This window comes from Heliorestis acidaminivorans, from assembly GCF_008933955.1.
GTDB classification, from domain to species: domain Bacteria; phylum Bacillota; class Desulfitobacteriia; order Heliobacteriales; family Heliobacteriaceae; genus Heliorestis; species Heliorestis acidaminivorans.
Genome location: NZ_WBXO01000008.1, coordinates 1 through 57,671, shown reverse-complemented (window position 1 = coordinate 57,671; position 57,671 = coordinate 1). Strand labels below are relative to the sequence as shown.

47 protein-coding genes, 2 pseudogenes and 1 riboswitch (1 of these 50 running past the window's edge) are annotated in these 57,671 nt (G+C 39.2%); of the genes and pseudogenes, 32 read left to right on the top strand and 17 right to left on the bottom strand.

Annotation, left to right across the window (positions count from 1 at the left end; genetic code table 11):
• Positions 1-43 carry the beginning of an ABC transporter ATP-binding protein gene (locus F9B85_RS10425; protein WP_151620659.1) on the bottom strand. The gene continues 1,688 nt to the left of window position 1, outside the view, so the window shows 43 of its 1,731 coding nt (coding positions 1-43); the start codon lies at positions 41-43; the stop codon falls past the left edge of the window.
• Between the two features lie 340 nt (positions 44-383).
• Between F9B85_RS10425 and F9B85_RS10420 the strand changes: the two genes are divergently transcribed.
• Both F9B85_RS10420 and F9B85_RS10415 read left to right on the top strand, forming a co-directional pair.
• On the top strand, positions 384-1,859 hold the full coding sequence (locus tag F9B85_RS10420; protein ID WP_151620657.1) for a protein adenylyltransferase SelO: 1,476 nt from the start codon (positions 384-386) through the stop codon (positions 1,857-1,859).
• An 87-nt stretch (positions 1,860-1,946) separates the two neighbouring features.
• Complete coding sequence (locus F9B85_RS10415) at positions 1,947-3,110, top strand: aldo/keto reductase (protein ID WP_151620654.1); 1,164 nt, start codon at positions 1,947-1,949, stop codon at positions 3,108-3,110.
• Positions 3,111-3,166: 56 nt separating this feature from the next.
• Here F9B85_RS10415 and F9B85_RS10410 read toward each other — a convergent pair whose 3' ends face one another.
• A complete protein-coding gene (locus F9B85_RS10410; protein WP_151620652.1) occupies positions 3,167-4,807 on the bottom strand; it encodes an adenylate/guanylate cyclase domain-containing protein in 1,641 nt (546 codons plus the stop codon).
• A gap of 399 nt (positions 4,808-5,206) precedes the next feature.
• On the opposite strand from F9B85_RS10410, the gene F9B85_RS10405 reads away from it, so the two are divergent.
• The 17 genes from F9B85_RS10405 (at position 5,207) to F9B85_RS10325 (ending at position 29,289) form a co-directional block, all read left to right on the top strand.
• Positions 5,207-8,734 carry a hypothetical protein gene (locus F9B85_RS10405; RefSeq protein WP_151620650.1) on the top strand — a complete coding sequence of 1,176 codons (3,528 nt, stop codon included), beginning with the start codon at positions 5,207-5,209 and terminating at the stop codon, positions 8,732-8,734.
• Between the two features lie 17 nt (positions 8,735-8,751).
• Entirely contained in the window at positions 8,752-9,696 is a 945-nt protein-coding gene (locus F9B85_RS10400) for a YbjN domain-containing protein (protein WP_151620648.1), read from the top strand.
• 394 nt (positions 9,697-10,090) lie between these two features.
• A complete protein-coding gene (locus tag F9B85_RS10395; protein ID WP_151620646.1) occupies positions 10,091-11,128 on the top strand; it encodes a hypothetical protein in 1,038 nt (345 codons plus the stop codon).
• A complete protein-coding gene (locus F9B85_RS10390) occupies positions 11,129-12,850 on the top strand; it encodes a phage tail sheath family protein (RefSeq protein ID WP_151620644.1) in 1,722 nt (573 codons plus the stop codon).
• A gap of 35 nt (positions 12,851-12,885) precedes the next feature.
• Positions 12,886-13,323: a phage tail protein gene (locus F9B85_RS10385; RefSeq protein ID WP_151620642.1), complete on the top strand. Its 438-nt coding sequence runs from the start codon at positions 12,886-12,888 to the stop codon at positions 13,321-13,323.
• 186 nt (positions 13,324-13,509) lie between these two features.
• On the top strand, positions 13,510-13,875 hold the full coding sequence (locus tag F9B85_RS10380) for a phage tail assembly protein (RefSeq protein ID WP_151620640.1): 366 nt from the start codon (positions 13,510-13,512) through the stop codon (positions 13,873-13,875).
• The gene (locus F9B85_RS15045; RefSeq protein WP_151620782.1) at positions 13,872-14,057 is read left to right on the top strand and encodes a DUF6760 family protein; all 186 of its coding nucleotides are present in this window, start codon (positions 13,872-13,874) and stop codon (positions 14,055-14,057) included. Before F9B85_RS10380 ends, F9B85_RS15045 begins: the two co-directional genes overlap by 4 nt.
• A gap of 12 nt (positions 14,058-14,069) precedes the next feature.
• Positions 14,070-14,522 carry a phage tail protein gene (locus tag F9B85_RS10370; protein ID WP_151620638.1) on the top strand — a complete coding sequence of 151 codons (453 nt, stop codon included), beginning with the start codon at positions 14,070-14,072 and terminating at the stop codon, positions 14,520-14,522.
• A gap of 6 nt (positions 14,523-14,528) precedes the next feature.
• Positions 14,529-18,404: a hypothetical protein gene (locus tag F9B85_RS10365; RefSeq protein ID WP_151620636.1), complete on the top strand. Its 3,876-nt coding sequence runs from the start codon at positions 14,529-14,531 to the stop codon at positions 18,402-18,404.
• A gap of 12 nt (positions 18,405-18,416) precedes the next feature.
• On the top strand, positions 18,417-18,932 hold the full coding sequence (locus F9B85_RS10360; protein WP_151620634.1) for a CIS tube protein: 516 nt from the start codon (positions 18,417-18,419) through the stop codon (positions 18,930-18,932).
• Positions 18,933-18,947: 15 nt separating this feature from the next.
• Positions 18,948-20,066 (top strand): phage late control D family protein, encoded by a 1,119-nt coding sequence (locus F9B85_RS10355; RefSeq protein WP_151620631.1) that lies wholly within the window; start codon positions 18,948-18,950, stop codon positions 20,064-20,066.
• 5 nt (positions 20,067-20,071) lie between these two features.
• A complete protein-coding gene (locus tag F9B85_RS10350; RefSeq protein ID WP_243138156.1) occupies positions 20,072-20,821 on the top strand; it encodes a phage baseplate assembly protein V in 750 nt (249 codons plus the stop codon).
• Positions 20,822-20,848: 27 nt separating this feature from the next.
• A complete protein-coding gene (locus F9B85_RS10345; RefSeq protein ID WP_151620627.1) occupies positions 20,849-21,247 on the top strand; it encodes a GPW/gp25 family protein in 399 nt (132 codons plus the stop codon).
• A 7-nt stretch (positions 21,248-21,254) separates the two neighbouring features.
• A complete protein-coding gene (locus F9B85_RS10340) occupies positions 21,255-24,251 on the top strand; it encodes a baseplate J/gp47 family protein (protein WP_151620625.1) in 2,997 nt (998 codons plus the stop codon).
• Positions 24,226-26,448 carry a baseplate J/gp47 family protein gene (locus tag F9B85_RS10335; protein WP_151620623.1) on the top strand — a complete coding sequence of 741 codons (2,223 nt, stop codon included), beginning with the start codon at positions 24,226-24,228 and terminating at the stop codon, positions 26,446-26,448. The genes F9B85_RS10340 and F9B85_RS10335 overlap by 26 nt, the downstream gene beginning before the upstream one ends.
• A 16-nt stretch (positions 26,449-26,464) precedes the next feature.
• Positions 26,465-27,496, top strand: a complete 1,032-nt coding sequence (locus tag F9B85_RS10330) for a phage tail protein (protein ID WP_151620621.1) — start codon at positions 26,465-26,467, stop codon at positions 27,494-27,496.
• Complete coding sequence (locus tag F9B85_RS10325) at positions 27,493-29,289, top strand: hypothetical protein (RefSeq protein WP_151620619.1); 1,797 nt, start codon at positions 27,493-27,495, stop codon at positions 29,287-29,289. Before F9B85_RS10330 ends, F9B85_RS10325 begins: the two co-directional genes overlap by 4 nt.
• Here the strand turns inward: F9B85_RS10325 and F9B85_RS10320 are convergent.
• Positions 29,286-30,155 (bottom strand): hypothetical protein, encoded by an 870-nt coding sequence (locus tag F9B85_RS10320; RefSeq protein ID WP_151620617.1) that lies wholly within the window; start codon positions 30,153-30,155, stop codon positions 29,286-29,288. The two genes, F9B85_RS10325 and F9B85_RS10320, sit on opposite strands and share 4 nt — an antisense overlap.
• Before the next feature lie 91 nt (positions 30,156-30,246).
• Here F9B85_RS10320 and F9B85_RS10315 point away from each other — a divergent pair, with 91 nt between their 5' ends.
• The 8 genes from F9B85_RS10315 (at position 30,247) to F9B85_RS14805 (ending at position 43,132) form a co-directional block, all read left to right on the top strand.
• Positions 30,247-33,021 carry an adenylate/guanylate cyclase domain-containing protein gene (locus F9B85_RS10315; RefSeq protein ID WP_151620615.1) on the top strand — a complete coding sequence of 925 codons (2,775 nt, stop codon included), beginning with the start codon at positions 30,247-30,249 and terminating at the stop codon, positions 33,019-33,021.
• 13 nt (positions 33,022-33,034) lie between these two features.
• Positions 33,035-34,462 (top strand): MORN repeat-containing protein, encoded by a 1,428-nt coding sequence (locus F9B85_RS10310; RefSeq protein WP_151620613.1) that lies wholly within the window; start codon positions 33,035-33,037, stop codon positions 34,460-34,462.
• On the top strand, positions 34,463-36,565 hold the full coding sequence (locus F9B85_RS10305) for a TolC family protein (protein ID WP_151620611.1): 2,103 nt from the start codon (positions 34,463-34,465) through the stop codon (positions 36,563-36,565). It begins immediately after the preceding gene.
• A gap of 44 nt (positions 36,566-36,609) precedes the next feature.
• Entirely contained in the window at positions 36,610-38,985 is a 2,376-nt protein-coding gene (locus tag F9B85_RS10300) for a copper amine oxidase N-terminal domain-containing protein (RefSeq protein WP_170270415.1), read from the top strand.
• Positions 38,986-39,011: 26 nt separating this feature from the next.
• Complete coding sequence (locus F9B85_RS10295; RefSeq protein ID WP_151620607.1) at positions 39,012-39,584, top strand: Pvc16 family protein; 573 nt, start codon at positions 39,012-39,014, stop codon at positions 39,582-39,584.
• Positions 39,585-39,629: 45 nt separating this feature from the next.
• The gene (locus F9B85_RS10290) at positions 39,630-40,427 is read left to right on the top strand and encodes a hypothetical protein (RefSeq protein ID WP_151620605.1); all 798 of its coding nucleotides are present in this window, start codon (positions 39,630-39,632) and stop codon (positions 40,425-40,427) included.
• A gap of 68 nt (positions 40,428-40,495) precedes the next feature.
• Positions 40,496-40,882 (top strand): DUF4280 domain-containing protein, encoded by a 387-nt coding sequence (locus F9B85_RS10285; protein ID WP_151620603.1) that lies wholly within the window; start codon positions 40,496-40,498, stop codon positions 40,880-40,882.
• A gap of 12 nt (positions 40,883-40,894) precedes the next feature.
• Complete coding sequence (locus tag F9B85_RS14805) at positions 40,895-43,132, top strand: AAA family ATPase (RefSeq protein WP_151620601.1); 2,238 nt, start codon at positions 40,895-40,897, stop codon at positions 43,130-43,132.
• 347 nt (positions 43,133-43,479) lie between these two features.
• On the opposite strand, the gene F9B85_RS14415 is transcribed toward F9B85_RS14805, so the two are convergent.
• The gene (locus F9B85_RS14415; RefSeq protein WP_170270413.1) at positions 43,480-43,641 is read right to left on the bottom strand and encodes an alpha-helical endospore appendage domain-containing protein; all 162 of its coding nucleotides are present in this window, start codon (positions 43,639-43,641) and stop codon (positions 43,480-43,482) included.
• 270 nt (positions 43,642-43,911) lie between these two features.
• On the opposite strand from F9B85_RS14415, the gene F9B85_RS10275 reads away from it, so the two are divergent.
• The 4 genes from F9B85_RS10275 to F9B85_RS10260 all read left to right on the top strand — a co-directional run bounded on the left by F9B85_RS10275 (position 43,912) and on the right by F9B85_RS10260 (position 48,561).
• Positions 43,912-44,343 (top strand): small multi-drug export protein, encoded by a 432-nt coding sequence (locus tag F9B85_RS10275; protein ID WP_151620599.1) that lies wholly within the window; start codon positions 43,912-43,914, stop codon positions 44,341-44,343.
• A 115-nt stretch (positions 44,344-44,458) separates the two neighbouring features.
• Positions 44,459-44,543: riboswitch (ZMP/ZTP riboswitch) on the top strand.
• Between the two features lie 107 nt (positions 44,544-44,650).
• Positions 44,651-46,882, top strand: a complete 2,232-nt coding sequence (pflB, locus tag F9B85_RS10270) for a formate C-acetyltransferase (protein WP_151620597.1) — start codon at positions 44,651-44,653, stop codon at positions 46,880-46,882.
• Positions 46,869-47,609 carry a pyruvate formate-lyase-activating protein gene (gene pflA, locus F9B85_RS10265; protein ID WP_151620595.1) on the top strand — a complete coding sequence of 247 codons (741 nt, stop codon included), beginning with the start codon at positions 46,869-46,871 and terminating at the stop codon, positions 47,607-47,609. Before pflB ends, pflA begins: the two co-directional genes overlap by 14 nt.
• 85 nt (positions 47,610-47,694) lie before the next feature.
• Positions 47,695-48,561: a universal stress protein gene (locus F9B85_RS10260; protein ID WP_151620593.1), complete on the top strand. Its 867-nt coding sequence runs from the start codon at positions 47,695-47,697 to the stop codon at positions 48,559-48,561.
• A gap of 102 nt (positions 48,562-48,663) precedes the next feature.
• Here F9B85_RS10260 and F9B85_RS10255 read toward each other — a convergent pair whose 3' ends face one another.
• Positions 48,664-49,233, bottom strand: a complete 570-nt coding sequence (locus F9B85_RS10255; protein ID WP_151620591.1) for a hypothetical protein — start codon at positions 49,231-49,233, stop codon at positions 48,664-48,666.
• A 271-nt stretch (positions 49,234-49,504) separates the two neighbouring features.
• Here F9B85_RS10255 and F9B85_RS10250 point away from each other — a divergent pair, with 271 nt between their 5' ends.
• A complete protein-coding gene (locus F9B85_RS10250) occupies positions 49,505-50,218 on the top strand; it encodes a YetF domain-containing protein (protein WP_151620589.1) in 714 nt (237 codons plus the stop codon).
• Between the two features lie 226 nt (positions 50,219-50,444).
• Here F9B85_RS10250 and F9B85_RS10245 read toward each other — a convergent pair whose 3' ends face one another.
• The 12 genes and pseudogenes from F9B85_RS10245 to F9B85_RS10195 form a co-directional block, all read right to left on the bottom strand.
• Positions 50,445-51,635, bottom strand: a complete 1,191-nt coding sequence (locus F9B85_RS10245) for a pyridoxal phosphate-dependent aminotransferase (protein WP_151620587.1) — start codon at positions 51,633-51,635, stop codon at positions 50,445-50,447.
• Between the two features lie 234 nt (positions 51,636-51,869).
• A complete protein-coding gene (locus tag F9B85_RS10240) occupies positions 51,870-53,954 on the bottom strand; it encodes a thioredoxin domain-containing protein (RefSeq protein WP_151620584.1) in 2,085 nt (694 codons plus the stop codon).
• Positions 53,955-54,513: 559 nt separating this feature from the next.
• Positions 54,514-54,762 carry a hypothetical protein gene (locus tag F9B85_RS10235; protein ID WP_151620582.1) on the bottom strand — a complete coding sequence of 83 codons (249 nt, stop codon included), beginning with the start codon at positions 54,760-54,762 and terminating at the stop codon, positions 54,514-54,516.
• Positions 54,759-54,980 carry a type II toxin-antitoxin system HicB family antitoxin gene (locus F9B85_RS10230; RefSeq protein WP_151620580.1) on the bottom strand — a complete coding sequence of 74 codons (222 nt, stop codon included), beginning with the start codon at positions 54,978-54,980 and terminating at the stop codon, positions 54,759-54,761. The genes F9B85_RS10235 and F9B85_RS10230 overlap by 4 nt, the downstream gene beginning before the upstream one ends.
• Positions 54,981-55,162: 182 nt before the next feature.
• Positions 55,163-55,333 (bottom strand): annotated as a pseudogene (locus F9B85_RS10225) (DUF255 domain-containing protein); the annotation flags it as partial.
• A gap of 88 nt (positions 55,334-55,421) precedes the next feature.
• Positions 55,422-55,928 (bottom strand): GNAT family N-acetyltransferase, encoded by a 507-nt coding sequence (locus F9B85_RS10220; RefSeq protein ID WP_151620578.1) that lies wholly within the window; start codon positions 55,926-55,928, stop codon positions 55,422-55,424.
• The gene (locus F9B85_RS14410; protein ID WP_170270411.1) at positions 55,912-56,076 is read right to left on the bottom strand and encodes a hypothetical protein; all 165 of its coding nucleotides are present in this window, start codon (positions 56,074-56,076) and stop codon (positions 55,912-55,914) included. The genes F9B85_RS10220 and F9B85_RS14410 overlap by 17 nt, the downstream gene beginning before the upstream one ends.
• A gap of 16 nt (positions 56,077-56,092) precedes the next feature.
• Positions 56,093-56,401: a nucleotidyltransferase domain-containing protein gene (locus F9B85_RS10215; protein WP_151620576.1), complete on the bottom strand. Its 309-nt coding sequence runs from the start codon at positions 56,399-56,401 to the stop codon at positions 56,093-56,095.
• Positions 56,380-56,505, bottom strand: coding sequence for a HEPN domain-containing protein (locus tag F9B85_RS15040; protein ID WP_423245056.1), 126 nt, complete (start codon positions 56,503-56,505; stop codon positions 56,380-56,382). The genes F9B85_RS10215 and F9B85_RS15040 overlap by 22 nt, the downstream gene beginning before the upstream one ends.
• A gap of 247 nt (positions 56,506-56,752) precedes the next feature.
• On the bottom strand, positions 56,753-57,106 hold the full coding sequence (locus F9B85_RS10205; protein WP_151620572.1) for a HepT-like ribonuclease domain-containing protein: 354 nt from the start codon (positions 57,104-57,106) through the stop codon (positions 56,753-56,755).
• The gene (locus F9B85_RS10200; RefSeq protein ID WP_151620569.1) at positions 57,087-57,389 is read right to left on the bottom strand and encodes a nucleotidyltransferase family protein; all 303 of its coding nucleotides are present in this window, start codon (positions 57,387-57,389) and stop codon (positions 57,087-57,089) included. The genes F9B85_RS10205 and F9B85_RS10200 overlap by 20 nt, the downstream gene beginning before the upstream one ends.
• A 159-nt stretch (positions 57,390-57,548) precedes the next feature.
• A pseudogene (locus F9B85_RS10195) lies at positions 57,549-57,671 on the bottom strand (DUF255 domain-containing protein); the annotation flags it as partial.

Below are 57,671 nucleotides of genomic sequence, written 5' to 3'. Positions count from 1 at the left end.
CTGAACGACTATAGGGTTTTATATACTTCAACATTGCCAGCATAGATAATCCTCTTTTCGTTAGCTGTAGCTTTCGTAATCTATTAATAGCTTTGCTTATAAAGCAAATTAGTTCTCGCCAATCTTTCCACTCCATGGTATAATTATTCACAGACCTTACGGAAAAGCTACTCAATCCTTTGTAGTTCTTTCATAAGAATGTGTCGCCTTTTTTATAACAGGGCTACAAGAATGATTGTAGGGCTGTTTTTTTATATGCCCAAAACGATAAAGGCAAAACAAAGGAATGAAGAGAAAGCGTTCTTTCAGGAATAAGAAGGACCAGAAAAGAGAATAAGTAAGGGTATGTAAGAGGCAATAACAAGGTTAAAAAAGGAAAAACAATGACAACGATAAAAGTAAAAACAAAACAAGGTTGGAACTTAGACAACAGTTATGCCCGTTTGCCTGATAAATTATATAGCCTGCTTAAACCAACTCCCGTAGAGGCGCCAAAACTGATCTGTTTTAATCAGCCCTTAGCAACAGCCTTAGGCTTAGAGGCAGAGAAACTGCAAAGCAATGATGGCTTGGCAATTTTTGCTGGTAACGACATTCCCGAAGGCTCAATGCCCCTTGCGCAGGCTTACGCAGGCCATCAATTTGGCCATTTTACGATGCTAGGCGACGGACGGGCTCATTTGCTGGGCGAACAGCTCACAGCAGAGGGAAAGCGTTTCGATATTCAACTCAAAGGTTCAGGGAGAACACCCTACTCCCGCGGCGGCGACGGTCGAGCCGCTCTAGGTCCTATGCTACGAGAATATATTATCAGCGAAGCTATGCATGCCTTAGGCATTGCGACGACCCGTAGCCTAGCTGTCGTTACAACAGGCGAATCAGTAGTCCGCGAAACGATACAAGCAGGTGCAATTCTAACACGGGTGGCAGAAAGTCATCTGCGCGTGGGAACCTTTCAATATGTTGCCAACTGGGGAACTATGGAAGAAATTCAAGCCCTAGCTGATTACACTTTGGATAGACACTTCCCCAACTACAAGGATGAAGAGAACGAATATCTCTACTTACTTAAGGAAGTGTCCAAGCGTCAAGCTCAGCAAATTGCCAAATGGCAGTTAGTTGGCTTCGTTCACGGTGTCATGAACACTGATAATATGACCCTTAGCGGTGAAACTATTGATTATGGTCCCTGCGCTTTTATGGATAACTATGATCCAGCGACTGTATTTAGCTCTATTGACCGTCAGGGTCGCTATGCCTACGGTAATCAACCGACTATTGGCGCCTGGAATCTGGCAAGATTTGCCGAAACTCTGCTTCCCTTAATAGATGAGCAAGAGCAAAAAGCAATCGAACTAGCCCAGCGCGCTATTGAAGAATTTACTACCTTGTACCACCACCATTGGCTCAAGGGAATGGGGGCCAAGCTAGGAATCTTTAAGATAGATCACCAAGATGAATCGCTCATAAATGAACTTTTGCGCATCATGGAAAAGTATCATGCTGACTACACCAACACTTTCCGTGCCCTAACGAATGACAGACTAGAAGATAAAGCCCTTTTTGAAGCAGTTGAATTTAAACAGTGGCATGAACAATGGCAAGCACGTTTAAGCAAGCAAAAAGAATCTAGAGAAGCCATAGAAGAGCTAATGAAAAAGAGCAACCCTGCCGTAATTCCTCGTAACCATCTTGTTGAAGAAGCTCTTCAATCAGCCGTAAAAGAAGAAGATTACAGAATTATGGAGCGCCTACTTGCAGTTCTTGCGCACCCCTACGATCACAGCTGTGAAATAGACGAGTACTTTACAGCTCCTGTACAATCAGAGCAACCTTACCGGACTTTTTGTGGGACTTGAAAAAAGATAATTGCTTGCAAGGCATCCTTAATCTTTAATAGAAGAGTAAGGGTGCTACTTAATTTGTAGACTAAGGAGGACTTTATATTGTTGTATCGCAACTTTGGCAAAACTAATGAACAAGTTTCCGTACTTGGCTTTGGATGCATGAGACTACCCCTAGTGAGTACTGATCCTTCGCAAATTGATGAAGAAAAAGCAATCAAAATGATTCGCCACGCCATAGATCAAGGCGTCAACTATATTGACACAGCCTACCCCTACCACGGCACAGGTATGGCTAGCGCAGGAGAAAGCGAACCTTTTTTAGCCAAAGCCCTAAAAGACGGTTATAGAGAGCGCGTTAAGCTAGCGACGAAACTTCCAAGCTGGTTAATTAAAACAAGAGAAGATATGGATAAGTATCTAAACGAACAGTTAGAACGACTAGGTACGAAGCAGATTGACTTTTATCTCATTCATTCTTTGAATGCTACTTCTTGGCCTAAGCTTGAGGCTTTAGGTGTCCGCCAATTTCTTGATCAAGCTATTCAAGATGGCCGCATCAAATACGCAGGCTTCTCCTTCCATGATCGAGTGAATTTGTTTAAGCAAATTGTCGATGCCTATGATTGGTCCTTTTGCTTGATCCAATACAACTACTTAGACGAAAACTATCAGGCTGGCAAGGAAGGTCTACAATATGCGGCGAGTAAAGGCTTAGGCATAGCTATTATGGAACCACTTCGCGGTGGCAAGCTTGTGAATAACTTGCCTGATGAGGCACTACAAACTTTTAATCAAGGTGACAGTCAACGAAGACCTGCAGAGTGGGCCTTACGTTGGGTATGGAACCATCCCGAAGTTTCTGTAGTCTTAAGCGGCATGACTACAATGGAACAAGTTCTGGAAAATATCAAAATAGCCCAAGCTGGTCAGGCCAACTCACTTTCTGCAAAAGAATTAAACATTATCGAGCAGGTAAAGCATGCTTACAAAGCTCGTGTAAAAGTAGACTGTACAAACTGTGGATACTGCATGCCCTGTCCCTACGGCGTCAACATTCCCGTTAACTTTGCTCGCTATAATGATTACTTCAGGTTTGGCAAAGCCGATACAAAAGAAGAGCACAGAAAGCTATACAGTGCCTGGGTAAAGCCTGAACACCGAGCTGTTAATTGTAAAGCTTGTGAAAAATGCGAAAGTCACTGCCCCCAAGGTATAAAAATAGTTAAAGAACTTAAAAATGTTCAAGAGTTTTTTCAAATATAATCGGCTAAAGCGATCTCGAAGCCTAGACAGCATATAGACGAAGGAACTTCAGCGATTTAAGCTTGATCTGATGCCGCTTCTAAAAGACCTTGGCAACGCTCGATCATAGCCTGCACAAGAGGGTCAGCTTCATTTAGAGATTGACAAATATAAAAATGCTCCAAAGCTAAAGACCATCTATGGTTAAAATAATGCTCCATCCCTTGGTTATAAGTTTCGCTAAATTCTAGAACTTCCCTTGATGCTCTATCTAATCTGTCTACAAGCTCATAAATAACCAAACCAGTATTTCTACCTTTAACAACAGCTTTATCGACGATGCGAGTCAACATGACATCTTTTACTTTGGCTTGTGTTACTTCACTGATAAGAATGAGAGTCCCGTAATGTTTATTCAACCCTTCCAAACGGCTGGCTACATTGGCTGGGTCACCAATCACAGTGTAATTTAAGCGATCTTCCGCTCCTATATTACCAACTAAGATCTCGCCTGTATGTATGCCTATACGTGTAACAAAGACATCTTCACCTCGAGAGCTCATTTCTGCATTAAAGTCTTGTAAAAATTGCTGGCACTCTAAGGCCGCTTCGCAGGCGAGTAAAGCATGGTTTTTCACCTCAAGAGGAGCACCCCAAAAAGCCATAATAGAATCGCCAATATACTTATCAATCGTACCTTCTTGTTTATGGATGATTTGCGTCAAATTAGTTAGATAAGTAACCATAGTATTACCTAATTTATCAAGAGGTGTTTTTTCTGAAATAGTTGTAAAATCAGCGATATCAGAAAAAAAGACCGTTAGTTCTTTCCGTTCCATAGCTAAGGTAGCTTCTTTTTCAAGATCTATTAATTGGCGAACTAAACTTGCCGGTACATATTTCTTAAAAGAGCGTAGTCCTTTTTTCATATTGTTTACAGAAGAATGAACGCTCCTCACTTCCTTGAAGATCGTATGCAACTGCAAATTTGTATCTAATTCCAAACGACGAATTCTATTTAGATCTTCTTCTAGAAGTTTCAGTGGCTTCGTTATTCGATTAGAAAACTGCATACCAATAAGGCTGACAATAATGCTCACTACGGCGCTTGTCAAAAAGATAAGGACTAACATGCTTCGTTCATACTCTACGACTTTTTGTGCAGACATATCAGCTCCGAGTATGGCTACCATTTGACCACTTGAATTAAATATAGGGGCATAGCCAGAAATCCAAGTTCCCCACTGATCGCTGTGGAAGGTATTTTCCACATAACTTCCCGTAGGGTTAGCGAAGATCTCTCTCAATAAATCTGTGGGGCTATCATACTCTTCTCCTATTAGACTCATTTCCCCAGGAGTATCTTCGGCATCAACAATGAATGCTAGCTTCTCTTCAGAAGTAAGGCGCATTGTATAGAGATAACGAATATCCAAAGAACTATCCCTTATTTCTTGTAGCTTTTTTTGAATAGCAAGATATTCAGGGCTATTAACTTGACTCTCATGGACCAGCAATTCAAATTCATCACCTTGAATTAATAAAGAACCAACAGACACAACATTGTGTAGCTGTTTCTGTAAATCTTCCCGCATTGTCTGCTTAACTGATGATGATATAATTATGCTCAGAGAAATGGATGTTACTAATACCAAAGTAATAAAAGCTGTAGCAATGCCAACTTCTAAGGAAATACAAAAACTTTCTCTTTTTTTCATCCTAACTCCCTCCCTAGCAAAATTCTATTCACCAAAAATCTACTCACTAAAAAAGCCCTCTCGATGTAATCAATCTGATCTACATGAGACGGCTTTTCTGCATTTTTCTCCGAGATTCCTCTTTTTCTAAAGTATTAATAAGCCTTTTGCAGAGGCTCATTAAAGAGAGAAGAAGTAGATAAAGTCAGAAATTGTTGAAAGATTAGAAAAACAACCCGTCATTTTGCAAGATTCGACAGTTCTAATAATTTTCCGATGGTATAATATCTAATAAGATAAAATTACCTTTTGAAAGCTTAGAATAGAAAATCAGATACATTAACAATACTTAGGCTAAAGAAAAAAGCCTTGTGACTTATGGAGCTTTCTCGACCACATGTCTTAGGGAGGGATAGGTGCATGGGAGATAGAGAACTCATACAAAAAGAGCTAAGCACTACAAAAGCCATAGATGCTTTTGGTAAAAGTAAAAGCAAAACTCTAGGTTTCTCTCAAGAAAGAATGAGCTCCGATCTACTTAGCTCAGAGCAAATCCTAGAATTACAACAAGCGATTGGCAACGGAGCAACGCTTCAACTTATCCAACAATTAGAAGATGAGCAAGAGCAAGATCAAGAGCATGAGAATGAGCGACTACAAGCAGAAGAGGATCTAGAAAACCTGCCTACGATCGAAGAGAGTCCAACAGAAGAAGTTAAAGAAAGTAACCAAAATATAAATGATCGAGTAATGCAACGTATAGAAAGTGGTAACAGTAATAACCCAGAAGGCGACATGTTACAACAATGGAAAGAGCTAGCCGTGAATGGTGTAGAACAAAGTAGTCCATCTAGTAAAAAAGTAGATAAGCAAAGCGGTACTAGTCTGAAAACTATCGAAGATATGTACAAGCAATATCGGGAGCTTAGAAACCAGGAAAATCAAAAGGACAACCTTGAATTAATTAATTATATTGACGAAATCATTGAACATATAGACTTATGGTGTGCGAACAATTTACATAGACCTTTTAGAATAAATGAGTTAGAAAAACAAAAGGATCTCTTGCTTCTTCATAAAGATAGGTATCGAGAAGAACTTTCCAAAGCTACTACAGTCGAACAAAATGATCAGGACATTAATAGCATTGGAGCAGATTCAAAAACTGAAACAGAACTTGATCAAGTAAATGACAATGAATATGACGATAACAGAAATGAAGATTATGACTACAACAATGCCGGCTATGGCTACGATTATTCCCAACCCTATAATTACAACTATGCTCAAGATCCTAGTTATTACGGGATAGATCCCAATCAATTCCAAGGTAACAATTACATGCCCTATAATTATATGCAGTATAACTACATGCCACATAATTACGTACAACCCAATTATTACGTACAGCAAAACTATCAGGTACAGCAAAACTATCAGGTACAGCCTAACAATTACGGTCAATTTTATAATACAACAGAACATCAAGGGGCTTTTAATCAGTTGCAACAACAAGATGGATTTAATGCAACAGGCTTATCTGCAGAGGCTGGACTTGTTGAGTATGATACCATTAATGCCACTGAATTCTGGGTGGAAATTATCGGCGAAGGTTATGAAAAGGAACTTAAAAAGTATAAAGAAGAGTCTAGTAAATTTGCTGGTAGACGTGGTAAAGGACTTCAGAATATCGACACTTTATATGAAAAATACTTAGAAGTTAAGTACTATAATGATGGGCAGATAAATGTACAAGAATTAGTCAAATATATTAATGAAATAACTCAATACATTGACCAATGGTGTAATAAGCATGCTTCGGATCATTCGCAAGCTAGTAGAATAAACGGCTTATTAAATCTCAAAGAAAGCTTACAGGAACAAAAGAATAGATTTGAAGAAGTCCTAAGAATAGGGCAAGCAAACAGTGGTGGCGAGGACTTTTTAGCAAGTGACAATGGAGAAGTAATAGATGACCAAACTAAATTTGGGAAAAAAGATAGTGAACAGAGTGTAGAAGATCGGCTCTTAGATAGTCGTGCAAAAGAACTGCTATTAGAGTGGAAATTGTATGCTCATGGACACAAGAAGTTAAGTGAAGAAGAAAAGAAAAACCTAATCAATGAAATTTATGCCAGAGGCCTTCAAACTGGAATACTTGATGAAAACTCACAAAAAGAGTTCGATAAATACAAAGACGCAACTAGTAAAACATTCGGAATTCGTGGTGCCGGTCTTCGAAATATTGACAACTTGTACAAGCAATATCTTGAAGTGAAAAACCAAAAAGGTGAAGAGCAAAACGCTCAGGCATTGCTTTTTTATGTTAATGAACTAACAAAATACATTGACTCCTATTGTGATTACCATAAACACGAAGCAACACAGCAATCAAGAATAGAAGCACTAGAAAGCCTTAAAGCCGACTTGCTTATCCAAAAAGAAAAGTTTGAAGAAACAATTAATAGTCGAGACATGGATAAAAAAGACGATGAAGTTCTCGATATTGGTGTAAAAAAGATAGAACTAGAAACAGAGAGTACAGAAGATTTATCCAAAACATTCAAATTATTAAAATCAAAAATAGATGAAAATTTGCCAGAAGCAGGTTCAGCGGCATCATTGACGTTAAAAGCCCATGTGCCCTGCGAGCCATCAGGGGTCGGCTATCTTGGTGGAGAAATGGCACTATCAGCAGAAAGAGGCATCGGCAAAAAGTCAAACTTATTGAGAGGTAGTCTAGAAGTAGATCTCGTAGGAGGGGCAAAAGTCGGCCCAAGTTCTATAGGTCAATTTATCGTCGGAGCAAAAATTGGAGGATATCTAGAGGCGCAAGGTGATAATAGTCAACAGATGCTAGAACTTATGAAGTATGGACTATACCAACGTTTTCGCTCCTCAAGAATCTTACCTGCTGAAGCCACGAACTATGCTTTCGGAGGAAGCTCAGGCTCACTAGGGTACTTAAGATCTGAGGAAATGGCGGCAACAATTGAAAGAGATATCTTCGCACCCTACTTGGAGAAAAAAACACAGCTGGTAGAAGAAATAAAGCAACTGAAAGATGCTAGAACAAGCAAAGGTAGCAAGAAAGATATTAACCATCTAACGACTGAAATTGAGCTAAAAGAGAAAGAACTTAAGGCTATAGAAAAAGACATTGAAGAACATTATGTAGAAACCGGTGGGGGTTTTGGGGCAAATAGTAGTGCTAAAGTTGGCTCAGGGCTATCTTTTGCACCAGAATTAGCCTTAGAAGCAAAAGCTTCCCTTACAAGCGGAATGAAAATTACAGCTACAGACGTAGAAAAAGCAAAAAATAGTCAATTCGGAAAAGTACGAAGTCGTCAAGAAAAAATGCAGGAACAGATGGGTAGTGCCATTAATAATAGAACCCTCAGTCTTGCTAGCACTATTGGTAACGCCTCTTTCGAAGCAATAAGCGACAAAAAAGATGGATGGCGAGTAGATATTAACGTTGAATTATTCAAGATTATTGAAATACTACGTGAAGTATCTGTAAAACTCATTAAATTCCACAAAGAAATCAAATCAGAAGAAGAGAATAAATTGTCAAAAGGCATGGTCACGGCACAATTAGGACAAAAACTTTTCTCATTGGCAAAATATATAGGCGAGGGAGACTACTTAGGAGAATTCAAAAATTACTTAAAACCGAAAGAAGAAAAAGCCGATAAGAGTCTATATGAGAGTGGTAAATCAAGAACATTAAAACTTACTTTTAAAGAAAACGATGGAGAGTTAGACGAAGAAACTGCTGGTAGTTCAAACTATATATTTAAAATAGCTTATGGTTCTGGTGATACTCATGAAATAGGTGACATTATTGAAGGTGAGATTCAGAATGATGAGCTACTCTACGACAGTATTTCGAAAAGTGTAAACGTAAAAGCGATTCGCAGGATTTTTGGTTATGATAAAAAATAAAACGAGGAGGTGCGCTGATGACTAAGATAAGCCTTTACGATCGAGAACAGCAAAAAATAACGGTAGCTCTTGAGAATATGGAAACCTCTTTTTCAGAAGGTAAGCTTTTAGCATTAAAAATAGATTTTAATGTAGACTACAATACTTACCTAGATCTTGAGTCAAAAGAACTACTTAATCTTAATAGATATTTACGAGGTCCTTTACTAGGAGGTAACTTTGATCCTGATAAAAGTGTGATCATTTCTGCAAGGTTGAATGCACAGTTTCTACAGGAGTTTCCAGAAAATTGCTCTAAAGCTAGTGATGTATTGAAATATCTAATCAGCCTATCACAAAGCAAGCCGGAGCATCTTCTCTTTAACACAGAAAATTGGTTTAGCCTTAACGTAAAACAGCACTTAGAAGTACCAGTAGAACTTCAAGGTGGTAACGTTTTATTTGGCTATAGCACTGCCTGGGCCTATGCAGAATATAACCCACGATCGCCCTATTGGGTAGCTCAGGATTACCAAGCAAGCTTGCAAGTAATCTGTGAATACTTGAAAAGCAATGAATATAACTTCAAAGTAATAGTCGATGAAGGTCATCCTGTCATAAGAGTTCAGCTAAATGGAAATGATTGCAACTGGGAAACCTTCATTCATCTTATCTCAGAGCCTAATGAGCGCTGTATCATCTTGTCTATATGCCCTGAAAAAGCGCAAGAAAAACAACTCTACGAGATAGTAAGTTTATTAATGACTATAAACTACACTTTAAGCTTTGGAAATTTTGAGTCTGACATAGATGACGGAGAAGTTCGTTTTAAAACTGCTTTAGACATTAACCATATAACATTTACACCAGATATTTTTGGTCAGTTATTTTATAACAATGTCGTAACAATGAACAAATACTTGCCTAGCATATTAAACGTAATAAAAAAAGATGCTGAAGCCACAGGGCCTTTTTGTGAGTAATTTGTCATTATGTCGAATTACAGATGTGAATTTAGGGGAAAAAAAGAGATGCAAATGATAATTAAAACAAGAATCGACAATTATTGCTAGTCACTAAGGAAATATGTTATGATTAATCAGAGGAGTTATTGTCTGCACAAAAGCTTCATGGCAATAACAAATTAGTAATAGAATTACATTTAGACAATTTAGAAAAGTATATAGGACTCTAAGCGTGTTAAGTAACGAATGAATACCTGAAGAAGCCTTTATGGAGCAACTAAAAGGTACAATTAACAAAAGATGTAATTAGACAGGCTTGGTCGACAGTTAGAGGGGTGAGAAGACTTGTACTTACAAGCTGTCTACATCCCTTTCTGTGTTTATGAAGATAGTTTAGAGGCAGGTGATGCCCTTGCACGAGTTGGATAAGCTACTCAAGATATTGGCAAAACACTCCCGCAATGACTCTCGTAACGATCTTGTTCACAAAACAAATGCCACCAAAAAAGAAGATCCTGGAGCTTTGTTGCTTATGCTACTGGACGATCAGGAATTAGAACAGGATAAACAACAAGCTAGTGAATTAGCAACTCCGATTCGTCGCAGGACAATAAATCAGCAAGAGCCCAACTATCTTTTGTCCTTACCAACGGGACAGATACATATAAGATATGATGAAGAAAGTCACAGTCGTAAGATGGTAACAACAGAGCGGCGGGAAGACAATAAAACAGAGCCTTTGCGTAGCGAACAGCAACGGGTGCACAGTGATAAAAGTAAACAAAAAAGATATGAAACCATGAAAACATATTCGCACAACTGGAATGATGGCGCTGTAGCCACGGCAGGCCCTTTGAATTCTGACAAAGCAACAAAAATAATCAAAAGATTTCTAAAAAAAGAAGAGGATGTCGGTAATCTAAGGCGCGTTGCTCCCTTTCTAGATCAGAAAAAAGAAGAGCAAGACGGAAGCCTTGCTAGAGAAGTCAAGAAAGAGATGAAGCTATCTTCTAGACTACGCACAAAAATAGATCAAAAGATTCACAGCACAGATCGCGTTATAGGACAAAAGAAAAGTAAAGAGCAAGAGTTTATCCAAAAAATAAAAATAGACTTTCAATTGCGCCAGTCAAAACCAGAGCAACCAACTTCTGACCAAACAAAACCTATAGAACCTACTTGGGATGAAAGAAAGCCTAGACGGCCATCACGAAATGACTTTTTTGATCTTATTATTAGGCGAAGAAAAAGAATACCTGAAGAAATTGATGCTTTCTTACCTAGACCAAGAAAAATTGATTTTAGCCAAGAAGTTCAAGAGGTCAAGATAGCCAAGAAAGCTTCACGCTCCAAGCATCTATTGAGTGCGATGAACCTTTTATTTATGGTATACAAAAGAAGAAAGAAGAAAAAAAAGAACCAAAAAATCAACAGAAAGGAGAGCAAGTAAATGGCAGAATATCTTTCTCCAGGTGTGTATGTTGAGGAGTTTGACAGTGCCTCTGTCCCCATGGAAGGTGTTAGCACCAGCACCACAGGTTTCGTTGGCTTAGCAGAGAGAGGACCTGTTGGCGGATTACCCACATTGATTACTAACTATAGTGAATTTACTAGAAAGTTTGGAGGTTTTCTGTCGGAGAGCCAGTTTGGCGAATATCGCTACTTAGGCTACGCTGTTCATCAGTACTTTGTTAACGGAGGTGCTCGTTGCTACATCTCTCGTGTTGTACCAGAAAACGCCAAGATTGCAACTTTTAGCCAAGAAGAAAGACTAAATTTTAATGTTCAAGCGAAAAATCCTGGTGCTTGGGGCAACAAGATAAATATAACTTTTGTTCCTGCCAGTAAAGCAAAAACTCAAGTATTGGAAGTAACTACTGTTGAAGGTGCTGGGAAAAAGTATAAAGTCAAGAACAGCGCTGGCTTTCAAGTAGGTGACGTTGTTGCTTTTACTGACGGCCAACAAAAGGAATATAACGTAGTAAAAGCTGTTGAAGAAGGTTTATTGCAATTTGAAGAAGACTTTGACGTTGATGTTATCGATACACAACTGTTACCTACCAAAGTCTTAGTAACCTGCGAGTTAAATGTAGAAGTGAAATGCTTAGACGTTATTGAAGCTTTTGATAATGTATCTTTCAACGTCAATGCATCTAACTTCATCAGTAACGTAATGTCCAAATCGGAATTAGTTGAAGTAACTGCTAGTACTGAACCTAGCAATATTCATCCTTATCAATTGTTATCAGGAGAAGATAGTGGCAAATACAGGATCATGTTAAGTGGCGGTAGCGACGGAACAATGGATCAAGTAGACAGCGCTGTTTTTGTTGGCTTTGACAAAGGACTAGGACAACGTACGGGCTTGCAATCTTTTGTTGACAATACAGAAGTAAGCATAATGGCCATTCCTGGAATTACAGATCCTAATGTTCAGTTGAGCCTCGTAGCACATTGCGAAAACTTAGGCAGTCGTTTTGCCATATTAGACTGCCCTCGAGAGAAGAAAACTGTTACTGACATAATGACACACAAGGACATAATTGACTCTCAATACGCGGCACTCTACCATCCTTGGATTATTACATACGATGCTTTGGCCAAGAAAAACTCAGCCATGCCTCCTTCAGGTGCAGTTGCAGGGATTTTTGCTCGCACCGATCAGGCTCGGGGAGTACACAAAGCTCCTGCTAATGAAACAGTTCGAGGATGCGTAGGACTAGATTGCCAATATAATGCGGGAGAACAAGGTATTCTTAATCCCAAAGGCGTTAACTTAATACGTTCCTTCCAAGGCCAAGGTATCAGAGTATGGGGTGCACGCACCTGCTCATCCAATAAGCTGTGGAAGTATATTAACGTTCGTCGTTTATTTATTTTCCTAGAAGAATCCATCAAAGCGAACACCAACTGGGTTGTCTTCGAACCAAATCAACAGATTCTGTGGGCTCGAGTCAAGCGAACTATTGATAACTTCCTGACTAACGTCTGGAGAAATGGAGCACTTGCTGGAGCTACCCCTGAAGAAGCCTTCTTTGTTGATATTGGCCACAATACGATGACACAGGACGACATAGACAATGGCCGATTGATTTGCGTCATTGGTGTTGCCGCCGTTACACCAGCAGAATTTGTCATCTTCCGCATTACTCAGAAAACGAACGAGCAATAGATAAGCAAACAACAGAAAGGAGAGCGTGATAATCAATGGCAGAACCGGCTTTAAGTCTTGTGCAAACTTATCGCTTTGCGGTATTAATTGAAAATGTTGACGTGGCCCATGTATCAGACGTATCAGGCATTGATATTTCCGTTGAAGTTCATGAATACAGAGAAGGAAGTTTTCCAGAAAACCATGTCAGGAAAATTCCTGGTCTCAGAAAGTTCGGCAATATCACACTAAAAGGCGGCGTCGTAAAAGACAATCACTCCTTCTATGATTGGATTCACCAAAATCCTCCTGAGCAAAAGAACGTAACTATTGAAGCACGAGATAGCGATATGACAACAGTTCTAGCGGCCTGGACTGCAGAAGGAGCTTTCCCAGTAAAGTACACTGGTCCAGAATTTAGTGGAACAAAATCGGACATTGCTTTTGAATCACTAGAATTGGCCATTCAAAAAATCTCCCGTAATGAAGCATAACCTTTGGAAGCATAACCATTGATTAGAGTCTTACTATGGTAACGAATAGAGCCTTGTCTGTGCAAAGACAAGTAGCATCAAAAAAATGAAAATGACTAGGGGAGAAGTGGGAGCTTGTTGTAAGTTGAAAGAACAAGCCTCTCACTTCCCCAATCTCTTATTGAATAGCAAATGGAGGAAAAAAAGATGTCCTTGCAGACTGAATTTCCTTTCGTACTACCGAAAGGCTATGTCGACAAAAGCGGAAACGTACATAGAAAAGGAATCATGCGCTTAGCCACAGCGGCCGACGAAATAATGCCACTAAAAGATATCAGAGTTCAACAAAATCAAAGTTATCTCAGCATCATGATTTTATCTAGAGTAATTACCGAATTAGGTGAATTAAAAAATATTGATGTCAGGGTTATAGAAAACCTTTTCACTCCTGATCTAGCTTACTTACAAGACTTTTACCAAAACATAAACCAAGTAGAACCACCAAAATATAAATTTAACTGCTCAAACTGCAATCAAGCTAACGAGGTAAGCCTTAATTTTTTCGAACCATAACATGTTATCCCCAAGATAGCATGTATGAAGAAATGTCTTTTATTGCCTATTATTTTCACTGGTCTCATGCAGAAATTATGAACCTTGATCATAGAACACGGCGCAGATGGTGTAATGAAATCACAAGAATCAACAAAAAACTTAACAACGAAACAGAAAAGAAATCAATATTTGATATTTAGTGGGTGCTTGCAATGACCATGACAAGTGGCTCAGAAATGAGATTAGGCAATCGCTTTATCTTTGAAATGGACGGTGTATTTAAGGGTGGCTTTTCCAAAGTAAAGCGTATAGAACGAAAAATTCCGCGGTTTACATATATGGAAGGTGGCCGCAACACTCATCCATTAATACTTGCTCAGCAACACACAGAACTGCAACAGCTAGTTCTAGAAAAAGGCTTCATTGAAAAGAACCCCATGCTCAAGTCAATGCATAACGAACTTGTAACACAAAAGCAGGTGTTTAGTTCTGGAACATTGATGGTCTTAGATGAGAGAGAAGAACCTGTACGTATATTCAGCTTTGACCTAGGTGTAGTAAGTGAATGGACTACATCAGACCTCGATTCAATCCATGCAGGTATTATCATAGACAGCATTACAGTACATCACACAGGCTTAGTGGAAGTTTTTAAGGACAGGTAAAATGATATGTTAGGGAATGGCAAAAAGCTAAAAATAGTCAGCAAGCCCTTGCCCCTCGTCAATCGCAATTTGCTAGATCCATCCCGTTACATAGCAAACAATCAGTATACAGCTGGTCCCGAGTTAGTTTACAGGTTGGAAGATAGAGCTGAACAGGAGCGAATATACCAGATCATTTTTAATTTGTTAATCCAGATTCGCTCCATCCACAACAACCGCAACACCCTTGCCCACACCTATAAGTCCATTCAAGAGGGCTTGATACAACAGCTCCAGCAACAGATGGAAAACAATAAGCTCTTGATTAAAGAATACGCACGCCTTAATGGGATAGAGCAAGAGATAGCAGTACTCTACGACAATATTCAGAGTAAACAACTTATCCCACAGACACCAACTATCAATAATATTTTGCCTCCGAAAAACCCACTTGCTCTTAAGATCCAAAGTACTCGGACTACTCAGAGAAACCAGAACTCTCAATATATACATAACAAAAGAATAATCCAACATTTTCAAAGCTTTATCGAGTCTTGGAAAGCTAACAGAATCATAGATAAAATTAATCAAGTACTATCTAACAAAACTGTGGAACAGCACCTCAGTCAGCTTGGCCAGCAAAAGGTAGAGCGCCAGCAAATAGTAGATCACTATCAAAAGGTAGAGCACCGGCAACAATCTTGGCCACAACAAAGGGTGAGGCTTCAACAAGGTATAGTGAGCCGAAGTTTGAACTATTACCAAGGGGTATGGAATCAAAAAAGCTTAAGTCATCAGCAAAAGCCAGAGCATCACCAAAAGTCAGAGTATCACCAAAAGATAGTGCGTCACTTAGGGCTAAAGTATCTTCAAGGGACAGTACGTCACCAAGATATGTTGTGTCATCGTAGTCTAGAGTCTCTCCAATTAGCTGGGCAAAAGCAACTTTTTTCTCCAAGAAAACTGTGGACAAGTTCGGTCAATCTAAACAAGCTCATAGTTAACGTAAAGAAAGCAGTTAACTCATCAATTTCAATGACCTTTAGAAAGGCCTTTAATGAGACCTTTTCAGAGACGGCAATTTTAGAAAAAAGAGCACTAGAAAAATCAATCATAGAAAAAGCAACTAATGATGAAGTTAAAGATAAAAACAAAGAACTAACTGATAATGGACTCGCGAATATAATCATCGATGGTATTATCAAAACCGTATACAGCTCTCCACCAAGTAATCGAGTTGCCATTAACCAAAGGGTTTTAAGCACTTTTTCAGAGCACATGCAAGCAACTGTTGTAACTAAGCTATCGACGTCCTTATCAAAAATACTTACTGACAAAATCTTTCCCTTAGCAGTTAACTTTGCTCGATATGATGGAATAGAGACAATAGTAGTACAAGAAAGCGCGAAAGCGGCTGAACATATCTCAAACCTTGTTCTGGAAAACTTGTCAGAAAACATAACAGAGGACTATGTCCATCAGGTTTCAGAAGAGCTTCTGTTAAAGTCTATTTCAGAAACAAGAAGGGACTTTTTTGCTAAAGAAATCGCCGAAGAGATCACAAAGAAACTCTCCCAAGAGCTTGCTGTAGAATTCATCCAAGAATGTTCAGAAAAATATTTTTACGAAGACAATGTAATAGAGAAGCTTTCTTCAGAATTCTACTCTGTTAATCAGACTTACTCAAGCAGGCAAAGCAACATAGCTGTCTTGCCTAATATGCTTAATACAGAACTGGTTTATGGCAGAGAAAGCAAGCAAGAATTCTTTAGGCCTTCCATGCAGACTTCGATGAGTACAATAACAAGAGAGTACTTGACCAGAAGTATAGAGCGAAAAATAGAATCAACAATGAGAAAAAAATGGGCTACAAGTCTGGAAACAGAGTTGACAAGCCTGTTTAACAGTACAGTTACCAATAAAATTACAGATAAAGTCACAGATAAAATCACTAATGGTATGGTGGATAGAATTATTCTCCAAAAGTCTGAAGCAATAGAAAGTATAGAGAACAATATAGTCCATCAAGATGTAAGGTCCTATGTAGCTAAGACCTTATTAAATACTTTATCAAACCAAAAAACTAGCACTATATCTAAGCTTATTGCCAAGAGAACGATTGATACAATACTGCAAGCTTCATCACGAAGCATCTCTAAGGAAAAAATCAACACAAAAGAAAAAATGACTTTTTATAATCTCGAAAAAGTCATTAGCGAAAATATCACCAAAACAATACAGAAAACTTATGCAGAAACGACGACGGATCTTAAGTTAAAAGCACTTACTACCCGTAGTATATCTGAATTGTTTAGCTCGGAGATAACAGAATTCATCGAAGAAACAGCAATAAGTCAACAGCAAAGTAGAGAACTACAGCAAATATTAACTAAAGAGCTTACTAAAGAGCTGGTTAAAGAGCGTGCCGAAAAACTATCAGAAGAAATTTCCGAAGAGTTACTAGAAGAGCTGTCCAAATCAACAGAAATTGCAGAAGAAATTAAAGCAATAACAGCAGAAGTATTAACAGAGAAAAACATAAACGATCTGCTCCAAACAGTACAGAGGGAGATAGAGACTAGTTCTACATATTACTCTGTAATAGGACAACAATGGATACGAAAGCAACTAAGGGATCAGCAGATCCAGGGACAGCATTTAACGGAACAAGAACTTATTGAACTAAAGCTAACAGAACCAAAGCTAACAGAAGAGCTATCAACTAAACAGTTACGAACTATACAAGCACTAACATGGTTAAACTCTTTTGAAAAATTATCAGCACTGTCTACAGTTAGTGGGACAACCTATCTTACTAAGAAGTTTGTTGAGAGTATCACTGATAAAATAACTGAGAGATATAAGGCTAAAGTTACGGAACAAGTTATAGACAAATTTACAGTTATAGACAAAGTAACTAATAAATTTACTAATAGATTCACTAACAAATTTATTCAAAAGGTCACTAATACAGTAACCGATAAAGTGACTACTGTACTAAAGGAAAAAGTAACTGATGCAGTAACTGATGTAATTCCAGAAGTTACATTACAGAAGGAAAAACTTCTCCCAACTAAAGCTTCCTATTTAAATAGCATAACAAACTCAAAAGCTATTACATCAATCTTAAATCGCCTTACTTTAATGAATGATATAGTAACTTCTAAGGTCATTACTGAGGCGATAACAAAAGCAAGTATAAAGACTTTAACCAATACTTTGTCTAGAGAGATAGTAGGTAAAAGAGGAATACTTTCCTTTCATAAAGATATTCTTCAGAACTCCTATGCTTCATATACCACCGATGCTCTAGGTACTACAACTTTTCTAAATACCAAGAATGTACTACACACGACAGATGTTCTACATATCAAGAATGCTCTACATACCAATAAAGTTCTACATACTACCATACTTAAAGAGCTAACAAGAAACCAGACAGATTATCAGAATAAGACGCTACTTAAGCAAGAAATAAAGCAGATGGTACTTCAGGGACAGAGCCTTATTAAAGTAGAACAGGTTAAGCAGAAGAGCTCTCAAACAGTGGAAAGCTTGCATAAACCTTTCAGCAAGGAAGAAATAACTCATCGGAGAGAAGCACAAGTAGCAACAGAAGTTCAAAGGAAAGAAGTAGGGCCGACCAATCAAGCTACCGATAGAACCCACGTAGGAGAAATTCCTGTAGAGTATATTGACAGTGAAGAACCAATTTTAGCTACAGGAACAACCCATACATTAGTTAGTCAATCAAACGAAGAAATGGTCAACGAGCTTAGCGACAAAATACTGGAAAAAATCGAAACAAACCCTATCTTTTCTATTTCCACAATTGCGGAGCAAGTATATGACAAAATCGAAAAAAAATTAACTAGTGAGCGCAGAAGAAGAGGGCTACTCTAAGGAGCGAAAGCTATGCTGAACCATGGTGGTCCCGATAAAGCAAAGATAAAGATACTAACATTATCAGAATACAGCAATACAGTTAGTCAAATATCAATGAGTCAAGGAGAAATACTAACGGTACAGATCAATCCCAATAAGCTAACTATCACAGATGGTGTAAGTTACGGGGAAAGTGTAGATTTATTTAAGAGAAAGCCAAGAACACTCCCTACAGAGCAATACTTATCACATCAGGCGAGAGAGCTTAAAGTTGAACTTCTTTTTGACACCTATACAAGTCCAAAAACAGAAGATGAAAAAGAAGATGTAAAAAAAGTATACATAAACAAATTCACCAAGTTATTGACTAACAATGATGCTAGAAAGCCACCACGGGTATTTTTTTCTTGGGGCTCTATTCAGTTTATGGGACTCGTTACAAACCTAACTTATACCTATACCATGTTTACCAGATCTGGAAAACCGGTAAGAGCAACAATGGATTTGACCTTGAAAGAGTTTGATTTTCAAGTCGGCACCAGATAAGCAGGTGGGAGTAAAGTGGCCAAGCATAGCTACAATAGTTTGCAAAAAAAGTACCAGGGATTTATCGTTCCAACTCACAATGTATTAATTAATAAGAGCGATAAACTGTGCCAAGATCCTTCCTTGCATATTAGCATGATTCAAGTCGAGCTTACTGCTGGTTACGAGGCTAGTGCTTGTACTCTGCTTATCGAGGATGGGATGGTAGTTAACGAAAAAAAGAAGTCCTGGGAAGTAAATCAGACTATCCAAGACCTATTGAAGCTTGGACATCCCCTGGAGGTATCCTTAGGCTATTCTCAAGAAGTAACAGAAGTGTTCAAAGGTATCATTACCAATATTCAAATAGAGTACAGCCTTAATCAAGGATTTCAGTTCTACGTCGAAGCAATGGATGTAAAAAGGCTAATGATGAATAACTATCATTCTTGCCAACCTCGTAAAGATCTGAAAAAACACAGTGATGCTGTAAAAGAAATACTGAAAAAGTACGCCAAGCATATAGACGCTCAAGTAGTTAGCGATACAGAAGAACGTACATTGGCTATTGAACAACATAATCAAAGTGACTATGACTTCCTAGTGACCTTAGCTAAGCGGGTAAACCATGCCTTTTATATCATTAATAATCAACTGTATTTTGAACCATATGGCAAAGATAGCAATCCCTTAGTAGAGCTACAAGCTGAGCATCTTCATGCTTTTAAGAGAGAAATATCCTTGTCTGATCAACTCTATGAAGTAACAGTACGAGCAAATGACGAATCAGATCCCAAAAAATCTTTTGAATATACAACACAATCTTGCAAAACGATCGGAAAAGGAAAAAAAAGTAGCAATGATATTGCAACTATGATGAAACAAATTGCTAAGAAAACCATAATAGATCCGTCCATTAGCTCCGTCAAAGAAGCGAAGGTCAGGGCTGAAGCAGAACTTTTCAAGCACACAATAAAGTTTGCTCAGGGGAAATTTCAAACCATTGGTTTGCCAGAAATCACTCCCGGAAAGATGATGACTGTTAAAGGCTTTGGCGCTGACTATGACAATGATTATTACATCAAGAAAGTTCTGCACCAATACGATCAACGCGGATTCATCACCAAAGGTGAACTGGGAGTGAATAAGATTTGAGCATCATGGATCTTTTATATAACGATGATGAACAGACAGAAAAGACAAGGACTTTTCCTGGTGTTACAGTAGCTATTGTGACTGATATTAACGATCCAGAAAAAAGAGGTAGAGTCAAAGTCAAGATTGTCAATCGCGACTCTTCCGACTATGAGACTGACTACATAAGAGTTATGACACCCATGACAGGTAAACAGTGGGGGAGTTTTTTCTTTCCTGAAGTAGGCGATGAAGTATTAATCGCCTTCAATCAAGGTGATATTAATCGCCCTTACGTTTTAGGCTCTCTATGGAACAAAGAATACAAACCGCCCACTACCATAGAGAACCAAAAAAATGACCTGCGTATGATTAGAACTCGAAGCGGTCATGAACTTATTTTTAACGACGAAAAAAGCAAAGAAAGTATACTAATTAAGACGCCTAAAGCATTATCTATCTCTCTCAACGATGATAAAGAAACGATAGTAATTAAAGACAAAGCAGGCAAGAACATAATGACTATCGATTCCAAAAATGGACAAATAACAGTTACAGCGAATAAGAAAATGACACTGCAATCTGGTAAATCCAACGTCATCTTAGATGCCCAAAAAGACAGTTTGAATATAGAAAGTAGTTCCTCTATCCAGATCAAGTCGCAACAAATTAGCATTCGAGCGGCATCAACTTTGGAGTTAAAAGCAGGCAGTTCTTTGTCCGTCAAATGCGATGGACCAACAACAGTCAAAGGCGCTACCGTAAAAATTAATTAACTTCAAAAAAACGGGAGTCTGAACATCATGACAAGAGGCTGGAAATTTCCTGTAGAAATCGATCCACAGACAGGTAAATTTAAGATGGTGGAAGACGATCAGGATATTCGCGAATCAATTCAGCTTATCCTGACAACACGGATTGGAGAGCGCATAGGCAATCCCCACTTTGGTAGTAATGTCTTTGAGTTTTTATTTACCACCATCAACTATACGGAGTTAAAAGAGTTAGAATATGAAATCATTCAGGCACTAAACCGTTGGGAACCTCGAATAAGAGACCTAGAAGTAGATGCTTCTGCTGATCCAACTAATAAGGGCAAGATCAATATTGTGATTCAATACCGAACAGAACAATCCATAATACCTGAAGAGATGGCTTTTGATTTTGAGGTAAATGAAGGAATGAATATCCGAACAGGATGATGCATTAATGGAATATCCAGTGATTGATCGAAGAGACAAAAAAATAATCAAAGAGCAGATTCAGACACTGGCTTCTGTTTATGTACCTGAATGGAATATTAACCAGGATGGATCAGACGTAGGAAGTGCCTTGGTAGACTTATTTGCCACCATGTTTTCAGATACTGTTGAAAGCTTAAACCGTCAGCCTTTTGCTAATTATGTACAGTTTCTAAACTGTATTCGCGTTAAACTCTCACCAGGTACACCAGCTAAAGGAATGGTGACCGTACTGCTCAACGAGGGTACTGAGCCAGGTGTCTACATAAAAAAAGGAACACAACTATATGTAGACAAAGGAGATAAGGACGGTCAAATTCTATACGAAACCCAGCATGATTGCTTTGCTGTTGATAACCAGGTTACTCATATTTTTTGCGCAGACGGATTCAAAAACATAATTACCAAGCCCTTTGATTATCAAGAATCAATAGATTTACCAATACACCTATTCAATGACATAAAATATAAAAATCTACAAATACATAGGGTCTATATGGCCAGCGAAGACTTACTAAATATCCGTCAAGGAGCTCAATTAGAGATAGAATTACAACATAAAGTGCGAAGAACTCAGGTACAAGACATGGCAGAACAACTAGCTGATCCAAGTTACTTTCGGTGGACGATCTTAACAGATCAGGGTTGGAAAACAATCTCGGAAGTAAAGGCTTCTGGGAATAGAGTTCTACTCACGATAAATGAGAAATTTCCAGTCTGTAATTTTGAAGAGGAAGAAAGTAGATGGCTTAGTTGTCAATTCATCTCAGACAGTGATATACCTGAGATTTGGGTTGAAGATTTTCGCCTAGCTTTACGAGCCGAAGAAGTTCAGCCTGAGATACTTATATATAACGATCTTGAGCTAAGAAACCATAATATCCTGCCTTTTGGAGAAAACTTCACTGTTTATGATGACTTTTACATAGGTTGCGAGGAAGTCTTAACCAAAAAAGGCTCTTCCGTTACGATGAACTTTCGTCTGACTACCAAGCGATTCCGACCTACCAACCCTTTTGAACAGGAAATTGAATGGAAAATGGTTATGAATGAGAAAGACTTCAAAAAAGAAGATCCTTTCGAAATAACCATTGAAGAAGTTCTCTGGGAATATTGGAATGGTGACGGTTGGGCAAGGCTTTTCTTTGACGAAAAAGCAGAGACTATGTTTAGCCATAAGTATGAAGAAGTGCAGAATATTCAGGTTACCTTTACTTGCCCAGAAGATACTGCATTAGGATATATTAATGCTCATCATAATTACTGGATTAGGGCACGAATTCGCAAAGTACAAAATGCCTATAAACAAAACGTAATATATCAAAGCCCTCTTATTGAATCTCTAACCTTCTCATACCAATACGATCAGGCTAGTAGCTCTTTTGATCATCTAGTAATAGAACGAGATCTTAAAGCTAGTAAAGTTTCCTTTGAAGAGCATAAAGAAGTTGCACTATTTCAGCAACAGAAACCATTAGAAATGGCTACTTACTTTTGTTTGAAAAATCCTTTGCAAGGTGGCCCTATAACTCTCTACTTTGCCCTAAACAAACAAAAAGAGAGATCAGACTTACCTTTGCGCTGGGAATATCTTGGCCTTCAAGGTGGGGAACAGCAGTGGTTGCCTCTAAAACTTTCTGATGAGACTAATATGCTTAGCCAAAGCGGAATTGTCATGCTGACAGGCAAAAGCAATGCTGTACGTTCTACTTTTTTTGCTCAACAAGGCTACTGGATTCGGCTAGTCTGTCAAGAAGATTTAATTTCTAGTCGAGAAAAGATAGATCTACCAGAACTACAAGGTTTTCACTTTAACACTATAAAAATCAGACAGCAAGAAACACACTTGGTCGAATATTTTTCCATAGAACCACATGAAGCAGGTAAATCATGCGACTTGCTGGGAGAAAACATACTTTGGCATGAAGTATGGATAGATGAAGAGAAAAGCTTAACAGAACAAGAATGGTTGCAATTAATCGAAGAAGGTAAGTACCAGACCCAAGAAGAGCGTGATGATGCAGGGCGAATCATTCGCCGATGGATTAAGTGGAAGCCTGTAGAAGACGTCCTAATGGCTGAAGCAGAAGAGCGCTCTTACATGGTCGATGAGTACTATGGCCGTGTTTTTTTTGGTAACGATATCAATGGCCGAATTCCCCCAGCTGGGACAGGCGACACGATTCGCATCTTCTATAGAACAAGCAAAGGGGAACAAGGCAATCTAAAAGCTGGTGAGCTAAACTCATTTGCCGACGCTGTCCCTTATGTAAATCAAGTATATAATGTAGAACCTGTACTTGGCGGAACTAACAAAGAGTCCTTAGAAAAGCTCAAAAGAGGGCCCTCTTTGTTAAGTCATCGCCACTCAGCTGTAACCATGGATGACTTTACTAATCTAGTAAAAGAAGCAGACCGAAATATTGTAAAAGTACGTTGTTTGCGCCATCAAAATCAGCAAGGATTAAGAGAGATAGGCGCAATGACCATAGCTGTTTTACCAGTTTTCTACAATAAGGGAATCACTTATTTTGAAACAATTCGCAATCGCGTGTTGGAAATGGTCAAAAGCCAAGGCCTAGCAACAATCAGCTATAGCAACAAACTTTATATTGTAGAAACGAAGTACTTAGAAATCAATATGGAAGTGAAAGTAGTTGTAGCAGACTATAATGACTACCACAGTGTCTTGCAAGAAGTGGAGAAGAATCTTAAAGCTTTTCTAGATCCGATTCAGGGTAATCATGATGGAAAAGGATGGAGTATCGGAGAATACCCGAACAGAGAGAAGCTTTATCACGTTATAAAACAACAAAAAAAGATTCGCAGAGTTGATGGAATTACAATTACATCTAACCTAATGTCTCCTGAAGGTAAAGAAGCAGTAGACCTTAATAATAAAGAATTATTTGCATTGTCTGTACCTATCGGTGGAGACATTGTCATCGATATTGCAGTGGGGTGAACAAAAAGTGTTAGAGTTGCCAGGTAAGGAGCTAAAAAGCCGGGAAAAGATGATAGCTGAAGCTATAAAACAACTGAAAAATCAATACCCGGAGTGGACAGATTATGCGCCTCATGATCCTGGTATAACTTTGTTAGAACTGTTCGCTCAGTTGCAAATGGAGCAACAGGAGCGCATCCATGCTGTAGTCGATGAGAACAAACCTTTCTATCTAGATTTACTCCAATTTCCTCCTTTACCAGTACGTCCTGCAGAAACAGAAGTTATCTTTGCTACTTCTGCAGGGACACAGGTGCTACCAGCAAGATGCAAGATCAAGGCACAGGACATGATCTTTGAGACAGAAGATAGACTCGTTATTTTAGATAATCAGCTGAATTTTGTGCTTAGTGAAAGTAAAAAACAACATCAAATACTGTTGCAAGATTCAACCATAGACTGGTATCGCGATTGGAACATATTTGGAGAACAACCAGAGCCAGGGAATGCACTATATCTTGGCTTTGACAATCCTTTTCCAAAGGATATAGCAATTCATATGAAGTGGAACTTCATCGAGGAAAGTGCAATCAAGCGTAACCCTATTGGAGAAGAAGACTCTTTTCACCCTTTAGTGAAACTAGCTTGGGAATATTATGGCCTAGAGGAAGGAAAGAAAGGCTGGCATCGACTTGAAGTGGTGAAGGATACCACAAGGGATTTCTTATATAGCGGTTTTATAACATTAATACATAAAGGTCAACAGCTTCCTGTAGAAGATAATATTTTTGGCTCTTATAGTGGCTACGCTTTGCGTTGTCTCATAGTTGAAGGCTCCTATGATTTACCGCCACGAGTAAAGCGCATATACCTGAACAGCGTACCAATTTTACAAAAGCAGACCTTAGTTGAGAGTCGGACTTTTGCAAGAGAAGAGATAGAGGATCAGCAGATAGAGCTTGATTCGTGGCTCGCCTATTACGGCCACAAATCTCTTTTTGTTCGCCACCAAAAAGGATGGTTAGAATGGCAAGAAGGCCTTCAATATATTACGGACTATGATAAACAGCAGAAGATCTGTCGAATCAAGTTGCTTAAACCATTGCCAGTAGAAGCAGGAGCTTATGACGAAGCTTTGATCAAAGTAGTGGCCTGGGAAAAAGAAGTATTGCGACAGCGTTTAACTAGCAGTAGTGCAGGCTGGATTCACCAGCACATCCACACGGAATTAGGCAACATTACGGACGAAGATTTTAGTTTAATGGTAGCTGTTGAGCAAACTGATGGTACTTTACTTTGGCAAGATTGGCATCAAGTAGAGAAGCTCCAGCGTGCGACTGCTGAAGAGCTATGTTACGAACTTGATGGTCCTTCGGGGACAATTATCTTTGGAGATAACCGTAGAGGAAGTGTACCTGCTAAAGGAAAGAATAACATCCTGATAACAGACTGTACTCTGACACGAGGAAGCCGTGGCAACATACATAGCGCCCAGATCGAAAAAATAGAAGAAGCCCAAGGTGATTATGAAGGCATCGATGTGCATCATCTTGTGCCCGCAACAGGTGGCAGAGACAAAGAAAGCATTCTGCAGAGAGAGTCAAGAATGCTTAAAGATCTTAACACAGAGTATCGTGCTGTCGGGATTGAAGACTATGCGCGCATAGTTACAGAGACTCCAGGCTTGATGATCGACACTGTGAAAGTACTTCCCCTCTATCGACCAGGCCTCAAGAAATATCCAGAACAGAAAGCAGAAAACTGCGTTACAGTCGTTATCGAACCTTATAGCAAAACAGGTCAAGGCAAATTATCTATAGCGTACAAAAAGAACATTTATACACATTTAGAAAAGTATAGACCGATAACAACAAAAATCTACGTTGTAGAACCCCTTTATGTTGGCTTAGAAATTCACGGCGAAATAGTCATCAAAGCTAATTACAGCAATGCGCGACAAGAGATTAATCAATGCATTCAAAAGTTTATTTCATTGACAGACAAAAAAGAAGACTGTCAAGTTATTTTGAACTTTGGCGACTTATACGGATCCATTGAACTTTTAACTTGTGTATCCCAGGTACGACATTTAGGAGTCGAACCTGTAGGTTATAGAATTAGCAAGACTCGGACAGGCGATATCGCCATACCTGCTAACAGCCGGTTCTTTGTTTCCAAAACTGACTTGACACTAGTTCACAGTGTGCAGGAATGGTGAGGAGAGTGTAGCTTTGATGAAAGAAGGCAATTCCTTTGTCCTGACAATGGAACGATATTTCCGCTCCATTAGCCAAACTAAAGCCTACAGCGGAATACAAAAAGAGTCTTTTATCAGCGAAGCCCTTGACAGCATGGAAAATGATACGCTATGGCATCGCTGTAAGCTTGATGCATCGATGCCTGAAGATACAAAGCTCATCATCTCGTACTTTGCAAGCAATGAGCTTACAGCGGAACAGCAGTGGCAAGAAGAAATAATCAACGTAAAGGATTTTCTCTTGCATAAAGCTAGAGGTCGCTACTTGTGGTTACGCATTGAGTACATAAGTTATGGAAACCAAGTGCCCTCTATCAAGGATATCCAAATTGACTTTCCTATGCAGCCGCTGACTTGGAAGCTTCCAGAAATATATCAGCAAGACGAGAAGTCGGCCGATTTACTCCATCGCTTTCTTGGTATCTTTCAATCACTGATGAAGGATCTAGATGTAAAGATTCAAGATAGAGGAGAATATCTAGATTTGAAGCAAGCTGATAGAGAGTACCTTCAATGGCTTAGCCATTGGTTGGATATTCGAGAATACTACCTATGGCCTGCCGATAAACTACGTTTATTTATGGAGAAAGCTTATTCTTTGTATCGAATTAAGGGTACAAGAAGAGCTATAGAAGAAGTGACAGAGATCTACACCGGTGAAAAGCCTTGGATAGTTGAACAGCACCAGATCGCCAGACAAGAACGGAGCGAACAAGCCAAAGTTTATTCGCGGTTGTACGGCGATAACGAATACACTTTTACAGTTATAGTTAAGGAAGAAGCAGTTCCTACATCAAAGCATTACTTAGAATTGAAACGAATCATTGAAAGCTTTACACCAGCCCATGCCATCATGAACCTAGTCGTACTAAAATCATACTTTTTCCTAGACAGCTACACTTATTTAGGCATTAACTCAGTAGTATCAGGAAGCGGTCGTTTGGTTCTAGATGGTAAAGCCAGCATTCCATTTGCAAGCATGATTGAAGAACGGAGGGCCGCCGAATGAAAAACAAAACTTATTTTCCTTTTGAACGCAACCATTACTTTTATGGCAAACTGCTTACGGTACGCGACTTTGAGATGGAGCAACGTTATGGAAACAACAAGCGCAGAATTCTCAATAAAATGATTCATGGTTCTGGCGTAATTGCAGGGCTCGATGTAGTGCTCGTTGATGATCAAAGCATATCTGTAGAAGCAGGTATGGCTTTAGATGGCTTCGGTAGGGAAATCATTCTACAGGAGCCTATTATTAAGCGGTTGAAGCTGATTGATGGTTTTAATCAGGTAAAAGACTCTGCTCCAATTTACCTCTGCATGGAATATGATGAGGACTATACAGAGCCCGTCCACTCTGTTGTATCATCTCCTGGGGAAGAAGTAGATGATCGTCAATACAATAGAATCACAGAATCTTACCGTCTTTTTTTGACTGATGAACCTCTGCCTGCCGATTCCTTGATGAAGTATAGACTAGAAAAAGAAAAAATCGTGCTTTTTCAGAATCACTTATTGACTGTAGAGCAAGTCGTACCACGTTTTGTAGAAGAAGGAAAAGCACTAGAAATTGAAGTTTATATCACCAAGAGAGGAACTATCGATCCAGTAGAAGTGCGCTACCTTGCACAGTCTGCTCATTTGAAAGATGAACAAGGTCAGAACAGTATAGAAGTCTTTTTTCAAGAAAAAATCAATAAAAAAGAATGGCAAATCCAAAAAAAATACTTATTCTACGCAGAACAAGTTAAGAAAACAATCGATCAGATTTACATAGCAAAAGAAAACTTTGCAATTACCATTGGACAAGAGACTTTTACTATTGATGCAGATATTCGCCAGACCGTGCAAGTTATTGATGAACCAGTAAGGAATAGACTGCTACAAGAGTACTACAGACAAGACTTTAGTGACATTCATTCTGGTGCCGGATCTAGTGCCCTTTATCTAGCCAAACTTAACTTGATTACGTCTGGCGACCTCTATATAATTGAGTCTTTAGAAAAAATGCCCTTTCAACAATACATCTTTAATAATGAATTGTTACAATTGATGTTAGAATCTGCAGTAAAAGAAAAGCAACAAGAAAAAGAGCTTCCCGTAGAAGCCCCAACGGAAGAAATTAATGTGGTAGAATCAGCAGGACCTACCTACGAAGAGCAACTACACCAATGCTTTGCCGCTGGAACAGAGGAAATCGATATAAGGATTGATCGCAATAAAGACAAGAGGTTTTTTTCACATGAAATTGCCCACGGTCTCGGTAGTGGACCTGTAGCGATTGTTCTTGCTCTTGAAGAAACGAAAAAAAATGCCGAAGAATACGGTGAAGAGATTCTAGTCTTTGGGGACAATTCGATTTTTAACAACATTCAATATAAGACTAAGCTTCCAGAGCATCGATTAGGAGCGCAGGCTTATTCAGATAGAGGAACCTTTCGCATTGGACTGCACTTAATGGAACAGGCAAATACACCATCCCTCAAAGTGAGATGGTGGGCCTATAAACATCCAGGAATAGAGCAAAAGGAAGATAGTCTATGGGCACTAAAGCATATTCGTATTGCCATAGTGCCAGACACCATAACAGTAGCACCGAGAGAAAAAGTACATTTTGTATCTGCCATAGAAGGAACGAACAACAAAGAGTGTAGGTGGCAAGTAAAGGAAGAAAACGGTGGTACCATTGATTACAATGGTCTATACGAAGCACCGAGTACGGAAGGTGTTTTTGAAGTCATAGCCCAGAGTGTCAAATACCCACAAAAGAAAACTTCTGCTTTCGTTGTAGTCAAAGCTTAGTCACCAGCACCCTCTTCTTGCAACAAATGGATTTCTCCCAGCTGATTTATCACTGGTGGTTCTCCTACAGTTTGGACTGCATCACGCGAAATAAAGCGTGTGTAGACAACGAAAATCAATAATACCAAGACGACAGTAAAAGTTAGAGTTTTGACTTTTTGTAGCAAGGGTCGCTTCTTGTCAAACCACTTTCGTGTCTTGTCCCACCGTGAAGAAGTGTCAATTTGCCGCGCATCGATAAGTATTTCTGGAACGGACTTGTAGACCGAGCGCTCGCATTTTTCCATAATCAACTGCAATGATCGACCTTCTTTGGTATGAACTTCTTTAGAAAAGAGTTCATTAATCAAATTAGCAATACCTATGTAGACATCGTTGTGGGAAGTTGTTGAATGAAAATGGTTAGGATGCATAGCAAAGTTGAAGGAAACAGACATATCGTTTTGAACATTAATATTTTCAAAATCAACAGAGGCTAACTGAACTGAAACGGGAAGAGCCGTATAGGCAGAAAGTTTAGATAAAAGGTTTTGTACTAGGAGGACACGCTTGGCAAAGGGTAACTTGTGATGCGCCAGAAAGTCCTGAAGTGCAGAGGACTTGTTATAATGAAAGACTACATACAATTTTGAGTTTAACGAGAAAACTTCAGCAAACTCAGAAAAAGTCGAATGACGGCGTAAAGATAGCATTTCTTCAATGGTGGTACGGATGAAACTAGGGTTACATATTTCATTTATCAAATAGACTTTGCCCCTAGTTGGATCACCCGTTGCCCCATCATAGGCTAATAACACTTGCAAGTCCTTAAAAGAGCGCAATGTTCGATAGACCCTGTAGACGCGCTGGTTCGAATATAACAACATAGAAGAGACCTCCTCTTCGTCTTAAAGATATTAACAAAATTATAACTTATGTTTAGGAACATGTCAGCAAGTGCAAATGGGGTGATCCATCGTGAACAGCAAAAGCATTGTAGTCGCTACTGTTATCAGTATACTGTCCATACTTCTACTATACGGGGCCTATCATGATGAATTTTCTTTTGATACATCAGGGGCGCAAGCTCTTGTCATGTCCGATTTGCGCACTAATCATCATGTTATAGATTTTTATGTAGATCGTCATGGGAACTACTATTACCTCGACTATGAAAGATCGAATACATACTTGTATAAAGTGTCTAATGAGGGACATTTAGATCTAAAGAAAAAACTGCCCTCTCAAGTAGGTGGCTATCAACAGTTTTACACTAAAGTATTAGCCGATGATGATGAAAAGATCTATATTTCTGCAGTTGTAGTGGATAAAGATAGTCGCATCATTGACCGTGAATGGATTGCTGTATATGATCGGCAAGGCAAAGCCAAAGAGTATGTCTATGAAGTTAAGCATACAGAACCCATGAGATTTGAGAATCCCTTTTCTGCTCTAAGCGGTCGTTTAATTCAGATGCAAGTAATAGATGATCGTCTCTATGTTTTTGAACGGCAGACCAGAAATGAAATCGCATTGCTCCATATCCCTATCAAGAATAGCCAACAGAGATCGCCCCAAGAAGAAAAAACGCTTTATCTTGATGGAGCTATGTTGAGCGATATTGTGCTTACTCCTGGAAAAGACATTTATTTTCTGAATCAGCGTGCCAACTTATATCGTATCTCTTCTGACTACAGCATCAGCAATATCAATACTTCTTATCAAGGCTTTGAAAGGGTTATACCCTACAACCTTTCTATTGATGAACAAGGGCATGTCTATTTTACAGATGTCTATAATGGTTATTTTGTAAAGATTAATACAAATACATTAACGGCAGAACCTTTATATGAGTTAACTCGCTACATAGATCAAGAAAAGACCTTATCTCTCAAGGAGTTAAGAAACCTACAGATCTTTGATGGTGGACAACTTGCAGGGCACACGATCAAAGATCCTGATCAAAATGCCTTTGCTATCATCAAAGATGACCAGTCTGGTGTAATAGTTAGCCATGTAAAAATCAGCTTTATGATGGCCCTGCAAAGCTATGGAATCTGGTTAGCAGTACTAGTTCTGGCCAGCTTTATAACAGTATTTACAGTCCAGAAGCTTAGAAGTCGAATTAGTCTAGTAACAAAGCAAGTTATGCTCTTTATTCCTATTTTTCTCTTAGTTATGGGAGCTCTTGTCTTTGTATTATTGAACCAGACCAAAGATGCACGTATTGAAGGGGAATATGATAAGCTTATCAATATGGTTGAAAAAACAGCTAAGTTAATGGATGTACAAAAATTTACCACACTGAATATGCCAGAAGAGAATTTTGGCCTAGATTACAGGGAAATTATTCGTCAAGTCGATGTAAACAACGATAGTATTTACTTTGAAGCATATAAAGTTGAAGACAACCAGATTTATGTTGCAATCTCTGATAGTTATCAGAGCTATACACCCATTGAATATATCTTCAACAATGATGCTGTAAAAGTTTTTTACAATACCTTGCACGAGGGAAGCACAGGTAGAGACTCTGGCACAGACAGTCTCGGAGAATGGATATATACCGTAGCACCTATCAGAGACGATCAAGGCAAGATTGTAGGTATTTTAGAGTATGGACTTGATGCAGGAGCAATTAATGTAAATATTAAAGAAAGAGCTTGGCAATTAATTCTACTTATTACGGGAATCACAGTAGCTCTTGCCCTTGCTTATGTAGTAATGCTCAAGTATTCTTTACGCGCTTTAACAGAGCTGGAAACGAGTGTAGCTGAAGTTGCTGCAGGTCAATGGGATACCAAAGTAGATATACGAACTAAAGACGAGTTCAGAGACATTGGACAAGCTTTTAATAAAATGTCAGATCAAATTCAAGATCATATTCAGGAGATAACTCAGTTAAACAAAGCCTATGTAAAATTTGTGCCCGAAGAAATCTTTGCATTATTAGGCAAGAAAAGCGTTCTTGATGTTAATCTTGGTCAACAAGTAACGGAAGAGATGACAATTCTTTTTGTCAATATACGCAATGTAGAGAAATACACCAGTCAGATGGATGCCAAAGAAAACTATGCTTTCCTGAATCAAGTGCTTCAAATTATTACCAAGAAAGTTAATGATCACAACGGAGTAGTCGAACGGTTTGAAGGAGCAGGCGTCATTGCACTGTTCCGCAATCAAGCTGACGATGCCTTAGTATCTGCATTAAGGATTATGGATGAGATAGCTATCTATAATCAGAAGCATCAACAACAAGTTGAAATAGGAATTTCCATAACTAGTGGACCTTTATTACTTGGCATCGTGGGACATGAGAACCGAATGGCTACCACAATAATATCGGAAGGCCTAAACAACATCCATGCTCTAGAAAAGATTAGCAATAAGCTAGGGGTACAGCTTTTAGTTACCCAGTCAACGGTGAAGCAATTAAGCAATCGAGATAGCTACAGTTATCGCTACATAGGTCGTGTGAAAGATCGCAATCACTCACAAATTTTAGAAGTCTATGAATTCATGGATGGCTATGCACAAGAAATCAGGAATAGCAAGCGTATAACCAAAGAAATGTTAGAGCAAGGCATTGCTAGCTATCAAGCGGGAGAATTTGTGCAAGCTCGAAAAGAATTAATTCGTGTAATTCGAGCCGATCGAGATGACCAACTGGCCAAAACCTACTTGTTTTTGTGTGAAATGAACAACCAGCAAAAACAGCCTGATGACTGGGAAGGGGTCCTGGAATACGTCTAAAAGGTGATGACAGATGCTACGGTTATTTGAAAAAGGTATTGGCAGTTTTATAAAACAATGGACTAGTAAACTGCGTAGTAAGTTCAAAAGCCTAACCAACGTAAATAAAATGGTTAGTAAACTGCTTCGGTCTGTCCTTTCAAAAATCAAGGGCATCTTTATCATGCTACCACAATCAAAAACTGATTATTTGAAAGTAGGGCAGACTTACATTGCCAAAAAATTACTGTTGGCAGTCATCATCTTTGGACTCATCCTTCTCTTTGTCTTCAACCGTTTTATCTATCCTTGGGCAGAAGGACGTTTTTGGACGCCTGAATTTGTTGTTAACTATGATCAGCACCAGTATGCTACTTTCACGGGCAAAGCAAAACTACTTCATTCCGATAATAAAGTGCTTTACATAGGACAATTAGAAGAAGGTCGCATAAGTGGTGAAGGGACGCTCTATCATCCTGATGGATATGTAGTATATCAAGGTCAGTTTTTACAAGAACTCTATAACGGATATGGAGAGCGTTATGCAGAAGATGGCACTCTGATCTATAAAGGTAATTTTGATTCCAATATGTATAATGGCGAAGGTCAGTTGTTCAATAGAGGTTACTTACTCTATGAAGGTCAGTTCCGTGACGGCCTTTTTCATGGCGAAGGAGAAAAGTACTATATTAACGGAAAGGTATGGAAGAAAGGTACTTTTGGTGCAGGTAAGCTCCATGGAGAGGGTAAGGAATACAGCCCTAATGGAAAGCTCTTTTATCAAGGCTTCTTTATTGATGGCTTATACGATGGTTTCGGTAGAAAGTATGATTTAGATAAAAATAAAGTTGTTTATGAAGGGCATTTTCACAAAGGCCTCTATCATGGGACAGGTAAGGTCTATGATCCTGAGCGAGAGCGTCTTGTCTATGAAGGAGAATTCAGAGAAGGGCGCTATCACGGAGAAGGAAATCTGTATAACTGGAAAGGGCAACTTTTGTTTCAAGGATATTTCCATCAGGGAACAATTGATTACTTCCGGTATGTGGATGTGCCTCTTCAAGTGCTTCGAGAAGATTTTGGAGCAGAAAATGCTGTACACTTCTTTGAGCATCATTATTTGATGGACTACCCAGATTTAGACCTCTTCATATCAGTGGAAAACCCTGTAGATGACCCGCCAAAAGTTCACAAAATTATTCTTCTCGGTGAAAAGAATTTCCTCGATACTCCTATAGGAATGTCTATGGAAAAACTAGCGGAGCACTATGAAGAACAAGAGTCATCCTTCGAGTACTTTATCGATGAAGAAAAAGAAATAATTCTTCAAAAATTGCGTTTACCACTAGATATAGAAGCCTTACACAGTGTTACTTATATTGTGAACGAAGACCTCTACATTCGCTATTATGCACTCCAAAGAGAAGGTGACGTTATCTACTATGAGATAGGAGGGCTATAGATGGAAAAGAGACAGCAGAGATTCTCCAATAAACTAATCAAAATTCTATCAGCCCTACTTATCGTCACCCTTATTATGGGGAGTATGGGGCTAGAGCCAGTCATGGCGAATAGATCAACAGCAAAGCCACCGACCAAAGAACTGACCCTTCAAGAAGCGATTCATTTTTCTATAAGCAATAGCAAAGGATTGAGAGATGCGCAGACTGATCGCATCAAGAAAGTCATTGAACGACGAGAAGCAATTGAAGCAATTAGAATTGCTCGCAAAAGGGAACGGTACCCTTGGTTTACCTTATTAATGGATATCAATCTGCCAACATTAAATACCTTGCCAAGAGAAATAGAACTGCTGATGAAGATCCCTCAGATCAACTCGGACTTGCAAATACTGAGGCATAAGGAGCGCTATGAAACTCTTGTTGCTAAGCACAATGCTGAAATAGCCTACTATCAAGTTTTACTGGCTAAATATACAGTAGATCGCAAATGGAAATACATCAACGAAACTAAAGAAACACTAGAGCGGTTAAAGCAACAGCAAAAACTAGGACAAGCTGATATAAAAGATGTGCGATACTTGGAAAGTTCACTTACTAACCATCAGAAAAGCTTGAGAAAGGCTGTGCAGGATCTAGAAAAGAGCCTGAACAAACTAGAAAAACTAACTAATCTAAAGTTAGATGTGAACACCCAGTTCGAAGATGTCATTCCTAAGGCCGAAGTAGACCGCAGTCATCTAGATGCTATCATTGACCATGCCGCAAAATATGACTTTACCCTATTGGAAGCTACACAAGAGCGCCAGATTGCTCAAGCCAAAGTTGTAGAACTTATACAAGTTTATGAAAATCGTTGGGGTGGAATTGTACGACCTATGACTAGGTATGTACAAAGTCAAATTGGACAGCAAGCAGAAAAACTAGATGCATCCATAGATTATGACGATTTCATTGACAACTATTACCACCCGGCCCTTGATCGAATAGAAGAGCCCTGGCGAGGAAATTTCACTCTAAAAATTCTCTTTGTTACAATTAAGATTCCTAAGGAATGGTTCAAGCTAGGCACAATAGCGGAACGCTATTTTGACGATGAAAAATATGCCTTATTCAACGCATTGATTGAACGAGAGAAAGCTATTGAAAAAGAAAAAGATATTCGCGAACTTCTTATCGAACAAGTAAAAGACACCTATTTTACTTTGAAGCAGATGGAAGCAAGCAACGATGAAGCCGTACAGAATTTAATACGTATGGAGCGCAATTATCAGCTTAGTCAGAGAGAGAACAAGCTAGGTTTGCTCGGTTTCCAGGAGCTTCATTCTGAAAAGATGAACTTTTATGACCAAGAAGATAGCCGTTATGAAGCCTTACTTGACTATGGACAAACAATTGCTATGTTCAACTTATACAGCAGTGGTTACCTTGATTTACTTTCTGGCGATTTCCGTAATGTAGATTTAGACGATGGCGACTCATGGATCATCGATGGAGATGGTGAGGCAGTCTGGTACATAGAAACGTTACTTACTGACTACAAGTTCACCTTTGGCATTCGACTTCCAGATCATGTACGAGCCACCCATTATGAACTTTACACGGCAAATCATGTGCAAATAGGCGAGAGAACAGAGAAAAACGAAACAATCAGTCACCTGCCCTTGAGCTATGAAGATAACACCATGCTCTATGTCAAGTTATATCAAGACGATCAAGTACGCTATGTAGCTGAACTAGACGGCATGGGCATCACCGGTCCTTTGTTACTAAAGGGTGCAAGTGAAGAAACCTTAGAAGAAGAAAAAGAAGTGCCTATAGGCACCTGGCAAGTGACACAAGAGAATCTTTACAAAAGTGTCTTTGACATAATCATTGAGCAAGACTTATTCTGGGATGAGTTTTCCTTACATTATGCAGATGCTAATCAGACTCAGATCGGCAACGAGCGTTATAGTGCAGGAACAAGTATTAGTCATTTACCAAATGTTTTTGCTGAACCAGAAAAGTTACTTGTCAAACTGTACTTGAATGGGAATGTAGTCAATCAATTGACCTTGCAGGAAACATCGAAAGAGGCAGGCTTACTAATAGCTCCCGAATAACCAATTTATGATTAAGCTAGATGGTCGGGAAGGAGAGAGGATGCATGAACAGGTTGCCTGAAAGACCTTTCAACAAAAAATTCACCGCCGGGATAGTTATATCCCTATTAATTAGCCTGCTAACTTTCATGTCAGGGTATGGTCAATTATTGCAAGCGGAAGCTAATCAACGTCCTTCAGCTCGAGAAATACCTGATAAAACATTAATTATAGGCACGCACTTGATTGCTTTTGAGGCTCTTAACCAAGAGATCTTAGACCTTGCTCTGCGCAGTGTGGACGAATTGATGAAAAAAGATGATGAGATTGTTCAGGACAAAGTTTTTTACAAGTCTGACTTAAATCGAGGTGTTTGGTATGACATTACCAACGCTACATCACTAGTTGATATCACTGTATCATCTCGCAACGCAGTTGCTGATTCTGTAATTGATGGCTTGGTGCTTACACACTGGACAAAGCGTGACGGTATTACCATAGAACTAGGTACAGGCAAGCAAGTAAGTTTGCAAGAAATTGACTCACCAGCTAACCCTGAAATGTTATCAGAATTGGATCTCTTGAAGATGGTTAAAGAGATTCAAGAAGGCAAACTCAAAGCACTACTTGAAGAGCTAGCAAAGAACGGTGGCGACAGCGGCAGAGATCTGGATAAGCAAATAGAAGATACGAAAGCAAAAATTGCTCTATTGGACAAGATTTTTCAACCTGTCGAAGACAGCTTTATTGATGAGATGAACAAATTGCTTGACGGCTATGATGCCATAATTCAGCAATTAATCAATCAGAAAACCTCCTCAGACCGTTTAATTAACATGACTGCAGAACAAAAAGCTATAGCAAGAGCTGAACGAGATGCCTTTATTTTTGATAAGCTTATAGAAAGAATCAATGAAGCGACGGAAATTGCTAGCATGCTAGAAGATGGAGAATTCCTTAGTAGACTAGGAACGACTCTTAATGAACTTCATCAAGCATTAATAAAAGCAGAAGCTAGGTCTGACAGAGCTAAACCTGACCAAGTCTTAGACAAAATGGCCGACGAATTCAGTCAAGAAATGCGCAAATCAGCGGCATCAGGTAATGTAAATAAGGCAATAGAAGATTTACTGAAAGTCCTAGCCATAGATAGTCTTTATAACAATCGTATACTAGATAAGGAACTAGAATTAAAGATTATAGGCTTAGCGATGGAGCAAGTGAGCTCCTCTCTTCAAGGACAAGGTACAGCTAAGGTACTTCGAGAAATGGAAGACTTGCTTAAGTTCTACCAGCTTCGTGTTGATCCTGAAGCATATGCCAAAATGCTAGAAGACTGGCTTAACAAACTACGTGCTATGCAAGGCTCTGATCAGGTTAGAGATAGCATAGACAAATATGCAAAAGAACTAGCTAGGCTCAAAGCAGAAGCTTCTCCAGAAGTAGCCAAGTCAATGAGTGATTTGGAGCGTTTAAGCAACTTAATGGCTACTTTACAAGAGCAGTATTTTACTGCGGCTGAACGAGGAGATTCTGTAGCCTTGCAACAGATCAAAGATCAGCTAGACTCAGCCAACTCACTACTACAGGCACGACAAGATCAAGCTGCCCAAGATTACAAAAACTTGCTAGAACGTCAGAATAGCTTAGCCAATCGCCTAGCAGGAGCAACTAACGCTAATGATAAAAAACTTATTCAAGATGAACTAGACCAACTTATGGTACAAATGGCAGGACTCGAGAACATACTTGATGGCAAGAATCTAATAGGCTTGCAAAACTTAGATCAGTTAAAGCAGGATCTGAAAAACGCTTTATCTCGCGATGACATGACAACTGCAGATAAAGTTGCCCAAGGTTTAGTAGATTTACTATCAGTGCTACCTGATAACTTGATGAGCAATCAACAAAAGCAAAGCGAATTGGAACAGGCTCTTGAGCAAGTTAAGGCAAAAGCCAATCAGTATGTTGAAAGAGCTATGAATGGTGCGGCTGACAACATGACGGCTCTCGCTCAAAATATAGAACAACTAGCCTCAGACAGAGGAGTAGGAACAAGTAGAACAACAGTACAACCTCCCCTGCTTCCTAGACCCTACACGCTTGTTTTCGAAGACTTAGGAGTTAGGCTAAGAGAACCTATTATTGAGCGTAACAAAACGAAATACGTAGAAGCTAGACCTATATTCGAAGCCCTAGGTTCACAGATTCTGTGGCAAGAAGAACGTCAACGTATTGTAATTCAAGATCGTCGTTACACGATGCTACTTGAATATGCAGTTAACAGTGACATAGTTTATGTGAACAATCGAAGAATGCGCTTGCAAGAACCGATCGAAAGCATCTATGGCCGTACATGGATTCCGCTGGAAGTTATTCTTGACGCCTATCGAATGACATCAGAGACAGGCAATGAAACTATCTATGCTCGTTCACGGTAAAGCATGAGAAAGGAAGGCCTGCCTAGATGGATAGCTATGAACTGCTGGCCGATGTGAGCCGAACGCTATTAGAACTATTAAGAAAGAAAATGACCCCTGAACCTGTGGCCAAGGAAGAACAGATTGGACTTTGCCCACCTAACGACTCCGGCAACTATATCCTAGGGCTACACATGTATAACATTGAAGAAAAAAAGAACCTAGGCAGTCAACGCTTACTTAATGTTCGACCTGGCTTACAACAAGATCCTCCTACACCTTTTTTGCTCTACTATATGCTTACCGTTTACTCCAAAACAGAACAAGCTAATCGCGCAATTGATGAACAAAGGATACTAGGACGTGCTATTCAAGTCTTAAACGATAACTCAAAATTAAGTAGCTCCGATCTCTTAGGATCTCTGCAAAATAGTAACTCCACATTAGACATAACAGCCTTACCGCTTACGATGGACGATAAAGCAAAAATATGGTCTCTCTACAACCAGCCTTATCAGTTGTCTATGTATTACGTTGTAGGTCCCGTTTATCTAGCTTCTGATAACTATCGAAATACAAGACCTGTCGTTGAGTTTCAGGTTGACCTGCAAAAAAAGTAGCCAGCAACATACTGGCTACTTTCTCTATAGAAAGAAGGTATTACAATGGTTAGCAATACTGTAACACCTCTTAGTAGATTCAAAGAACAAGCATCAGTCATCTTTTATCTCACTGATGATCACACAGGCAATGCTATTACCAATGGGCTAATAAAAACAGAAATGGCGATCCCTTTGTCCTATGTCAACAAAAAAAACGGTTATTATGTCTTTACCAATCTTCAGAAAAAAGTCAATACAAAGTATCTCTGCTTTACAATAGAGGCAGAACCTTATGTTCCAGTAGAAATAGAAGTGGACCTGACTTCAGAAGCACCAGCACTTTTTCATATCAATATGTATCACAAACCTAATAGCAATGAGATCAAAGGGCTGACCAGTATTGAAGTAGTCGTAAAAGAGCAAAAACAGCTACTAGTTAAAGAGGCTATAGGGCTTGCTGTAAAAAGCTCTACAACTTCATTAAGACTAGTAGAAGATGTAACAACGGGGCAAGAGATAATAAAACTGTACAGTAAGCAAAGCTATCGATTAGAAGGAAAGTCCTGGTTAATTGAAGCTGAAGATGGTCAACTGGAGTCTTTTCAGATTAAAACCTATGAAGCAAAAGAAAATCACTATAGTCTAGAAAAGCCTCTACATAATCAATACACAGCAGGCGCTCTTGTCTATCCCCTCTGGCGTCTTCGTACAGACGAGCAAGCTAGAGTAGTTTTGCCTCTTCCTAGAGTGGGCAGGGGAGAAGAGACGGTAGAACTACTTTTATTCTATAAAGAACATAGAAGTAAGCTTTCTCTTAAGATAGAGGAAGGAAAAAAAGTTCAAGCCACCTTTGTCTTATGAAGCATTATAGACTTGTCCCCTAATGCAGTATTTAGATCCTAATGCATTAGTAGAAAGGATGGTTCACTCTGGCTATTCTCGTCTGCGGAGGCGCTCTCTGTCAGTGTTCTTTTGGCACAGCACCATCGTCACTTCAGATTCCTCCTATGAACAAAGTAATGACTACACAGGCTATAGCCAATATCATGGATAACAAACCCATGGTCAATGTCATGCCTTTTGGCATGTGTATTTCTATGGCTAATCCTCAAGTAGCGGCGGCAACAGCGGCGGCCTTAGGTGTACTGACACCACAACCATGTATGCCTGTGATCAGCGCCCCTTGGATGCCAGGTTCACCAACCGTACTGGTAGGTAATCAACCAGCTTTGAATAATAGTTCAAAGCTTATGTGTAACTGGGCAGGTATTATCCAAATTACTCAACCAGGACAAGCAAAAATAATGGTACCATAGGAAGGTGCGAGCATGCTGACCATTGTCAGAAAAAGCATGGATAAAGACGAGGCCCTAAAAGCTTATAATGATAACTATGAATATATTCAGGACTGGATCGCTTATATCGAGTTTACAATTACCTTTCACTTAAAGCACATCGTGAAAATAGATCAAATTAATGAGCATAAGCTAGATAGATTTAAAGGCTTACTTATTGGACGGGACGAAATGATCCGCTTGCTCGAAGGGATGAACCTTGAATCAGAGACCAGCAAGAAGGAACAAGAAAAAATAAATTTCTATGATAGCTGTGAAATGATTGAAAACTATCTTGAAGAAAGAGCAGTCGTAACAACTAAAGCAGGAGTTTTTTTACCCTTTGCTTATATGAGTCATATGCTCGAACTATCAGCCTTCGAAAAGTATGTAGTAATGCTCAGTTTTTTGCGTCACCTAGATAAAAAATACGAAAAAATCTTTGGCTACTTACAAGACGATGTGACACGTAAGTCACCTACTGCTGATCTAGCTATAAAACTCTATCTGCCAGGAGAGGCAGGTCTTCGAGTAACTGTATTGATTCAACGAATGGAAGAGAAGCTCTTTCGCTATTTCTTTTTAGAAAACCAAGAAAGCTCCCACAGCTTAGAGCGCGAGTTGTTACTAGACCAAGATCTCTTCTATTTTATTTTAGATATAAAAGGTCTGCGCGATAGTAGCAATAAGAGAATTAAGCTCTTTTTCCCAGGTGTTCAAGTAGAACCTTTGTTGATTCAACAACAGTGGCAAGATCAGTTAGTAAGAGTACTTCAAGACAGTCAAGGACCATTAGCATGCTTTATTCAAGGACCACCAGGCAGTGGGAAAAAACTGCATGTCAAAAGCGCAGGTAATCAGCTTAAGCGAACTGTTATTTTTATAGAAACACGCAACATACTTAATCTTGATGGTACGCTCAATAACAGACAATTGAATCAAGCGCTTCGTGAGGCTTTGCTTCATGATGCCATTTTATGCTTGACTGACTTTGAAGAATTACTTGATCTCTTAGCAAATCCTGATTCCACAGGTCTATCAACGATGGACAGGCTAATGACAGAATTGCTAGAAGAACTACAGGGAAGAGTAGAAACCTTGCTGATACTATCGACTAAGCCTTGGTCTTACTCTAATCGTAAAAGCAACTTCCAATGGGCAGTATTAGAGATCAATTTGCCTAATAGAATAGAGCGCAAAATCTTATGGGAGAACATAGCTTATAATTTGCCTTTAGCAGAAGAAATAGAGCTATATGAAGTAGCCAACAAATTCAACTTAACAGCAGGACAAATAGCAGATGCTTGCCAGGAGGCCAGTCGCTTGACCTACTGGCAAGGAGAGGAAGTAATTAGCAGACAAAAGCTCTATCAGGCTTGTTATAAACAAGTTAGTCACAAACTGAACGAGAAAGCCTCGCTCGTCTTTGCTCGCTATACAATGGACGATCTTATTTTGCCAGAAGCCCAGAAAAAGACGTTGAACCAAGTCTGCAATCATGTTAAATATCGTCATGTAGTCTTAGACGAATGGGGATTTGACAAAAAACTTCCCTATGGCAAGGGATTGAGCATGTTATTCTGTGGCCCACCAGGCACAGGAAAAACGATGGCCGCTCAGGTCATAGCTCACGAGCTAGGGTTAGAAATGTATAAAATCGATCTGTCACAAATTGTATCTAAATACATAGGTGAAACAGAAAAAAACTTGCAAGAAATGTTTGAAGAAGCTAAGAAAAGCAATGCTATTTTATTTTTTGATGAATGTGACGCCCTTTTTGGTAAACGTACAGAAGTTAAAGACGCTCGTGATCGCTATGCCAACTTAGAGACTTCTTACTTATTACAAAAAATTGAAGAATTTGAAGGAGTTAGTATACTAGCTACTAACTTTATAAACAATATAGATGATGCTTTTATGAGACGAATTCACTATGTGCTACATTTTCCTTTTCCTGATGAGAAATCGCGTGAAATGATTTGGCGCTACGTCTTTCCTGAGAAGACTCCCCTTTCTAAGCAGATCGATTACGCTTTCTTGGCTAAGCAATTCGAATTTTCTGGAGGGCGGATTAAGAACATTGCTGTTAACTCAGCCTTTCTAGCAGCGGCAGAAGGAAAAGAGGTGTCGATGAGTCAGCTCATAAGGGCAACGAAAGATGAACTAACTAAGCAAGGTAAAGTAGTAGTAAGCAGTGACTTCGGAGAATACGGATATCTCTTACGAAGCTAAAATAAGATTGGAAATCGGTTCTTTCGGAGAGTTAGCTATTGATATAATGCTAACTGCAACTGATCGACCTTAAAGAGAGGATCGAAAACAGGAGGGTTAAGCCAAGCAGTAGACATATATTAACCTCCCTTAAGGAGTTTCTTCTGTTGTTATTAAAGTTCGACAGCCCTCTATAATTGGTGATTTATTCCACAGAACAATTTAGCTAAGAATGACGTATCATAGATGAACTGAAAAAGAGAAAGATATATCGCTGTGGACTAGTAACTAGTAGAAAGGGGAGCAGATAATGTCTATGCTCGGAACTGGTTCTCAAGATAAAGACTTGTCGACCGCTCAAGCCTTAGCTAATCTTCTTGAGTAACAGAACCGATCTTTACAGCATGTTGTACTTTTTCTGCTTCTGCTTTAATTAGTTGGGCTAATGCTTTTTCTTCAAGAGCAATGGACGCTATAATAACATTTAAAGCTTCCTCTCTTGTCCGCTTAGGCATCGTAGGTAGAGACATTTTCTTTCCCTCCTTATCGATGATATATGCCAAAAGAGACAAGCCAATGAGCTTCTTTTTCTAGTAAAAGGAAGCTTTTTTTCCTCTGCTTTTATCTATGACTTACATAGGAAATAATAGCATTCCTGAAAAAAGAATCAAGAAAAGCGAGTAATTCTTGAGAATTCTATTCATTATGCTATATAATATTGCTAAGTGCCTGAGAGGGATTAAGAAATATTCTTGCAGACCTTGTTTAGATATTGAATGGTGTAAAAGAGGTTAGCATCTATGGAGTATATCATACTTTGTATTACTGCTTGGTTTTTAGGTTTCGCACCTACACTAGGCATTTACGTGGCTGTTCCGAGCACATTGCTCATGGGTCTCGATCCTGTTTCTACTATTATATGGGCTGGCATCGGCAACTTCCTACCAATACCACTGTTGGTATACTTCTATGATCAATTTATTAAAGTGCAGTGGATCAAAAATCGTTTAGAAGCATTAAAGAGTCATCGCTTCCGCAAACAGGTAAAAGAATATGGGGCTTATATGGTTTTAGTTACGACTCCTTTCATCGGTACTTGGGTTATTGGGGTGCTAGCTCGAGCTTTTGGCATGGGAAAAACAAAGCTTTTTGCATCTTCTGCTATTAGCATCTTAGCCTACAGCATTGTTTTTGCTATTCTGACCCAAATGGGTGTAGACTTTCTAAAATGATAAAAAGTGCAGAAACCTTACCAGTAGTGGTAAGGTTTCCTACATATTTAAGCACCTTGACAGTTATGACTGATGAAGCGTATAATTTCTATATACAAATAGTGAACAATTTAATAAGTAGTCGCATGACTGGCGGAAGTGGAGTTTACCACAGGGAGTGTGACTTTTTCCATTAATAGCCGACCGCCTGGGCAAGAAACGTCCAGGCGGTTTTATATTTTTAAAACCTTACACAAAGCCTGGACAAAGAAATCTTAGAAAAATGCAATAACAATATTGTACATTCTCTCTAGGAGGTAGGCACATCATGGAAAAAGCATGGAATGAATTCAAAGGTTGCAAATGGAAAAGAGAAAGCGATGTCCGGGCATTTATTCAAGACAACTATACTCCTTATTACGGTGATAGTGAATTTCTAACAGAGCCTACAGAAAGAACAAAAGCTCTTTTTGCAAAAGTTCAAGAAAAAATGAAAACAGAGCGCCAACGCGGTGGCGTCTATGATGTTGATACGAACACAGTAAGTACTATTACATCTCATAAAGCTGGTTATATAGATCAAGAAAAAGAATTGATTGTAGGCTTGCAAACAGATCAAATGCTAAAGCGCTCTGTGATGCCTTTTGCTGGCATTCGCATGGTCAAGCAATCTTGTGAAGCTTATGGTTACGAACTTAACCCAGAGATAGAACGTATTTTTACTGAATATCGAACCACCCATAATCAGGCAGTTATGGATGCTTATACACCAGAGATGCGCTTAGCTAGAAGAACAGGCTTAATTACAGGACTACCTGATGCTTATGGTCGCGGTCGGATAATTGGTGATTATAGACGAGTAGCTCTCTACGGTGTAGAACGCCTAATCGAATTCAAAAAAGAAGAGCTATCTACAGTAGGCCAGACTGTTATGGATGAAGAAAGCACTCGCTTACGTGAAGAGCTTAAGAGTCAGATCAAAGCTCTACAAGATCTGGTCACCATGGCTAATTCTTATGGCTTTAACATTCGTCGTCCTGCCGAAGACAGCCGTGAAGCCATTCAATGGCTTTATTTTGCCTATCTCGGTGCAGTAAAAGAACAAAATGGCGCGGCCATGAGCATTGGACGTATTTCTACCTTTTTGGATATATACATGGAGCGGGATCTTCAACAAGGAGCTTACACAGAACAAGAACTGCAGGAAATGATGGATGACTTTATCATTAAACTGCGCCTAGTACGTTTTCTCCGTCCACCTGCTTATAATGAACTCTTTAGCGGTGACCCTACTTGGATAACAGAGAGTATAGGCGGCATGGGGATAGACGGCCGCACCTTAGTAACCAAAAACTCCTACCGCATTCTGCAAAGTTTACAGAACTTAGGGCCTGCACCAGAGCCGAACTTGACAGTGCTCTGGTCCGAAAAACTACCACTACCATTTAAGCGCTTTTGTGCTCACTTATCTGCTTCCACATCAGCAATTCAGTATGAAAATGATGATTTAATGCGACCCTATTGGGGAGACGATTATGGAATTGCCTGCTGTGTTTCTGCTATGCCCATAGGCAAGCAGATGCAGTTTTTTGGAGCTCGCGCTAACTTAGCCAAAGCACTACTTTATGCTATCAACGGTGGTAAAGATGAAATGACAGGCGAGCAAGTTAGTCCACACTTTGCTCCTATTACATCAGATCTTCTGAATTATGACGAAGTAATGGAACGTTTTGATAATTTCATGGACTGGATGGCTCGACTTTATATGGACATGCTTAACATCATCCACTTCATGCACGATAAATATGCTTACGAAAGCTTGCAGATGGCTCTTCATGATCGTGATATATTGCGGACCATGGCTTGTGGTTTTGCGGGCTTCTCCGTCGTAGTGGACTCCTTGTCAGCCATTAAGCATGCTAAAGTTTCTGTACTTCGCAATTCAGCAGGTTTAGCTGTAGACTATAAGATTGAAGGCGATTACCCTGCCTATGGCAATGATGATCTAAGAGCCGATCAGATAGCTGTTGATATGGTAAAAGGTTTCATGAAAAAACTGCGCAGTTGCCAAAGTTATCGCAAGTCAGTACCAACGCAAAGTATACTAACTATCACATCTAATGTGGTTTACGGTAAAATGACAGGAAATACACCTGATGGACGCAGAGCTGGCGAAGCTTTTGCACCTGGTGCTAACCCCATGAGCGGCCGTGATCGAAAAGGCGTGCTAGCTGTAATGAACTCCCTAGCTAAATTACCTTACGAACACAGCCAAGATGGCATTTCCTATACTTTCTCTATCATTCCTCAGACCTTAGGAAGCACAGAAAAAGAAAGAAGCAATCATCTTGTGGCTCTCTTAGACGGATATTTTCAACAAGGAGGACATCACATCAACGTTAACGTCATAGATCGTGATAAGTTGATTGAAGCGATGGAACAGCCGGAGAAACATCCGCAACTAACTATCCGAGTATCTGGCTATGCTGTTAATTTTATTAAGCTCACTAGAGAACAGCAACTTGATGTGATTCAACGAACTTTTCATGAAAAGTTTTAAAGAAACAACAGGCCAAGTGCATTCTGTCGAGACTTTTGGCACAGTTGATGGACCTGGCATTCGTTATATACTTTTTCTTGCTGGTTGCCCCCTGCGATGTATATATTGTCACAACAGCGATACTTGGGATTACACAATCGGTGAGACAAGAACAGTTTCAGAAGTTTTTGAAGATCTTTTACGATATAAAGCCTACTACGATCGAGCCGGAGGCGGGATCACCCTCTCCGGTGGTGAACCTACCTTACAGCCTTATTTTTTAGCAGAGCTCTTTCAACGCTGTCAAATAGAAGGAATCCATACTTGCCTTGATACATCAGGCTTTTGCGATCTAGAAAAAGCACAACTTTTTTTGCCTCATACGAACCTAGTGCTACTTGATCTCAAGCATATGGATGGCCCTAGACATCAAGAGATCACAGGCGTCTTACCTGATAAGACTTTTGCTTTTGCCCATTACTTGGCAGAGAAGAAAATCCCGACCTGGATTCGCTATGTGCTAGTACCTGGTTATACAGATGCAACAGAAGATATAGAAAAGTTATGTCTTTTTGTGAAAAAGTTAAATAATGTAGAGCGAATCACCTTTTTACCCTTTCATCAACTAGGCAGTGCGAAACGTAAGACTCTTAATATTGCAGATCCCTTACAAGATCTACAAAGCCCTAGTAAGGAAAGTATCGAAATAGCGCGAAATATTGCTCGGAAGCATAATTTAGTAACATAAAATTATAAAAAAACTAACACATTCTTGACGCAATTGGCAGAATAATTTACCATTATTATTAAGAAAATAAGAAGGGGGAGTAGCTATGCTAGAGAAAGTGCTGTTATGCACAGACTTATCCCCACCATCAGACAAGCTAGTACAGTTTGTTGCAAGCCTGGGGAATGTAGGCGTAAAGGAAGTAATCTTAGCCCATATACTTAGCACTGGCCAGCATCCTGCACTAGACTTGGCAGTACCAGAAAACATTATCAAAAAGCTTGAACAGCAGAAAAGAATTTTAGAGAATAAGGGTTTGCAAGTTTCTATAGAAGTTAGCTTTGGAATACCCTCTGCAGAACTTAAGAATCTAGCGGAGAAAAAGGACGTTTCAGCAATTGTAATTGGATCTCATGGCAAAGGTATTTTCAAAAAATTAGCCATCGGCAGTGTTTCCTCAGAAGTACTACAGAATACATCAATTCCTTGCTTGTTTATCCCTATTGCACTTGTGGATACAGAAGAATGCTACCAATTGCCTTGTGAAAGCCTTTTTTCTAAAATTCTATATTGTACAGATTTTTCTACAGCAGGAAAACAATCATTCATAGAACTGAAAAAAATTGGCCAAGAGAGAGACCTTTCCGTAACTATTTTACACGTACAAGATAGAAGCCTTGTAGAAACGTATTACTGGCAAAAAATCGATGATGTTGCTGAAGAAATTTTTGAGGAATTGAAGCAACAAAAAAGTGAACTAGATGATGCAGGGCTTAAAGATGTACATATCAAGCTTAGTTATGGTTTTCCGAAAGAAACAATCATAGAAAGACTACAGAATGAGGAATATTCTCTTCTCCTTATGGGTAGTCAAGGAAAAGGATATATTGAAGAACTTTTCTTGGGCAGTGTTAGTTACAGCGTTGTGAGAAAATCACCTGTGCCAGTGCTCCTAGTACCACCGAAAAGATAAAGCATAATAAATAGAGAAAAACGAAGAAATAAAAAAAGAAAGAAAAAGAAAGCTTTTCCTAAAAGAAAAGGCTTTCTTTTTCTTTTTTTAATATGAAGCACTCTAGGAGTTTACAAGCAACCGCTGTAAAGGACTATGCAGGGAGATCCACTTTCTTAATTTGCTAAGAGGGATATAGACCTCTTTACCCTTCAGGAACAAAACGAGGGTGTTAAAAGAAATGTAATAATCACCGTCTTCATCGAAATGCTTCTTTTCTTTTAATAGAAAAAAAGATTGGAATATTTCCTCGAGAGCTTTTTCCGTTGAAAGTAACTTACTAATCTTTAACTTTTCACCTGTGTTTAAATCGAAAGTAATAGATTTTAGCTGGCTTTCTGCTTGCTCAATATCAGGCTTATGAAAAAAAAATTCTTGACTTAGGCTGAGCAAATATCTCGTATTGAGGTTAACTTTATATCTTCCAGTAATCATGACGGGGTCTTCGTCCTGGCCATAACTCTGGCTTTCGATTGTTTGGTGAACTAGATGCTTAATTTGCTCATTTACTGACTCTTCTATTGAATAATCGGTAAAGTTTCCGAGTCGAGGATGAGTCAAGTCGAGACGAGGACCGGTTATTTTTTGACTAATTACCTTAGGGTCACAAGGTGCTTCGTAAAGATAAATCATCACTGATCTCTCCTTTTGATGATTGGAGAATAAAGCAGAGAGAAAAAAGATACCTAATCCATTTTATGTAAAAAATATAAGCTTGGAACTATTGTTTTCCGAACTATCCCTAATGCTGTCATAAAGAGTCGCCACTAGAGAGATAATTCTTTTAGCGACATTCTTATGTCTGCGACGACTACGATGCGTCCTCGGCGTAAGTACTGTCTAGTGTAAAAAAGTATGTTAGAAACACTCAGACAAAGATTAGCGTGAAGAGAGCAGGGGTATATTGGAAGAATTTATCAAAGTAGTTTGGAAATCTATTGCTGTATTTTTAATTTTAATTATCTTAAGTCGAGTGATTGGTAAGAAATTATTATCCCAGTTGACTTTCTTTGATTTTGTAATTGCTATCGTTATGGGAACAGTAGCTGGTGCTTTTATTGTCACAGAAGTGGAAGGACGCTGGGTTCTGCTAAGTCCTCTGATTTTGACGATCAGCACTCTTGCTCTAAGTTTTCTGACTACAAGTAGTTTAGCGGCTCGCAAAGTGTTAGAAGGAGAGCCAGTTGTAGTAATTCAAAACGGAAAAATCATGGATCACAACATGCTTAAACTACGTCTCCATCTTGATGATCTGGAAATGCAACTGCGAGAAAAAGGTGTTTTTGATATTCGTGAAGTGGAGTTTGCTATTTTTGAGCCTCACGGCTTTTTGAGTGTCTTGAAAAAATCACAACACCAAGCCGTAACAATGAAAGATTTAGGCTTTGATACGGCTTACAAAGGTTTAGCAACGGAAATTATAAAAGACGGCGATGTACTAGAGCAGAATTTGAAGCAGAACAACCTTACTTTTAGCTGGCTTTATGACGAACTGCGGCGAAGAAAGATAGAACGTATCTCCGATGTTTTCTATGCTAGCTTAGAAAGCGATGGAACTCTTTATGTAGACTTGTATGATGATAAGCTAGATTATGTTCATAAAGTTGAAGATTCGTAATCCTCTACTTTGAAAAAACTTCACCAAGCAAGAAGTTGAACAAAGTTAGCAACTTAATAAAACCTTCGTTTATAAGGGGTAAAACGAAGTTAAAAGAATCAAAAAGAATCTAAAAGGAGCTCTCCACGTGAGGAGAGCTCCTTTTAGGCATATTAATTAGCTATGGCTATGCAATCACATTGACTGATTCTGAGTACTTCAATAGATAACTAAAGTAAAGCTTTGCTTAGCTAGTTAGACCTAGCTCTTTTGCCAATGCTGTAAAGGCTGGCAAGGAGCGTTCAATCATTTCTTTGTCAACGCAGTAGGAGATGCGGAAGTATCCAGGCTGTCCAAATCCACTGCCAGGTACAAGGAGGATGTTGTGCTTTTGAGCCGCTTCTACGAAGTCAATATCTTTTTCCAGTGGTGACTTCGGGAAGAGGTAAAAAGCGCCATCAGGCTTCACCATTTCAAAACCAATGGAAGTAAGATGATTATAGAGCATGTCCCGGCGCTCTTGATAAGCTTGAACGTCTACAGTCTCTCTTTGTAAACCTGCCACGAGGCGTTGCATCAGTGCTGGTGCATTGACGAAGCCTAAGATACGGTTGCAGAAGACGAGGCCATCAACTAAGAGAGCGACTTGATCAATCTGGGGATTCACTGCAATATAGCCAATGCGTTCACCTGGTAAAGCTAAGTCTTTACTATGTGATGTTACCACAATGCTATTGCGAATGTGGCCGAGAACTGGTGGTACTTTCACATCGTCATAGACAATTTTAGCATAAGGCTCATCAGAGATTACATAAATGGTGCGACCATATTGAGCACCTTTTCTCTCCACTAATTCATGTAGCTTGTCGAGACTGTCGCTATTGTAGACGACACCAGTCGGATTGTTAGGAGAATTGATAATAATCGCTTTAGTCTTATCAGTAATCGCTTTTTCAATTGCTTCTAGATCAAGCTGAAAATCTTCTCTACTCTGTACAACTACAGGCAAGCCGCCGTGATTGGTAATATAAAACTTATACTCGACAAAAAAAGGTGCCGAGATAATTACTTCGTCATCCTGATCAAGGATGGCTTTGAAGATAACATTCAATCCGCCGCCAGCGCCCACAGTCATAATTACGTGCTCAGCTGTTAAGTCCTCGCCACTATCTTCTTGCAATACTTTGGCAATGGCCGCCCTCGTTTCTGGATAACCTGCATTGCTCATATAGCGATGCATGCCTGGTACAGGCGCATTGGCGATTTCTTTTAAAGTTTTATGAAAAGCTTGTGGTGGCTCGTCAGTGGGGTTACCTAAGGTAAAATCGTAGACTTTATCAGCTCCATGAAGAGCTTTTAAGCGTCCACCTTCTTCGAACATCTTACGAATCCAAGAGGATTGAGATAATTGATTCTCAATCTTTTTTGCGATAGGAATATTAATCGCCCCTTTCCATCACTATTCCTATCTATTGTAGAGCTTGTCGCATCTTGGCACAACTATAAAATCTCTTTTCAAAAGTCATCTTTTTCATCAACAGTTCAACATCTATAAACTCAAATTGTAGGCAAGTAACTCAAGTCAAGATTAGAGTTGCAAGAAGAGAGTCATCAAAAAGAGAGACGCTAAGAAGAGAGTATAAGTTAATGGAAGTGGAATTAGATGAAGCTATCAATGAAGCTCTAGAAACTCTTTAACCTCTTCCATATTAGTCGTAGGTTGCTGACAAGCAAAGTCGCGGCAGACATAGAAAGTAAGATTATGATTGAGTGGTTTCATATCTCGCACAAAGGGAGCTACATCCTCTAAGCCTTTATACTCAGCTCCTGCAAAACGGTAAAGAAAGACAGTCTCCGGCAAAAACTGTTGTTCTAAAGATTTTAGGCTTTCACGTACTTCTTCAATATCTTTATCGGCTACAACAACTATTTCGTTGTTAGGCGTAAAAGAGAAGAAGAGAGCCATTAAAGAATAAGAGTGTCCCGCTGGAAGAGCAGAGATTTGTGCTGAAAAAGCATTTAGCAGATCAAGAGCCTGTTCCTCCCACGCGGTATCTCCAGTTAACCGAGCAAGGCGCAGTAAATTAAGAGCCGATACGGAATTACCTGAAGGAGTTGCACCATCATAGATTTCTTTTGGTCGAGCTAGCAATTCTTCAGCATCACTGCCATAGAAGTAAAAGCCACTGTCTTCAGTATCCCAGAACAACTTAGTTTGTTCTTTTTGTAGATTAATTGCTTTCAGGAGATAGTCGGACTTCTTGCTACTATGGTAAAGCTCGAGGAGAGACCAGATTAGACAAGCATAATCATCAAGATAGCCCAAATGAGCCGCTTCTCCATCGCGATACCGAGCTAGGAGACGACCATTTTCATTACGCAAGTTATCCCAGATAAATTGAAATGCCTTTTCTGCCGCTGAGAGATATTGACTGTCTTGCAAGACTCGAGCGCCCATAGCTAGGGCCGCAATCATCATACCGTTCCAAGAAGTTAAGATTTTGTCATCTTTATAAGGATGAACTCTTTTTTCGCGCAGTGCCCAGAGTGTTTGTTGAGCCTCGAAAAGCTTTTCTTTCCAATCTTCTTCACTATAAGGATGAGAAAAAGGAACTTGATTAGCGTAAACGCGATTTAAGATGTTATAACCTTCGAAGTTACCTTTTTCAGTGACGCCATAATATTGACAGAAAAGCTCACCCATTTCATTTCCTAATGCTTCTTTGATCTCTTGAGGTGTCCAGACGTAGAATTTTCCCTCTACACCTTCAGAATCAGCATCTTCGGCTGAATAGAAGCCCCCTTTGCGATCAGTCATATCTCGAAGTACATAACTGAAGATATCTCGTGCTACTTGAGCGTACTCTTCTTTCCCCGTTGCCTGATAGCATTCGAGATAAGCAATAGCAAGCAAAGCGTTGTCATAAAGCATTTTTTCAAAGTGAGGAACAAGCCATTTATCATCCGTTGAATAGCGAGAAAAGCCGTAACCAAGGTGATCATAGATGCCACCGGCATGCATGGATTGAAGCGTTTTTTCTACCATATCTAGTGCTTCTTTTTCTCGGCCATACTTCCAGTAGCGAAGTAAGAAAGTAAGATTTTGCGGCGTAGGAAATTTTGGTGCATGACCAAAACCACCATAGCGCTTGTCAAACTGATGCTTCAACCACTGATAGCCCTCGCGAAGTGCTTCCGCTCTTAGTTCATCATGAGAGCGTGCGGAAACATCTTTTTGAAGTCTTTCAGCCGACTTGGTTCCGATTTTTTCCAAGCTGGGGCGATCATTCTGCCACTTTTCTTGAATCACCGTCAGAATATCCATTAAGCCAGGACGGCCATGCTTGCTATGCTTAGGATAGTAAGTACCTACGAAGAAAGGTTTTTTTTCTGGTGTTAAGATAGCTGTTAAAGGCCAACCACCCTGTCCTGTCATGGATTGACAGACAGTCATGTAGATATGATCCACATCAGGGCGCTCTTCGCGATCCACTTTGACAGCAATGTAATGCTCTTTCAAGAGAACTGCCACTTCCTCGTCTTCAAAAGACTCTCTTTCCATAACATGACACCAGTGGCATGTAGAATAACCTATAGAGAGGAAGATGGGCTTGTCTTCTTTTTTCGCTTTTTCAAAAGCTTCTTCGCCCCATTGGTACCAGTCCACAGGATTGTAAGCATGCTGTAGGAGATAGGGGCTTTTGGAGTGGATGAGGCTGTTTGGTCTGCGATTATGGGGGTTTTGGGTTAGGGTCATATGAAGTAAGACCTCCTAACACAGAGTAACACAGAGGGACGGTTCCTCTGTGCACTTGTTTTTTCTTAGTATGTACAAAAAAGGAAGATCTAGAGCCTTCTCAAAAGAATCAAGCTTTTTGTCTTATCATTTTTTAGCTTTGGGCACCTAATGAAAAGAAAACAAAAAAGCTGAAAGCCCTTCTTAGCTTTCAGCTTACTAATAAATACAACGCCACGGTGAAACACCATGGCGTTTTCATGCAAAAGGATCTTCGGCAGGGTGGCTCTTCCTGCATCTCCTAACACCTTTCGATGGGCGGCGGCTACCTGTTCCGCACCTCAAAGATTCTTCTGCAATTAAAAATATATTCAAATTCTATTGATATAATAGCAGTCTTTTTCCTGGTTCGCAAACATTTAATTTAGGCGAATTCATGCAGAAAAATAGCTAAAGAGCTTGATTTTGAGATAAGCCTTTCCATTGAAACAAGCCCTCTGTTTTCGCTACCATTTCCTTGCATCTATCCTTAGAATTCGCAAATTCATCAATATCTTTCAATACACTTATTTTCATTGCATTAATGATGCTGATAAAACCATTCTTCAAATTCATGGAACGAAACATCTAAATCTTTGGCGATTGCTTCAACCAGGGAAGGTGAATATTTTCGTGTGGTCCCATGTTTAATATGTATCGTAAATGGCTTACCAGAACGGTTGAGTCCAAGCCATTTATTGTTTCTAAATTTTAATGAACCAGGCAAAGTAAAGTGTTTCAAAAAGGCTTCTAATTCGTTCTTACGTAACTCTCTAAATTTAGGGCTCATAGGCTAACCTCAAGAATTCGTACGTCGTCATTTGCGTCTATATCTTGAAAAACCTTTTGCTCACCAAATGCTTCGATCAATTCTTGAATAGATTCTCTTAAATTATTCAAAGCTTCCTCTGGTGTATGACCCGTAGCTATTGCACGCACAGGTTCACATCGAGCCATAAATTCATTATCATTAATTTTTTTGATCGTGACGGGAAGCTTATAACTCATAATACTTCACTCCCAAAACTATTTAAACCTATTTCACTTTTCATACTCTACCAATTCAAGCCAATGGTGCACCTGATATTGTTTCTCCACTCTATCACGTTACCTCTTCTAAATGCAAACTATTTTAACAAAAAAATGAAATTATTACCATGTTCTTTGAAGAATATTTAGTTGAGTTTACCGACATGGCACCAGTGACAAGTCGAATAACCTATACTTAGAAAAAACTGGTTTATCTTCCCTTTTTGCTTTTTCAAAAGCTTCATTGCTCCATTGATACCAGTCCACAGGATTGTAAGCGTGCGTAGGAGATAAGGGCTTTTGGAATGGAGCAGGGGGGAGGTTAGGGTCATGTATGTCAAGACCTCCTAAAAAAACGTACAGATCTAGTATGTACAAGAAAGAAAGCCTTACAGCCCTGTTAAATTTAAGTTTGCTTTTTCAAGGATTATCAAACAGCCTATTTAGACTTTCTTCGTCAAACAAATCCAAGCACATCCAAACAGTAACCATTGAAGGATTTTCCAAATACGATCTATCGACGACGAAGAAACCTCTATCTTGATACCAGCTGATTAAGCGCAGATCATCATCTTTTAAGGCCTCTAAAAAAATATACCTTTCATTCGTAACATGGGCCAGATAAATGATTTTCTCTACGATTTCTCGACCAATTCCTAATTTTTGAACTGTATCAGAGACGGCCAAATAGTGAACAATCATAACTTGCCTATTGACAATTTTAATTGTATCTCTAGAAAGAGTAAAAAAGCCAACCATATCAGTTCCTCTATATACAACGGAGGTACTTCTATGCTTGGCATAAAAATCATATAGTGCTGTCGTTCGTAGATATTGATTAATGCTTTCATTGCCACAATCAGATGTAGTGACAGGCCTTTCGTTGGAAATTCTTTCAAAAACTAACTCACTAGGTTTTTGATACATAACGTTCACCTAGCTTTTTAACAAGCCTTTCTTGGATCTTTTTCTCTCTTTGAAGAAATGCTTTTGCAGCTTCGGGGCTCATTTTAGGTTTTTCATCGTTCGTGAAGATGTTGATGCGAAAGGAATCTTTGTTTTTTTCACTTTTCATGATCTTCAAATCCTTTCTAGGCACAATATAGGATTTGACCGTTCTTCAAAATTTCCTCAAGAAATCCACTTTTGTCGTTACCTTCTTCTAATAAAATCGGTTCGATTCTATCATCTATGTCCCTTCTTAATTTATAAAGCAGGGCTTCCATTTCTAAGAAATCATCATCGATTGTATCAACTATTACAGCTATATCAATATCGCTTTCTTCTTTCCAATTACCTTTTACATAGGAACAATATAAAACAACTTTTATTGGCTTAATTATTTCACTTACTAAGTTGGCATAGTCAGTTGCTTTTATTAAAGCTTGGCTCTTATCCATTGAAACAAACCTTCCGTTTCCTCTATTATTTTTTTGCATCTTTCCTTAGACAATGACTTTAACAATTTGTCTTTTGCAGTCGGATATCTTGCTTCTATGTTCAATGGTTCAAGTAAATCAATAATGTCTTTTTGTTGATCATCAAAGCATTCATAGATGCCTAGTTTTTTCGCCAATTACAGTAAGGTTATGTGTGTGTAGAGGATTATCAGTATAGCCGATTGAGAGTAACACAGAGGGATGGTTCCTCTGTGCACTTGTTTTTTCTTAGTATGCACAAAAAAGGAAGCCTTACAGCCAAGAAGTGATAAAAGCCTGTGAATGCAGTTCAGTTCATCATTCACAGGCTCTCTACTCTATCTGTCTTTCGTTTAACAAGCATACTAGATTTTTCTTTAATTCTGGAATGTTATAGACATAAGTATCCCAGACAATATCAAGGTCAACACCGAAGTATTCGTGGATAAGCATATTACGCATTGATATAATCATGGACCAAGGAATCGTAGTATGTCGTTGTTGAAATTCACGAGAAACTTTATTTGCAGCTTCACCGATAATCTCTAGTCGGCGAATTACAGCATCTTGTAGCTGTGTTGACTGATAGAACTCTTCTTGGGAGATTATTTGAAGGTAAGATTCAATTTTTTCAATTGAATCAAGCATATGAACAAGATAGATACGATCACGCTGATTTATTATCATAGATCACCCTCTTTTCTTTGTCAACAATATCTCGAAGGAAAGGGGAGAGTCCTTTTATCGTTACAACATCGACGTCGCGACCAAATTCATCTTTTAATTCTTCAATTAACTTGCAAAAATCAAACATAGACTTCCTTGCGTTAGGGGCATATTCAATTAACAAATCAATATCGCTATTTTCGGTTTCTTCTCCACGGGCGAAGGAGCCAAAAATAAAAGCTTGTACAACGCCATAACGAGAAAAGATAGGACCTGCTTTTTTTTGTATGAGTCCTAGATTCATGTTTGTTCACCTCAAGACCGTTATTAAGAAATCAACAGGCGCGGTTTTCTTGCTTGTCCACATCATCATGCTCCCTTCCTAGAGTATTATAGCGAAAAAATGAAAAAATTACCATATTCTTTTAGAGGTTATTTAGTTGACTTGATCTATATGTCATCAGTGATAAGTGCTATAGCCGATAGAGAGGAAGATGGGCTTATCTTCTTTTTTCGCTTTTTCAAAAGCTTCTTCGCCCCATTGGTACCAGTCCACAGGATTGTAAGCATGCTGTAGGAGATAGGG

Coding starts and splice junctions, on each gene's coding strand:
- F9B85_RS10420 (WP_151620657.1), top strand. CDS start 384: ATGACAACGATAAAAGTAAAAACAAAACAAGGTTGGAACTTAGACAAC.
- F9B85_RS10410 (WP_151620652.1), bottom strand. CDS start 4,807: ATGAAAAAAAGAGAAAGTTTTTGTATTTCCTTAGAAGTTGGCATTGCT.
- F9B85_RS10405 (WP_151620650.1), top strand. CDS start 5,207: ATGGGAGATAGAGAACTCATACAAAAAGAGCTAAGCACTACAAAAGCC.
- F9B85_RS10400 (WP_151620648.1), top strand. CDS start 8,752: ATGACTAAGATAAGCCTTTACGATCGAGAACAGCAAAAAATAACGGTA.
- F9B85_RS10390 (WP_151620644.1), top strand. CDS start 11,129: ATGGCAGAATATCTTTCTCCAGGTGTGTATGTTGAGGAGTTTGACAGT.
- F9B85_RS10385 (WP_151620642.1), top strand. CDS start 12,886: ATGGCAGAACCGGCTTTAAGTCTTGTGCAAACTTATCGCTTTGCGGTA.
- F9B85_RS10380 (WP_151620640.1), top strand. CDS start 13,510: ATGTCCTTGCAGACTGAATTTCCTTTCGTACTACCGAAAGGCTATGTC.
- F9B85_RS10370 (WP_151620638.1), top strand. CDS start 14,070: ATGACCATGACAAGTGGCTCAGAAATGAGATTAGGCAATCGCTTTATC.
- F9B85_RS10365 (WP_151620636.1), top strand. CDS start 14,529: ATGTTAGGGAATGGCAAAAAGCTAAAAATAGTCAGCAAGCCCTTGCCC.
- F9B85_RS10360 (WP_151620634.1), top strand. CDS start 18,417: ATGCTGAACCATGGTGGTCCCGATAAAGCAAAGATAAAGATACTAACA.
- F9B85_RS10350 (WP_243138156.1), top strand. CDS start 20,072: ATGGATCTTTTATATAACGATGATGAACAGACAGAAAAGACAAGGACT.
- F9B85_RS10345 (WP_151620627.1), top strand. CDS start 20,849: ATGACAAGAGGCTGGAAATTTCCTGTAGAAATCGATCCACAGACAGGT.
- F9B85_RS10340 (WP_151620625.1), top strand. CDS start 21,255: ATGGAATATCCAGTGATTGATCGAAGAGACAAAAAAATAATCAAAGAG.
- F9B85_RS10330 (WP_151620621.1), top strand. CDS start 26,465: ATGAAAGAAGGCAATTCCTTTGTCCTGACAATGGAACGATATTTCCGC.
- F9B85_RS10325 (WP_151620619.1), top strand. CDS start 27,493: ATGAAAAACAAAACTTATTTTCCTTTTGAACGCAACCATTACTTTTAT.
- F9B85_RS10320 (WP_151620617.1), bottom strand. CDS start 30,155: ATGTTGTTATATTCGAACCAGCGCGTCTACAGGGTCTATCGAACATTG.
- F9B85_RS10310 (WP_151620613.1), top strand. CDS start 33,035: ATGCTACGGTTATTTGAAAAAGGTATTGGCAGTTTTATAAAACAATGG.
- F9B85_RS10305 (WP_151620611.1), top strand. CDS start 34,463: ATGGAAAAGAGACAGCAGAGATTCTCCAATAAACTAATCAAAATTCTA.
- F9B85_RS10300 (WP_170270415.1), top strand. CDS start 36,610: ATGAACAGGTTGCCTGAAAGACCTTTCAACAAAAAATTCACCGCCGGG.
- F9B85_RS10295 (WP_151620607.1), top strand. CDS start 39,012: ATGGATAGCTATGAACTGCTGGCCGATGTGAGCCGAACGCTATTAGAA.
- F9B85_RS10290 (WP_151620605.1), top strand. CDS start 39,630: ATGGTTAGCAATACTGTAACACCTCTTAGTAGATTCAAAGAACAAGCA.
- F9B85_RS14805 (WP_151620601.1), top strand. CDS start 40,895: ATGCTGACCATTGTCAGAAAAAGCATGGATAAAGACGAGGCCCTAAAA.
- F9B85_RS14415 (WP_170270413.1), bottom strand. CDS start 43,641: ATGTCTCTACCTACGATGCCTAAGCGGACAAGAGAGGAAGCTTTAAAT.
- F9B85_RS10275 (WP_151620599.1), top strand. CDS start 43,912: ATGGAGTATATCATACTTTGTATTACTGCTTGGTTTTTAGGTTTCGCA.
- pflB (WP_151620597.1), top strand. CDS start 44,651: ATGGAAAAAGCATGGAATGAATTCAAAGGTTGCAAATGGAAAAGAGAA.
- pflA (WP_151620595.1), top strand. CDS start 46,869: ATGAAAAGTTTTAAAGAAACAACAGGCCAAGTGCATTCTGTCGAGACT.
- F9B85_RS10260 (WP_151620593.1), top strand. CDS start 47,695: ATGCTAGAGAAAGTGCTGTTATGCACAGACTTATCCCCACCATCAGAC.
- F9B85_RS10255 (WP_151620591.1), bottom strand. CDS start 49,233: ATGATTTATCTTTACGAAGCACCTTGTGACCCTAAGGTAATTAGTCAA.
- F9B85_RS10240 (WP_151620584.1), bottom strand. CDS start 53,954: ATGACCCTAACCCAAAACCCCCATAATCGCAGACCAAACAGCCTCATC.
- F9B85_RS10235 (WP_151620582.1), bottom strand. CDS start 54,762: ATGAGCCCTAAATTTAGAGAGTTACGTAAGAACGAATTAGAAGCCTTT.
- F9B85_RS10230 (WP_151620580.1), bottom strand. CDS start 54,980: ATGAGTTATAAGCTTCCCGTCACGATCAAAAAAATTAATGATAATGAA.
- F9B85_RS10220 (WP_151620578.1), bottom strand. CDS start 55,928: ATGTATCAAAAACCTAGTGAGTTAGTTTTTGAAAGAATTTCCAACGAA.
- F9B85_RS14410 (WP_170270411.1), bottom strand. CDS start 56,076: ATGAAAAGTGAAAAAAACAAAGATTCCTTTCGCATCAACATCTTCACG.
- F9B85_RS10215 (WP_151620576.1), bottom strand. CDS start 56,401: ATGGATAAGAGCCAAGCTTTAATAAAAGCAACTGACTATGCCAACTTA.
- F9B85_RS10205 (WP_151620572.1), bottom strand. CDS start 57,106: ATGATAATAAATCAGCGTGATCGTATCTATCTTGTTCATATGCTTGAT.
- F9B85_RS10200 (WP_151620569.1), bottom strand. CDS start 57,389: ATGAATCTAGGACTCATACAAAAAAAAGCAGGTCCTATCTTTTCTCGT.